The 57,671-nt window shown below is 51.2% G+C and carries 46 protein-coding genes (2 of these 46 running past the window's edge); 26 read left to right on the forward strand and 20 right to left on the reverse strand.

Features of this window, described 5'->3' with window-relative positions; genetic code table 11:
* The 4 genes from QWF21_RS06585 to QWF21_RS06600 all read left to right on the forward strand — a co-directional run.
* Positions 1–546, forward strand: partial view of a cytochrome b gene (locus tag QWF21_RS06585; protein ID WP_330087254.1) — the 3' end only. Its footprint begins 723 nt before the window's first position; 546 of the gene's 1,269 nt are visible here — the last part of the coding sequence; the start codon falls outside the window, past its left edge; the stop codon is at positions 544–546.
* Positions 546–1,283 (forward strand): cytochrome c1, encoded by a 738-nt coding sequence (locus QWF21_RS06590; protein ID WP_330087255.1) that lies wholly within the window; start codon positions 546–548, stop codon positions 1,281–1,283. The genes QWF21_RS06585 and QWF21_RS06590 overlap by 1 nt, the downstream gene beginning before the upstream one ends.
* 76 nt (positions 1,284–1,359) lie before the next feature.
* Positions 1,360–1,998, forward strand: a complete 639-nt coding sequence (sspA, locus tag QWF21_RS06595; protein ID WP_330087256.1) for a stringent starvation protein SspA — start codon at positions 1,360–1,362, stop codon at positions 1,996–1,998.
* A 1-nt stretch (position 1,999) separates the two neighbouring features.
* Positions 2,000–2,419 carry a ClpXP protease specificity-enhancing factor gene (locus QWF21_RS06600; RefSeq protein WP_330087257.1) on the forward strand — a complete coding sequence of 140 codons (420 nt, stop codon included), beginning with the start codon at positions 2,000–2,002 and terminating at the stop codon, positions 2,417–2,419.
* Between the two features lie 42 nt (positions 2,420–2,461).
* Here the strand turns inward: QWF21_RS06600 and ilvY are convergent, their stop codons facing one another.
* Entirely contained in the window at positions 2,462–3,352 is an 891-nt protein-coding gene (gene ilvY / locus QWF21_RS06605; RefSeq protein ID WP_330087258.1) for an HTH-type transcriptional activator IlvY, read from the reverse strand.
* A 145-nt stretch (positions 3,353–3,497) separates the two neighbouring features.
* Here ilvY and ilvC point away from each other — a divergent pair, with 145 nt between their 5' ends.
* The gene (ilvC, locus tag QWF21_RS06610; protein ID WP_330087259.1) at positions 3,498–4,982 is read left to right on the forward strand and encodes a ketol-acid reductoisomerase; all 1,485 of its coding nucleotides are present in this window, start codon (positions 3,498–3,500) and stop codon (positions 4,980–4,982) included.
* A gap of 214 nt (positions 4,983–5,196) precedes the next feature.
* The gene (locus QWF21_RS06615; protein ID WP_330087260.1) at positions 5,197–5,631 is read left to right on the forward strand and encodes a methylglyoxal synthase; all 435 of its coding nucleotides are present in this window, start codon (positions 5,197–5,199) and stop codon (positions 5,629–5,631) included.
* Here QWF21_RS06615 and mnhG read toward each other — a convergent pair.
* The 8 genes from mnhG to QWF21_RS06655 form a co-directional block, all read right to left on the reverse strand.
* Positions 5,628–6,011 carry a monovalent cation/H(+) antiporter subunit G gene (mnhG, locus tag QWF21_RS06620; protein ID WP_407935274.1) on the reverse strand — a complete coding sequence of 128 codons (384 nt, stop codon included), beginning with the start codon at positions 6,009–6,011 and terminating at the stop codon, positions 5,628–5,630. The two genes, QWF21_RS06615 and mnhG, sit on opposite strands and share 4 nt — an antisense overlap.
* Positions 6,004–6,288, reverse strand: coding sequence for a cation:proton antiporter (locus QWF21_RS06625; protein WP_330087262.1), 285 nt, complete (start codon positions 6,286–6,288; stop codon positions 6,004–6,006). Before QWF21_RS06625 ends, mnhG begins: the two co-directional genes overlap by 8 nt.
* Positions 6,285–6,758, reverse strand: coding sequence for a Na+/H+ antiporter subunit E (locus QWF21_RS06630; RefSeq protein ID WP_330087263.1), 474 nt, complete (start codon positions 6,756–6,758; stop codon positions 6,285–6,287). Before QWF21_RS06630 ends, QWF21_RS06625 begins: the two co-directional genes overlap by 4 nt.
* Positions 6,755–8,251, reverse strand: a complete 1,497-nt coding sequence (locus QWF21_RS06635) for a Na+/H+ antiporter subunit D (protein WP_330087560.1) — start codon at positions 8,249–8,251, stop codon at positions 6,755–6,757. Before QWF21_RS06635 ends, QWF21_RS06630 begins: the two co-directional genes overlap by 4 nt.
* Before the next feature lie 5 nt (positions 8,252–8,256).
* The gene (locus tag QWF21_RS06640; protein WP_091339192.1) at positions 8,257–8,601 is read right to left on the reverse strand and encodes a Na+/H+ antiporter subunit C; all 345 of its coding nucleotides are present in this window, start codon (positions 8,599–8,601) and stop codon (positions 8,257–8,259) included.
* Positions 8,598–9,041 carry a Na+/H+ antiporter subunit B gene (locus tag QWF21_RS06645; RefSeq protein WP_330087264.1) on the reverse strand — a complete coding sequence of 148 codons (444 nt, stop codon included), beginning with the start codon at positions 9,039–9,041 and terminating at the stop codon, positions 8,598–8,600. The genes QWF21_RS06640 and QWF21_RS06645 overlap by 4 nt, the downstream gene beginning before the upstream one ends.
* On the reverse strand, positions 9,038–11,452 hold the full coding sequence (locus QWF21_RS06650) for a putative monovalent cation/H+ antiporter subunit A (RefSeq protein ID WP_330087561.1): 2,415 nt from the start codon (positions 11,450–11,452) through the stop codon (positions 9,038–9,040). Before QWF21_RS06650 ends, QWF21_RS06645 begins: the two co-directional genes overlap by 4 nt.
* An 86-nt stretch (positions 11,453–11,538) precedes the next feature.
* Positions 11,539–12,591, reverse strand: coding sequence for a glycosyltransferase (locus tag QWF21_RS06655; protein ID WP_330087265.1), 1,053 nt, complete (start codon positions 12,589–12,591; stop codon positions 11,539–11,541).
* Between the two features lie 196 nt (positions 12,592–12,787).
* Here QWF21_RS06655 and QWF21_RS06660 point away from each other — a divergent pair, with 196 nt between their 5' ends.
* From QWF21_RS06660 to QWF21_RS06670, 3 genes are read left to right on the forward strand one after another with little or no spacing between them, the layout of a single operon-like run.
* Complete coding sequence (locus QWF21_RS06660) at positions 12,788–13,807, forward strand: extracellular solute-binding protein (protein ID WP_330087266.1); 1,020 nt, start codon at positions 12,788–12,790, stop codon at positions 13,805–13,807.
* 34 nt (positions 13,808–13,841) lie between these two features.
* Positions 13,842–15,479: an ABC transporter permease gene (locus tag QWF21_RS06665; protein ID WP_330087267.1), complete on the forward strand. Its 1,638-nt coding sequence runs from the start codon at positions 13,842–13,844 to the stop codon at positions 15,477–15,479.
* Between the two features lie 12 nt (positions 15,480–15,491).
* Positions 15,492–16,553 (forward strand): ABC transporter ATP-binding protein, encoded by a 1,062-nt coding sequence (locus tag QWF21_RS06670; RefSeq protein WP_330087268.1) that lies wholly within the window; start codon positions 15,492–15,494, stop codon positions 16,551–16,553.
* Here the strand turns inward: QWF21_RS06670 and QWF21_RS06675 are convergent.
* From QWF21_RS06675 to QWF21_RS06695, 5 genes are all read right to left on the reverse strand, one after another.
* Positions 16,550–17,161 (reverse strand): DUF2799 domain-containing protein, encoded by a 612-nt coding sequence (locus QWF21_RS06675; protein WP_330087269.1) that lies wholly within the window; start codon positions 17,159–17,161, stop codon positions 16,550–16,552. The genes QWF21_RS06670 and QWF21_RS06675 overlap by 4 nt on opposite strands.
* Before the next feature lie 64 nt (positions 17,162–17,225).
* Positions 17,226–19,058, reverse strand: coding sequence for a putative bifunctional diguanylate cyclase/phosphodiesterase (locus QWF21_RS06680; protein ID WP_330087270.1), 1,833 nt, complete (start codon positions 19,056–19,058; stop codon positions 17,226–17,228).
* Positions 19,059–19,301: 243 nt separating this feature from the next.
* Entirely contained in the window at positions 19,302–21,197 is a 1,896-nt protein-coding gene (locus QWF21_RS06685) for a hypothetical protein (RefSeq protein ID WP_330087271.1), read from the reverse strand.
* A gap of 140 nt (positions 21,198–21,337) precedes the next feature.
* The gene (locus QWF21_RS06690; RefSeq protein ID WP_330087272.1) at positions 21,338–22,498 is read right to left on the reverse strand and encodes an E22 family MetX-like putative esterase; all 1,161 of its coding nucleotides are present in this window, start codon (positions 22,496–22,498) and stop codon (positions 21,338–21,340) included.
* Between the two features lie 11 nt (positions 22,499–22,509).
* On the reverse strand, positions 22,510–23,811 hold the full coding sequence (locus tag QWF21_RS06695) for a GntP family permease (protein ID WP_330087273.1): 1,302 nt from the start codon (positions 23,809–23,811) through the stop codon (positions 22,510–22,512).
* Positions 23,812–23,949: 138 nt separating this feature from the next.
* Between QWF21_RS06695 and QWF21_RS06700 the strand changes: the two genes are divergently transcribed.
* From QWF21_RS06700 to QWF21_RS06725, 6 genes are all read left to right on the forward strand, one after another.
* Positions 23,950–26,190 carry a TonB-dependent receptor gene (locus tag QWF21_RS06700; RefSeq protein ID WP_330087274.1) on the forward strand — a complete coding sequence of 747 codons (2,241 nt, stop codon included), beginning with the start codon at positions 23,950–23,952 and terminating at the stop codon, positions 26,188–26,190.
* 88 nt (positions 26,191–26,278) lie between these two features.
* The gene (locus tag QWF21_RS06705) at positions 26,279–26,929 is read left to right on the forward strand and encodes a response regulator transcription factor (protein WP_330087275.1); all 651 of its coding nucleotides are present in this window, start codon (positions 26,279–26,281) and stop codon (positions 26,927–26,929) included.
* A gap of 332 nt (positions 26,930–27,261) precedes the next feature.
* Entirely contained in the window at positions 27,262–28,854 is a 1,593-nt protein-coding gene (locus tag QWF21_RS06710) for an isocitrate lyase (RefSeq protein ID WP_330087276.1), read from the forward strand.
* 293 nt (positions 28,855–29,147) lie between these two features.
* Positions 29,148–29,336, forward strand: a complete 189-nt coding sequence (locus QWF21_RS06715) for a hypothetical protein (protein WP_330087277.1) — start codon at positions 29,148–29,150, stop codon at positions 29,334–29,336.
* 86 nt (positions 29,337–29,422) lie between these two features.
* Positions 29,423–32,104 carry a class III lanthionine synthetase LanKC gene (lanKC, locus tag QWF21_RS06720; RefSeq protein WP_330087278.1) on the forward strand — a complete coding sequence of 894 codons (2,682 nt, stop codon included), beginning with the start codon at positions 29,423–29,425 and terminating at the stop codon, positions 32,102–32,104.
* A gap of 92 nt (positions 32,105–32,196) precedes the next feature.
* Positions 32,197–32,838 (forward strand): energy-coupling factor ABC transporter permease, encoded by a 642-nt coding sequence (locus QWF21_RS06725; RefSeq protein WP_330087279.1) that lies wholly within the window; start codon positions 32,197–32,199, stop codon positions 32,836–32,838.
* Here the strand turns inward: QWF21_RS06725 and QWF21_RS06730 are convergent.
* Both QWF21_RS06730 and QWF21_RS06735 read right to left on the reverse strand, forming a co-directional pair.
* Positions 32,835–36,317, reverse strand: coding sequence for a PAS domain-containing hybrid sensor histidine kinase/response regulator (locus QWF21_RS06730; RefSeq protein ID WP_330087280.1), 3,483 nt, complete (start codon positions 36,315–36,317; stop codon positions 32,835–32,837). The genes QWF21_RS06725 and QWF21_RS06730 overlap by 4 nt on opposite strands.
* A 51-nt stretch (positions 36,318–36,368) precedes the next feature.
* Positions 36,369–37,118 (reverse strand): 3-hydroxybutyrate dehydrogenase, encoded by a 750-nt coding sequence (locus QWF21_RS06735; protein ID WP_330087281.1) that lies wholly within the window; start codon positions 37,116–37,118, stop codon positions 36,369–36,371.
* A gap of 356 nt (positions 37,119–37,474) precedes the next feature.
* Between QWF21_RS06735 and QWF21_RS06740 the strand changes: the two genes are divergently transcribed.
* Positions 37,475–39,070 carry an AbgT family transporter gene (locus QWF21_RS06740; protein ID WP_330087282.1) on the forward strand — a complete coding sequence of 532 codons (1,596 nt, stop codon included), beginning with the start codon at positions 37,475–37,477 and terminating at the stop codon, positions 39,068–39,070.
* Positions 39,071–39,110: 40 nt separating this feature from the next.
* Here the strand turns inward: QWF21_RS06740 and QWF21_RS06745 are convergent, their stop codons facing one another.
* The gene (locus QWF21_RS06745) at positions 39,111–40,148 is read right to left on the reverse strand and encodes a LacI family DNA-binding transcriptional regulator (RefSeq protein ID WP_330087283.1); all 1,038 of its coding nucleotides are present in this window, start codon (positions 40,146–40,148) and stop codon (positions 39,111–39,113) included.
* Between the two features lie 429 nt (positions 40,149–40,577).
* Between QWF21_RS06745 and QWF21_RS06750 the strand changes: the two genes are divergently transcribed.
* Positions 40,578–43,292, forward strand: coding sequence for a TonB-dependent receptor (locus QWF21_RS06750; RefSeq protein ID WP_330087284.1), 2,715 nt, complete (start codon positions 40,578–40,580; stop codon positions 43,290–43,292).
* A 392-nt stretch (positions 43,293–43,684) separates the two neighbouring features.
* Here the strand turns inward: QWF21_RS06750 and QWF21_RS06755 are convergent, their stop codons facing one another.
* The gene (locus QWF21_RS06755; RefSeq protein ID WP_330087285.1) at positions 43,685–45,274 is read right to left on the reverse strand and encodes a S8 family peptidase; all 1,590 of its coding nucleotides are present in this window, start codon (positions 45,272–45,274) and stop codon (positions 43,685–43,687) included.
* 262 nt (positions 45,275–45,536) lie between these two features.
* Here QWF21_RS06755 and QWF21_RS06760 point away from each other — a divergent pair, with 262 nt between their 5' ends.
* Positions 45,537–46,271, forward strand: a complete 735-nt coding sequence (locus tag QWF21_RS06760; RefSeq protein WP_330087286.1) for a SapC family protein — start codon at positions 45,537–45,539, stop codon at positions 46,269–46,271.
* A gap of 389 nt (positions 46,272–46,660) precedes the next feature.
* On the opposite strand, the gene QWF21_RS06765 is transcribed toward QWF21_RS06760, so the two are convergent.
* Positions 46,661–49,228, reverse strand: coding sequence for a family 20 glycosylhydrolase (locus tag QWF21_RS06765; protein WP_330087287.1), 2,568 nt, complete (start codon positions 49,226–49,228; stop codon positions 46,661–46,663).
* A 188-nt stretch (positions 49,229–49,416) separates the two neighbouring features.
* Between QWF21_RS06765 and nagK the strand changes: the two genes are divergently transcribed.
* From nagK to QWF21_RS06790, 5 genes are all read left to right on the forward strand, one after another.
* A complete protein-coding gene (gene nagK, locus QWF21_RS06770; RefSeq protein WP_330087288.1) occupies positions 49,417–50,334 on the forward strand; it encodes an N-acetylglucosamine kinase in 918 nt (305 codons plus the stop codon).
* Entirely contained in the window at positions 50,321–51,451 is a 1,131-nt protein-coding gene (nagA, locus tag QWF21_RS06775; protein ID WP_330087289.1) for an N-acetylglucosamine-6-phosphate deacetylase, read from the forward strand. The genes nagK and nagA overlap by 14 nt, the downstream gene beginning before the upstream one ends.
* A 78-nt stretch (positions 51,452–51,529) precedes the next feature.
* Positions 51,530–52,837 (forward strand): N-acetylglucosamine MFS transporter NagP, encoded by a 1,308-nt coding sequence (gene nagP, locus QWF21_RS06780; protein WP_330087290.1) that lies wholly within the window; start codon positions 51,530–51,532, stop codon positions 52,835–52,837.
* A gap of 4 nt (positions 52,838–52,841) precedes the next feature.
* The gene (locus QWF21_RS06785; protein ID WP_330087291.1) at positions 52,842–53,951 is read left to right on the forward strand and encodes an acyltransferase family protein; all 1,110 of its coding nucleotides are present in this window, start codon (positions 52,842–52,844) and stop codon (positions 53,949–53,951) included.
* Positions 53,952–54,072: 121 nt separating this feature from the next.
* Positions 54,073–54,555 (forward strand): YehS family protein, encoded by a 483-nt coding sequence (locus tag QWF21_RS06790; protein WP_330087292.1) that lies wholly within the window; start codon positions 54,073–54,075, stop codon positions 54,553–54,555.
* A gap of 27 nt (positions 54,556–54,582) precedes the next feature.
* Here QWF21_RS06790 and coaD read toward each other — a convergent pair whose 3' ends face one another.
* Entirely contained in the window at positions 54,583–55,065 is a 483-nt protein-coding gene (gene coaD, locus QWF21_RS06795) for a pantetheine-phosphate adenylyltransferase (RefSeq protein WP_330087293.1), read from the reverse strand.
* Positions 55,066–55,190: 125 nt separating this feature from the next.
* Here coaD and QWF21_RS06800 point away from each other — a divergent pair, with 125 nt between their 5' ends.
* From QWF21_RS06800 to tdh, 3 genes are all read left to right on the forward strand, one after another.
* Positions 55,191–55,859 carry a TetR/AcrR family transcriptional regulator gene (locus QWF21_RS06800; RefSeq protein ID WP_330087294.1) on the forward strand — a complete coding sequence of 223 codons (669 nt, stop codon included), beginning with the start codon at positions 55,191–55,193 and terminating at the stop codon, positions 55,857–55,859.
* A gap of 123 nt (positions 55,860–55,982) precedes the next feature.
* The gene (locus QWF21_RS06805) at positions 55,983–57,179 is read left to right on the forward strand and encodes a glycine C-acetyltransferase (protein WP_330087295.1); all 1,197 of its coding nucleotides are present in this window, start codon (positions 55,983–55,985) and stop codon (positions 57,177–57,179) included.
* Positions 57,176–57,671 carry the 5' portion of an L-threonine 3-dehydrogenase gene (gene tdh / locus QWF21_RS06810; protein ID WP_330087296.1) on the forward strand. 530 nt of this gene lie beyond the right edge of the window, so only the first 496 of its 1,026 coding nucleotides appear in the window; it begins with the start codon at positions 57,176–57,178; its stop codon lies off the right edge, out of view. Before QWF21_RS06805 ends, tdh begins: the two co-directional genes overlap by 4 nt.

The raw sequence follows: 57,671 nt of genomic DNA on the forward strand, positions 1-57,671 counted from the left end.
TTCACCAAGGGTGGCAAGAAAGTCATTATCGACTCTATCCCATTCCACCCTTACTACACAGTGAAAGATCTGGTTGGTTTGGCTGGTTTCCTGTTCCTGTTTGCCTATGTGATCTTCTTTATGCCGGAAGGGGGGGGTTACTTCCTGGAAGCGCCAAACTTTGAACTGGCGAACCCAATGAAGACCCCGGAGCATATTGCACCGGTCTGGTACTTCACGCCGTTCTACGCCATTTTGCGGGCTGTACCTAACCCGCTATTTGGTGCTATCGCCATGTTTGCTGCCATCCTGGCCCTGGCATTGTTGCCATGGATTGACCGCGGCAAAGTTCGCTCAGTGCGCTACCGTTGTGGCCTGCACAAGCTGAACCTGGTCAACTTCTGCATCAGCTTTGTGGCATTAGGTATCCTGGGTGTGCTGCCTGCGACGCCGTTGTACACTCTTTTGTCGCAGCTGTTCTCGTTTACCTACTTCGGTTTCTTTATTCTGTTGTGGTTCTACAGTAAGAATGAAAACACCAAGCCATTGCCAGAGAGGTTGACCTGATGTTGAAGCATATTATTTCTGCAGCAGCCTTGCTGGTATCGTCCATTGCCTTGGCTGCCGGTCCGAATATTCCACTGCAAAAAGCGCCGGTGGACATCCGTGACACCGAGTCGTTACAGCGTGGTTTTATGCTGTATCAGAACTACTGTCTTGCTTGTCACCAGATGCAGTATCAACGTTATGCACGTAGTTTCCGTGATCTGAATATTCCGGAAGAGCTGGGCATGGAATATCTGATGTTCAGTGGTGAGCGGGTGGGTGACCACATTACCAATACCATGGATCCGGCTGATGCCGCTGAGTGGTTCGGTGATGCGATTCCGGACTTAACCAATGTGGCACGGGTACGGGGTCCGAATTGGATTTATACCTACCTGAAATCGTTCTACAAAGACGAGAGCCGCCCTTTTGGGGTCGATAACGATGTGTTTCCTATGGTTGGTATGCCACATGTACTGCAAGAGTTGCAAGGTGTGCCATACAAAGCGTATGAAACCCGTTTGGTGGATGGGAAGGAAACCCAGGTTTACGTCGGTATTCGTACCGATGGTTCGGGTGAGATGAGCGACGAAGAATACGATCGTGCTGTTGCAGATTTGGTCAACTATCTGGTGTATACTGGAGAACCTTATCGGCTGGAGTCGGAGAGTTTGGGGATCAAAGTGTTGATCTTCCTAGCCATTTTCTTCGTGTTAACTTATCTGCTGAAGAAAGAATACTGGAAAGATGTTAAGTAAGCATCTGATCCAAAAGAGTATTTAATGATAGGGGCCTGCTGGCCCCTTTGCTGTTTATTGTAAACCGGAGGAATGCATGGCGATTTCAGCCAATAAACGCCCTGTGATGACACTGTTTTCTGCTGCCGATGACATGTACAGTCATCAGGTCCGTATTGTACTGGCAGAAAAAGGCGTCAGTGTTGATATTCTCCAGGTCACTCAGGATAACTTGCCTGAGGAGCTGTATGAAGTAAACCCCTATGGCAGTCTGCCCACCTTATTGGATCGTGAGCTGTCGTTGTATCAGGCACAAATCATTATTGAGTACCTGGACGAACGTTTCCCGCACCCACCTTTAATGCCGGTGTACCCGGTTGCCCGTGGACAAGCCAGATTAATGATGTACCGGATTGAAAAAGACTGGTACGCGCTGGCCGAGAAAATTCTTCGTCATGACGACGATGCCGACCAGGCCCGGCAGGATCTGACCGAAGGGTTGCTGGCGGTAGCACCACTGTTTGATGAAGCACCTTTCTTTATGAGTGAAGAGTTCGGCCTGGTGGATTGCTATATGGCGGCATTGCTATGGCGTCTACCAAAGCTGGGTATTGAGCTTGCCGGGCCGGGCAGTAAAACACTGATGAATTATATGGGGCGCTTGTTCGATCGCGACTCATTTTTGGCGTCTCTGACCGATGCTGAGCGTGAATACCGGCACGGCAAAGGAGTCTGAGATGACGCCGAATCGTCCCTACCTGCTGCGCGCATTTTACGAGTGGATTGTGGATAACGACTGTACTCCTTATCTGGTGGTGGATGCGAGCTACCCTCAGACCAAGGTTCCGCAGCAGTTTGTGCAAAACGGCCAGATCGTGCTGAATTTAGCACCATCCGCGGTAGCTCAGATGCAGATGGGAAATGACGTGATCAGTTGCAGTGCCCGGTTTGGTGGTCATCCGTTTGCGCTTTATATCCCGGTAAGAGCTGTGCTGGCGATTTATGCGAAGGAAAATGGTGCTGGTACTGTCTTTACCCTGGATGAGGATGAAGACTTCCCTGATGAGCACGAGATGGAAAGCCCGCCTGAGCCAGTTGCGACAGAGCCTGCGAGTAAGAAGCTGGCTAAGGCCAGTCACCTTAAGGTGATCAAGTAACTGGATTTATCTGGCTTAAGAATGCAGCTCAGGCTGCATTTTTTATAGATTGGAGTGTGGCCTGACCAACTGGCAAAAGGCTTTTAGCAGCGGATCGCTTGACCGTTTTGCTAAATAACAGACCCCCAAATCAAAGGGTTCGAAACGATAGCCGCTATCGAATGGACGTACTCTGTCCATGACCGGGCTATGCTGTACCACCACATCTGCCAAAACGGCAACACCGCTTCCAAGTGCCACCATACTAGCCATGGCTTCGTGGCCATCGACCATCGCAACAATATTAGGCTGAAAACCCTCTGTCTGTAACCATTTGCTAAATCGCTCCGCTGCAGGGCCATGCGCTGGCGCGATTAAAGGGACTTCATGCCATGGGATCGGCGCCTTGCTCAGCAGATCGTTGACTTTACAGGGGATGGTTGGTGCCACAAGGGATACTGGCAGTTTGGCAATGCTGTGAAACACCATACTGGAGGGCAAATAGGCTGGTTTTGCTGCCAGGGCAAGGTCAACTTCATCCTGCTTTAATCGTTCCAGTGCAGAAGCCGCATCCCCAGTGGTTAGTTGAATATCTGCTTTGGGGCAGAGTACACGGAATCTGTCGAGAATAGCTGGTAAATGGCTGTAACTGGCGGTGACGGTACAGAATAAGCGGATGCTACCCTGAAGCCCTGCCTGGTCGCCTGATAAATCGGCCTGCAGTTGGTGCCAGTCATCCAGATACTGGCGAACAAAGCTCAATACAGTCTGACCTTCACGGGTTAGCTGCACTGAGCGGGTATCCCTGACAAAGAGCGACACCCCAAGCTCTTGCTCCAGTCGTTGGATGGCACGGCTTAAGGTGGAAGGGCTGACAAACATTTGCTCACTGGTCCGTGCAAAGTTCAGGCTAGCTGCCAGATGCATAAATAGCTGTGCTTGTTTGATGTCCATTCTATTTCATTTATTGCAATACAGAGTTGTCAATATATCACTTCACGCAATTATATTGCCAGCCTAGAATGAGTTCATTGACGCAGCAGCACTGTCTGCCAGAGCCAGAGTGGCTGGCCAGCGTACCAGAATTTAGAGACATACTATGAGTAATTACTTTAATAGCCTGAACTTGCGGCAACAGCTGCAGCAGCTGAAACAGTGCCGCTTTATGGACCGCAGTGAGTTTGCTGACGGCTGCAGCGCCATCAAAGATTGGAATATTGTCATTGTTGGTTGTGGTGCTCAGGGCCTGAATCAGGGCCTGAATATGCGTGACTCTGGTCTGAATATCAGCTATGCATTGCGTGAAGAAGCGATTCGTGAACAGCGTGCTTCCTTTCAAAAGGCAACCAGCAATGGCTTTAAAGTGGGCACCTATCAGGAGCTGATCCCAACGGCCGATTTGGTGCTAAACCTGACGCCGGATAAACAGCACAGTGCGGTGGTGGATGCAGTGATGCCACTGATGAAAGAGGGCGCTACTTTGGCCTATTCCCATGGCTTTAATATCGTGGAAGAAGGCAAACAAATTCGGCCGGACTTAACCGTTATTATGGTGGCACCCAAATGCCCTGGTACTGAGGTTCGTGAAGAGTATAAGCGTGGCTTTGGTGTACCAACTCTGATTGCAGTGCATCCGGAGAATGATCCTAAAGGGCAGGGCCTGACCATTGCTAAAGCCTATGCAGCCGCGACTGGCGGCGATCGCGCCGGTGTGTTGCACTCGTCCTTTATTGCTGAAGTGAAATCGGACTTGATGGGTGAGCAAACCATCTTGTGCGGCATGCTGCAAACAGGCTCCATCCTTGCCTTTGATCGTATGGTAGCGGATGGCATGGAGCCAGGCTACGCCGGTAAACTGATCCAGCAGGGCTGGGAAGTGATTACCGAAGCACTGAAGCATGGCGGCATCAGTCATATGATGGATCGGTTGTCGAATCCGGCCAAGGTCAAAGCGTATCGCCTGTCCGAGCAGCTGAAGCAACAACTGCGGCCTTTATTTGAACAGCATATGGATGACATCATCAGCGGTGAGTTTTCCAGTACCATGATGGCGGATTGGGCCAATGACGATGCTAACTTACTACGCTGGCGCGAAGAAACCCGCCAGTCTGGTTTTGAGCAGGCACCGGTGTCGGATGAGCACATAGCAGAACAAAGCTACTTTGATCGGGGTCTTCTGCTGGTGGCAATGGTAAAAGCCGGGGTTGAACTGGCGTTTGAGACCATGGTGGATGCCGGTATTATTGCCGAATCGGCTTACTACGAGTCGCTGCATGAAACACCACTGATTGCCAATACCATAGCCCGTAAGCGCTTGTACGAGATGAACGTGGTGATTTCAGATACTGCAGAGTACGGCAACTATTTATTCGCCAATGCAGCTATTCCATTGCTACGTGATACCGTCAACAGCCTGCCGGCAGAGCTGGTAGGTAAGGGGTTGGCTGCACAACAGGCAGGTGTGGATAACCTGGAGCTGATCGCCATCAATGAAGCTATTCGCAATCACCCGGTGGAAGTGGTAGGTAAAACACTACGCGGTTATATGACTGCAATGAAGAAGATTGTCGCGGCTGAGCATTAATTAGTTCGCATCCTGCAGCGGCATCCACGCCGTTTCGAGAAGCCGTCAACGAATGATGTGGTCAACGGTGAGTTGCACAGCGCCAGAAGCGCAGCAACTACCGGACCAATAACGATGTTATACGTGGACCTTGGTTGTTTGCCCTGCTTTGCAGGGCTTTTTTTTATGGCAGATCCGGTTAAGATGGTTGTTAACAACAAAGTGGAGCAATTTGATGAAATCCATAGCCTTGGTAGCACACGATGGTAAGAAACAGGATCTACTTGATTGGGTGAAGGCCCATACTGACTTTTTTGCCGACAAAATGTTGTATGCCACAGGGACCACCGGCTCTTTATTGGCAGATGTTCTTGGCAAGAGTGTGCACTGTTTCGCCAGTGGTCCCCTCGGTGGCGACCAGCAAATTGGAGCTCTTATTGCTGAGCAAAAAGTAGATTGGCTGGTTTTCTTCTGGGACCCGCTGAGTTCACAGCCGCACGATCCGGATGTAAAGGCACTGATCCGGCTGGCGGTGGTGTGGAATATCCCGGTGGCCTGCAACAGAGCCACCGCGGATTTTATTGTACACTCAAGCTTGTTGCAGCAGGATTACCAACGCGAAGTGCCTGATTTCAGGGCGTATCAGAACCGCCTGCAGCCAAAAGCTTAAGGTTTTTCCTGTGTATCTTGCATCTGCTCCGGGCTGCGTAGCACATGGGTTTCTTCGTCGTAGCGGCCATGCAGCTCGTCTTTGACGGTTTTATCCCACAACGGCACACCGATAAAATAACCAGCCCGGCCGATAGCATGTGCTGCAATTGGGGATGTTAGGGTAGTAAAAGCCATCACAGCCAGTGCTTTTAAGGTAACGCCGCTATCGACAAAAAACAGCATCACACCGCACATGATAAGGCCTGCACCCAGTACGCCTGATTTGGTGGTGGCGTGCATACGGGTCAGCAAATCCGGCATGCGAAATACGCCTAGGGAGGCTACCAGCATAAAGAAACTGCCAGCGACGATAAACAGAGCCGCCAGAATATCAATGATCATCGCGATGACTCCCTTTTTCTAAGTAACGGGCAAAACCGATAGCGGCAAGAAATGCGGTCAATGCCAGCACCATGGCGACATCAATAAAGGCGTCACGGCCGGTGCGGATAGCATAGAGTCCAATCAAGCCGACGGTCATCGAGGCTATTAACTCAAGGGCAACCACCCGATCCGGCAGGGTAGGACCTTTAAATAAGCGCCAGAGTGCCAGAAACATGGCCACGCTGAGGACCGCAAAACATAACCAGAGTGTGTAATCGAGTACTGAATTCATCGCATCACCCGCAGAATTTTGGTTTCCATTCGCTTTAGCTCATTCATCACATCTGCTTCGTTATGCAGGTACATAACATGGACATAGAGCACCTTTCGATCTGAAGATACATCCAGGCTTAATGAACCCGGAGTCAGTGAAATCGCATTGGCCAGCATGGTTATTTCCAGATCAGACTCTGCCCGCAGTGGCATCGCAATCACACCTGGTTTCATCAGGTGGATGGGGGTTAACACATCGTAGGCAACCTTGAGGTTCGCCATAATCAGTTCTTTGGTAAAGAACACCACAAAGCTGAACATGCGCGGTACCCGCAAACGATACTGGCGAACATCCGGGTGTTGCCGGAAGACCAGTACCAGCACCAGATAACCGATAATAAAACCAATCAGCAAACCCCCGGCATTCATGGTGTCGGTCAAGGCTGCCCAGATCAGCGCCAATACCAGGTTCGAAAGCAATACATTCATGGTGTGGTGCCTCCCAATACTGCTTCAATATAACCAGCCGGGTTGAGTAGCTGCTCTGCCGCCATCTCAGCCATCAGATAAATGGGTTGGCCAAACAGGCCGATAGCAACCGTCATGGCAGCCAGTAGGCCGATGGTCCAATACAGCAGCGCATTACGGGTCGGTGCCGGTACTGCCGGATTGGGTTCTGGCGAGGCTTTCCAGAAAGCTTCATTCCAAATCTTAATCATGGAAAACAGCGTCAGTAAACCAACCAACAGGGCAATACCCACCGCCCACCAGGCACTGGCCTCGACACCGGCCTTGATTAGAATAAATTTGGCAAAGAAACCTGATAATGGTGGAACACCTGCCAGTGAAAGAGCAGGGATCAGGAATAACACCGCCAAGCCTGGGTGGTTGCGGTACAGACCGCCGAGCTTTTTCAGTTCGAAACTACCGCCTAAGCGGTACATTAAGCCGGCTACCAGGAACAGGTTGGCCTTCACAATGATGTGGTGCATGATGTAGAACACACCGCCAATCAATGCCAGCGGGGTGAACAGTGCCAGGCCTAGAATCATGTAGCCAATCTGACTGATGATGTGAAAGCTTAAAATGCGCCGTACCTCAAACTGGGCCGCAGCACCAAGCACACCGGTTAACATGGTGAAAATGGCAATCCACAGCAAAATTTCGTGGGTAAAGCCAGTATCGGCGGTAAAAATCAGCGTAAATACCCGATACAGCGCATAAACACCCACTTTGGTCAGCAAGCCGGCAAAAATAGCCGATACTGCCACCTGAGGGGTGTGGTAAGACGCAGGTAGCCAGAAAAACAGCGGGAAGGCTGCTGCTTTAATCGCAAAAGCAATCAGGAACAGACTGGCAATCACCGTCACCATCTTCTGGTCTTCCAGGCTGGCCAGCTTCACCGCAATATCGGCCATATTCAAGGTGCCAACCAGGCCATAGGTTAAGCCGATGGCGGTCAGGAATAAAGCCGAAGAAAGCAGGTTCAGTGTGACGTACTTAATGGCCCCTTCCATTTGAGCCCGCTCACCGCCTAAAATCAGTAAGGCAAAAGAAGCAACCAGCAATACTTCGAACCAGACATAGAGGTTAAAAATATCGCCGGTTAAAAAAGCACCGTTTACCCCGGCCAGCAGCAAATGCAGCAGCGGGTAATAACCAAAACGCTCAAAGCGCTTGCGCACAGTCTTTAAACTATACAAAGCAGTTGCGAAGCCGGTAATGGACGCCAGCACCACCATAATGGCACCCAGCATATCGGATACCAATACAATGCCAAAGGGTGCTGGCCAGGACCCAACCTCTAATACCTGGATACCAACCTGGCGGGTATGCAGTAGCAACCAAACCGAGCATATCAACAAAGCGCCGGTGCCTATAGCACCTAACCAACGCTGGGCACTGTGGTTACTGAGCACTGTCAGCGAAAGGGCACCGAGCAGTAGCGGAATTATAATCGGGAGTGCAACCAATACTTCCAGATCCATCAATCGGTTCCTTTCATTTCGTTCATGTCATCGGTCTGCACCACTTCGCACGCCCGGTGGATCAACACCACGGCAAAAGCCAGCACCCCAAAGCCAATCACAATGGAAGTCAGAATGACCGCTTGCGCTAATGGATCGGCGGCAGGGCCTTCAATCAGTAATTCGCCTTTCGGGATCAGTGGCGGTATGCCTCTGTCCATACCGGCAACAGTAAAGATGAGCAGGTTGGCGGCATTGGAAAGTAAGATCAAGCCAATCACCAGTTTAACGACGGAGCGGCGTAGCATCATGTAAATAGCAGCCGCATAAAAAGTGCCAATCAAAATGGCCATTAAAGTAGTCATGAGTGTTCTGCCTCCGCCAGAGTGAAAACAACCGTCAAGACGGTGCCTATCACACCAAGAAAAACACCAATATCGAACAGCAAGGGCGTACTTAGTTTTAACTCACCAAAAATGGGCAAGTCCAGACTCCACCATTGAGCGGTGAAAAAGGACTCCCCAACAAACAATGGGGGTAAGGATGCAACCGCGGCCAGCACCAGACCAATGCCTACCAGCTGCAAAGGGTGAACGCGCAGCATCTCACGCGCCGCTTTGTAATCCTCTGCAAACAACTTCAGTGCGACTGCCGCAGCGGCAACCAGACCGCCGATAAAACCACCACCCGGCTCATCATGGCCTCGCAGCAGTAAGAACAATGAAAATAACACCAGCAAGGGCAGCAGCAGCGAGCTACCTGTATTTAAAATTAAGGAGCGCATGTTAAAGCGGCGTGGTTTCATGAGTCTTCTCCTTTAGCAGCTACGGCGTTTGCTTCGGTTTCCGCTTTTGCTGCGGCTTTCGCTTTGTCCTTTTGCGAGCGACGCAGATTAAAGGCTGCCCGGCGATCCGAGTTGGTGACCGGCAGAGCGCCGGTACGTAAGTGGATCATGGCATACACGCCAATAGCTACCAGAGCCAGTACGAAAATCTCACCCAGAGTATCGAGTGCCCGGAAATCGACCAGAATTACATTGACCACGTTGCGGCCATGACCAAGTGGCCCGCTGTTTTGCAGGAAGTACTCGGAGATGCCTTCCAACTGGCGTGCACCGGTGATCGCCAGGATTAAGATGGTCATCAACAGGCCGGTCATACCGGCGATGATGGCATCACGGATCCGGTTGGCCGTAGATGATAAACTGCGGAACTCTGGCAGCCGGTACAACACCAGCACCAACAACAGTACGGTGATGGTTTCCACCAGCACCTGAGTGATACCGACATCAACGGCACTGAAGAACACATAGAGCAGTGCGACACCAAAGCCCAGAGCCCCCAACATGGCTACTGCTGCCAGGAAAGAGCGCATCAGTACGGCAATCAGCGCGGATAGAATAAGCAGTACTGCCACAGCGACCTCATGCATCCGCATATCCTGGAAGCTGATATTTAGCTCCAGTTGGTTGACCCGCAGTAAGGCCCATCCTACGACAATAATCACCGTACCCAGGGTGGTGATCAGGTAATTACGCAGGTAGCCGTTTTGCAGCGTTTGGGTTTGCCAGGCAGCAAACTGGGTCATGCCAAGCATTAAGCGCTCATACACCACTTCCGGACCAATTTTTTCGGCGCTGTGCATAAAGTTGGTTAGCTGGCGCCAGCCGCCCCAAACTTTAAACAGCAGTAATCCCAGTACCAGGCTGCTCAGACTGAGCATCAGCGGCAGGTTAATGCCATGCCAGAGCGCCAGGTAAAGCTCAATCGGCTGACCATAGACAGCGCCTGCAGCGGCTGCCAGTAAGCCTTTATCGGCGATAAAGGGCATCAGGCCAAACACCAGGCCCAAGGTGGCCAGTATTGCCGGGCCAATCAGTAAGGCAATATCCGGATCATGCGGTTTCTTCGGGGTTTCCACTACGGCGCCAAACCAGGGTTTCAGCGCCACGATGGCCGCTACCAGCACCACCAGGATATTGGCAATCACCGTCGCTATGGTCAGGCCAATATGCCATTTGGACGCTGTAAGCACAGCTTCCAGCAACAGTTCTTTGCCAACAAAACCAAACAGCGGAATAATGCCGGCCAGCGAGAGGGATGCCAGTACCGCCACTACTGTGGTTTTTGGCATGCTGTGGCGTAAACCGCCTGCTTGTTGGAAATCTTTCACACCGGCTGAATGGTCCAAAATACCGGCCACCATAAAGAGGGCACCTTTGTAGAGTGCATGGGCCAGCAAAAAGGTGACCGCGGCCAAAGCGGCCGTTTCGGTACCCAGACCCAGCAGCATGGTCAGAGTTCCCAGCGCCATCACAGTGGAGTAGGCCAGTACCTTTTTGACGCCGGTAGCACGGCTGGCCAGAAAAATACCGGTCAGCATGGTTAAAGCGCCGAATAAGGTGAGTAACAGCAGCCAGGTCTCGGTGCCACCTAGGCCCGGGTTCAGCCGGGCCAGCAGATAAACGCCGGCTTTTACCATGGTGGCTGAGTGCAGGTAAGCCGATACCGGTGTCGGGGCGGCCATTGCATTGGGGAGCCAGAAGTGAAAGGGGGCCTGAGCCGATTTGGTAAAGGCACCCAGCAGGATCAGCAACAACATGGGCAGATACAGGGCATGCTCGGTCAAGCCATTGCTGTTCAAAATGGTGCTGAGCTCATAACTGCCTGCGGCCATGCCCAGCATAATAAAGCCGGTCATCAATGCCAGGCCACCCATTACCGTAATCATCAGCCCCTGATGAGCTTTCTTACGGGCGTCTTCCTGCTCATGGTTAAAACCAATCAGCATAAAAGAGGTCACCGTAGTTAGCTCCCAGAACACAAACAGACTGATCAGGTTATCCGATAGCACCACCCCCAGCATGGAGCCCATAAAACCGAGCAGGAATACGAAAAAGCGCCCCAGATCCTTGTGCTTCTCCAGATAGCGACCACCGTAGGCCAGGATAAAGAAGCCGATGCCGGTGATCAGCAAGGCAAAGAGCAGCGATAAGCCATCGACCAGAAAACTGAGTTGGATCCCCATGCCTGGAAACCAGCTGTAGGCAAATTGCAGGCTGTGTCCCTGACTGACCAGAGGCAACATGCTGGCGAAGTAGGCAAACAGGGAGGCTGGCAAAGTTGCCAGCAACCAGCCGCTATGGCGGCCACCCAGCCGGTGCAGCCAGGGGGCAAAACAGGCTAAAATAAAGCATGACAGCACGGCTATCAGCATCATGTGTCGCTCCTTAAAACACTCACACAGTGTATAACGAATTGTATTATGGCTTAATTTCTATGGGCTTGCTAGCTATCCCGAAATCAGTTCTGCTGTACTCTATTGTCAGGATGGCGACTAAGCCGAGCCAATTGCTGTTGGTAGAATTGTTCAATTTTGCTTACCTGTGCCTGGTAATTGAAAGCCGACAGGTCGTACTGCTGGCGAGGCAAAGGCTGGGCAGTAAAGTGCTGCAAGCGCTCAGCCAGACCACTGGCATCATCCGGAGCAACCAAAGGGTACGGGAAATAGTGTGCCAGATGCATGGCACCTTGTGTCTGGCTGGCGATAATGGGCAGCCCGGCCGTCATGGCTTCCAGAAAAACCAAACCAAAAGGTTCCGTTCGGGCGGCACTGACAAAACAATCAAAACCGGCCAGCCATGCTTGAGGCTGCGCACTGAAACCAACCAGGTGCAGCTGTGGCTGATGACCATACTTGGCTTTCAGAGCAGCCCAATCTTTGCCTTGGCCTACGATCACCAGATGCGCTTTTGCTGGTTTGGCAAGTAAAAAAGCCTGAATCAATGTTTCCGTGCCTTTGCTGGCTTCAACCCGCCCCAGGCTGCCAAACACCATATCATCATCCGGGATTTGTTGTTCTCTGCGCAAGGCGAGCCCAGCTTCGCGACTGGATGCCGTGGCGCAGGTCCAGTTGTCAATGTGGCTGCTGTGTTGTTTGAGAGGCTCAGGTAAGGTAGCCAGTTGAGCTGGGGCAATGGCGACCAGGGCATCCAGTTTAGCATGTTGCTGTGGTTTGTAATGGATGTGCAACGTAGCGGTGCGTAGCATGGTACTGGTGGGCAAGCTGGCCAGAGCCCGGCAGCCACGGCTTAAATGCGCATGGGCGACATCGGGTTGAATACGCTTGAGTACAGATCGGATCTGAAAATGAGAGAACAGTGCAAAGTCATGCACCAGTATGATTTGGACTTTCGGACTGACCCGGTGGGCAATGGCATCCGGACGCTGTTCAGCCGCAGCCTTGCGTAAAACCAGGTAGACCTGGTGCTGTTCGGCTTGAGCATTGGCAAGCTCAACAGCATAGCGTTCGCTGCCGGCAAAGCGTGTCGTCAGGATCAAATGAACTATCTTCATGCAACCTCAGGAGGCTTCTTGTATTACCAAGCAGATTATCACAGCAGGACCGCTGAACGTAAGTCAGCGCGATTAACACAATAAAAGCATCGTTAAGTGACGGAATATATTGCCAGGCATGATTGAGAATAATTCTCATTGGGTTTATACTTGGCGCCAGTTTCTTTGTGCGATTGTACCCTGTCAGGAGTCCGCCATGCGTTTTGCATCCATGTTGTTGTGTTGCAGTGCCTTCATTGCGTTAGGCAGCCAAAGTGCTGCTGTGTTTGGTGCCGAGGTTAATGTGTATTCGGCACGTCAGGAAGAGCTTATTAAACCAGTGCTGGACCAGTTCAGCGCCAGTACCGGTATTCGGGTGAATTTGATTACGGGTAATGCCGATGAGCTTATCACCCGGATTGCCAGCGAAGGGCGCAATAGCCCAGCTGATTTACTGATCACCACCGATGTTGGGCGTTTGTACCGTGCCAAACAACAGCAACTGCTGCAACCGCAGTCATCTGAATTACTGCAACAGGCAATTCCTGCTCATTTGCGTGATGAAGCCGGCTACTGGTTTGGTCTGACTGTGCGGGCCCGTCCTGTGATGTATGCCAAAGATCGGCTGAGTGCTGAGGATAAAGCTGAACTATCAGATCTAACCGCCGAGCGGTGGCGTGGCCGCATCTGTGTGCGCAGTTCCAGCCATATTTACAACCAATCCATGGTAGCGGCTCGGTTAGCCCATGATGGCACTGCCGCTACCGAACAATGGGTTCGTGGGCTGGTACAAAATTTTGCGCGTCCACCGCGTGGTGGTGATCGTGATCAGTTACGGGCTTTGGCGGCCGGTGTATGTGATATTGCCATAGCCAACACCTATTATCTGGCTGGCATGATGAATGACCCGCGTGATCAGCAAGCTGCAGCTGCTATTGCAGTGTTCTGGCCAGAGCAGGATGACAAAGGTGCTCACATCAATATTTCTGGTGCCGGTGTAGCGGTGCATGCGCCGAACCCATCTCAAGCGCTGCAACTGCTGGAGTTTATGTTAAGCGAAAGTTCACAGCAGTGGTACGCCGAGGCTAATCATGAGTACCCGGTTCGTCCGGGGGTAGCCTACAGCGAGACGCTGCAATCCTACGGTGACTTCAAAGCCGATACGCTGCAGCTGGAGCGATTGGGTGAGTTGAATGCAGAAGCCTTACGTTTGATGGATCGGGCTCGCTGGCGTTAATGGTGCCTACTGCTAAGCCTCGAGTAGTCTGGCTGTGTTAGCTAAGGTGTCGTTGCGCTTTGATCCCTGGCGTTGGTTGGTATTACTACCAGCCATTGTGCTGGCGATCCCTGTGCTGGTTATTCTGCTGAGCTTGCTGCAGCCGCAGTGGGATGTCTGGTCGCATCTGCGCCAGACGGTACTGTGGCTTTATATCAGTAACTCGCTGTTGCTGGCTTTTGGCGTTGGTGTTGGCGCTCTGTTTCTGGGGACTGGCAGCGCCTGGCTGGTATCACAGTATGAATTCCCGGGGCGTCGCCTGCTGGAGTGGATGCTGCTGCTACCACTGGCTATTCCTGCATACATCATTGCGTACACCTACACTGGCCTGTTGGATTTTGCTGGCCCGGTGCAAACCCATTTGCGCGATTTATTTGGCTGGCGTTATGGTGATTACTGGTTTCCTGAGATCCGGTCATTAGGTGGCGCCATATTGATGTTGTCACTGGTCCTTTACCCTTATGTTTATATGCTGGCGCGCAACGGTTTTCGTGAACAGGCAGCCTCGTTGCAGGAAGCCAGCCGCACCCTGGGTTTGACCACCCGTCAGCACTTCTGGCAAGTGGCATTGCCATTAGCCCGGCCTGCCATTTTAACCGGTACAGCGCTGGCAATGATGGAAGCCTTTGCTGATTATGGCACGGTGCAATATTTTGGGGTGGATACCTTTACCACCGGGATCTTCCGGACCTGGTTTGGCTTAAATAACAGCCTGGCGGCGGCTCAGTTGGCGGCGATGCTCACCAGCTTTGTGTTGTTTTTACTGGTGCTGGAGCAATGGTCCAGGCGGAAAATTCGTTATTATCATCAGGGGCAAAAGGATAGCCGGACACCTCGCAAGTTATTAACCGGTGGCCGGGGCTGGGTGGTGTTGTTGCTGTGTTTGCTGCCGTTGCTGTTTGGGTTTGTCGTGCCTGCTACCCAATTAACGCTCTGGGCTCTTGCTACCTGGCAACAGACAATGGATGAACGTTTTTTGCAGTTGGTATGGAACAGTTTTTCGCTGGCGGCATTGGCGGCATTGTTGGCAGTACTGCTGGCGGTGATTTTTGCCTATGCCAGGCGGCTTCGTCGCGACTGGCTGGTGCTTGTTCCGGTCCGGTTGGCGGCTTTGGGCTATGCCATCCCCGGCACTGTGATTGCGATTGGCGTGATGTTGCCTCTGGCTTTTCTTGATCGCCACATTGATCTGCTGGCTGAGCAGTGGTTTGGGATCCGGACTGGCTTATTGTTCTCCGGTACTTTGTTTGCACTCTTACTGGCGTACAGTGTACGCTTTTTGGCCGTCTCGTTACATAGCGTGGAAGCTGGTTTGCAGCGGATCCGGCCCAATATGGATCAGGCTGCACGCTCCCTTGGTTGCTCACCACGGCAGGTGTTGTGGCGGGTGCATGTCCCCCTGTTGCGTGGTAGTGTACTGACAGCCTTGCTTCTGGTGTTTGTTGATGTGTTAAAAGAGTTGCCCGCAACTTTGATTCTGCGACCATTTAATTTTAATACCCTGGCAGTACGGACTTTTGAGCTGGCCTCCGATGAACGGCTGGCCGATGCATCTTTATCGGCACTGGCCATTGTGCTGGTGGGGTTATTGCCTGTGATAATTTTGGCCCGTTCGATGGAACGGGTGCAATAAAACGGATCGAACATGCTGGTATTGGAACAACTTGCGGTTGCTTACGGACCCCACACTGTGGTGAAAGACATCAGTTTGTCGCTGTCGAAAGGGCAAATTGGCTGCCTGGTAGGGCCATCTGGGTGTGGTAAAACCACCCTATTACGTGCCATTGCTGGTTTTGAGCCGGTAGCACAGGGGCAAATCAGTTTGTCACAGGGCGTGGTCAGTGCGTCTGGCTTGCTATGCCCGCCAGAGCAGCGCCGGCTGGGGATGGTGTTCCAGGATTTTGCCTTATTTCCACACTTAACGGTGGCACAAAACATTGGTTTTGGTTTAAGGCATTTAAGCCGCAATGCCAGCCAGCAGCGTATTCGCGAATTGTTGCAACTGGTTGGCTTACCCGATTTAGCCAGGCGTTATATTCATCAGCTCTCAGGAGGGCAGCAGCAGCGTATTGCGCTGGCTCGTGCCATTGCTCCTAAACCGGAGGTCTTGTTGCTGGATGAGCCCTTCTCCAGCCTGGATGCCGAGCTACGAGAATCGCTGGCACGGGATATCCGGCAGATTTTAAAGCATGAGCAGATGACCGCCATTATGGTGACTCATGATCAATTCGAAGCCTTTACCATGGCGGATTTGATTGGGGTGATGGAACATGGCCGGATGCAGCAATGGGCCACGCCCTATGAGCTGTACCACAAGCCGGTAAACCGCTTTGTGGCTGACTTTATTGGTCGGGGAGTGCTGCTGGCTGGGCAGATGCTCGATGCGCAGCAGGTGAAAACCTCGTTTGGGGTTTTTCGCCAGAGTTATCAGCCGGGCTTACAGCAGGGCGATCAGGTGGATGTGTTGATTCGGCCTGACGATATCGTGCACGATGATGACAGTGGCGTTACGGCTAAAGTGCTGGAAAAATCCTTTCGTGGTTCGCATATTTTGTATAGTCTGGAATTGAAAAGCGGCGATCAGGTGTACTGCCTGGCTTTGAGTCATCACAATCATGCGGTTGGTGAAATGATTGGGATCCGGCTCGATCTGGATCACATGGTGGTGTACCCAAGGCTGGCAGTTGCCAGCCAAGAGCCGGCTTAATAGAAACTAAACGTCTGTTCCAACTGCTGGATTTGATGCGCCAGTCCGGCCAACTGATACTCCAGTTGGGTACGGGCCCGCAGCAGCTCGGCTTGTTGCTGGCGCTGTTCACTGATTTCCCGGTACAACTGCTGCCGGCCATCCGGGGTTTGCTCATCGCCAAACATTAAGGCTTCTTTGGCCCGAATGCTGTTGCCCAACTGCTGATGGTCACGGTCATTTTGTGCCATAGCGCGTTCGGTTTGCTGCACTTGCTGTTCCAGCAAATAAATCCGGCGGCCGGCATCAAACCCCAGTAAAAAATCGGCTTCGGCATCACCCTGACACACCCCCTGATAGCTTTGGCCTTTACGGCCATATTCATAGCCATTGCTGGTGCGGCAAAACAGTTGCAATCCCTGTCGATGGCCGCGCTGGTACAAGGCCAGATCCGGTGTCACCTGATGTTTGGCACAATCCTGGCGGTAAGTATCTATCCTGGCTGGCGAGCGGCCCTGCACCCCATCGGCGTAACCCAATGTCTGCCAGTCGGCCAGCAGACACTCGTCTTTGCTTAAAGTGGCGCAGCCTGACAGCAACAGGCCGATAGCAACAACAATGAGACGCATAACAAGCCCCTTAATTTTGATTCTGCCCTACCTTAAAAGATCTGCCAGATAGCGACAACTGATTTTAGCGCTTGCATTGCAGGTATTGGATAAATTGCTCTGCTGGTACGGCTGGAGACCATAAATAGCCCTGAGCCGCATCACAACCGAGTTGTTGTAGCATCGTAAAGGTTGCGGTGTCTTCAACGCCTTCGGCCACCGTAGTAAGCTCCAGACTTTTGGCCAGTTGAATAATAGCCCGTACCAATGGCTCATCCCGCAAAGACACTGACAGTGAGCTGATAAAGGACTTATCCACCTTCAGGCTGGAAGCATTGAACTGACGCAGGTAGCTGAGGTTGGAGTAGCCGGTGCCAAAGTCATCGATGGCAAAGGTGATGCCTAAGGCGCCTAGACGGGCGAGCTGTTGCTGCACAAAGTCGCTGTTATCAATTAGTAGGGACTCGGTCAGCTCCAGCTCCAGGGCTTCAGGTGCTAAACCACTGTGGCGCAGTGCAGTCAAAACCGTTTGCTCCAGCCTGCCATCGCGAAACTGAATAGGTGACAGGTTCACAGCAACTTTTACCGCTGGAAACCCTTGCTGCTGCCAATACTGACAGTCGCTGCAGGCTTGCTGCAGCACCCAGCTCCCAAGCTCCAGTATCAGGCCGCTTCGCTCTGCCAACTCGATGACGTCGGCTGGGTTGATAAAGCTGCCATCAGGTTGCGGCCAGCGTAGTAAGGCTTCAGCGCCGAGTACAGCTTCTTGCTTCAGGCAAATTTTAGGCTGGTAATAAAGCTTAAATTCATTGTTTTTCAGGGCATCGCGGATGCGTTGCAGCAAATTGAATTTGTCGGTATTGGCCTGATCCATCGCCTCGTTGTAAAAGCGCCAGGTATTGCGCCCTTCTGCTTTGGCATTGTGCATGGCCAGATCTACTTTGCGGCACAGCACATGAAACTCAATACCGTCCGTAGGGACGATCACAATGCCAATAGAGCCGGATACTTCTACCTTGGTTTGCATCAGGGTAAAGGGTTGGGTGGTTTGCTGCAGCAGTCGTGCGGCCAGATCAGCCAAGGTACTGTCATTGGCGTCCGCCGGACACAGGACCATAAACTCATCACCGCCAAAGCGACACAGCACATCGTGCTTGCTGAGCTCGGACTGCAATCGTTTGGTCAGTTGTTGCAATAGCAAATCACCGGCGGCGTGGCCTAGCGCATCATTGACGGGCTTGAAGTTATCCAGATCCAAAAACAGCATGGCCAGTCGTTGATGCTGTTGCAGACACTGTTGTTGCATGGTGCGAAATAAATCTTCACACAAACTGCGGTTGGGCAAATCGGTTAGTTTATCGTGCATTGCCAGGCGCTGCAGCTGTTGCTGGGTCGCGCGCACCCGTTTGTTTTCTGCCTGCAGCGCGCGCAATGAGCGATGCAGATCCTGCGCCATCAGCAGCACACTAAAGCCGGTAATGCTTAGTATCAGGCTCACATAGAGCACATGGCGCCAGCTGTCATCCGGGATATAGGGGATTAGCCAGCCCTGCATGCTGCCATAGCCCATTGCTGCCGCAGCAAGGATAATAAAGCTCAGTAAAAACAAAAACAGATTACGACTGCCAAGAATTGCAGCAAACACCAGTACACCAGGGTAGCCCACCACGGCCAGATCACGAATACCACCAGAGACCAGCGCCAGGGCTGTCAGCATCAGTGCCATTGGCCAGAGCAACAGGTAAGCCGCCAGCAAAGGTCGCTGCCACCAGGCCGATAAAAAGGATACCCCCAGGCAGGCACTACCAACCAGCAGCACAGCCTGCGTCCAGCCAGTTGAAACAATAGCGGCCAGCAGCAAACCGCATAACGTGATAGCGGATATTTGTAACAGGCGCCGGATCCGCAATGGTTGCATTCCGTGTGCAGCTGGTTTTGGCGCCCTGGCCGGCGATGCCGCTGGTGCTTGGTTCAATGTGGGGCTGGTCCTGTAAAAAAATGCAGAGGCAGAAGTTTAAGATAAGACAACAGCTGTGAAAGCGCAATCAAAGCTCAGTGTTCGGGAGCCGTCATAGTAACTTGGGTGATGTTATGCTGCAGTCTGGCAGAGGCGGCAGCGCTTGCATCAGGTTGCAAAGCGCTGTCGCTGCTTGTGGCATGGTTAACCAGAGTTCTTATTGGTGATTGAGGAGCTTGCGGCAGCATCTTGCTGTGGGCTTGCTAAGCTAGCCTGATCATTTTGCACTGGTATGGCACGGGACTGCTGATTAATTTTGTAAATCTGCTCTGCACTGCTCAGGTCTGTACTGTTTTTTATCCGGGCAATGGTTTCTCTATCCGACAGGAAGCTTTGGATATCATCCAGAATGGCCTGCATTTCAGCTTGATTATCCTCCATCTCCATAATGTGCCTTGGGTGCTCAACATTTTTTGCGCCACTGTCTGCAAAGGTGCTGGTAGTAATACGTGAGCTGATGATCCAGGGTGTGAGTGAAGAGCGCATCACATAATTCTCGGAGGCCGTAGAATCGTAAATTCCTTTTCCTGTGGTCAGCTTGCTTTCGGTATAAGTACCTTCGCATTTGAGGTAAATCAATAAAGATTGGAAGTTAAGCTCTGCCCAGAAAGTATGGGAGTAGTTTTCCAATAAACGACCAAAGCTGGATGCGATTAACCACAAAAAAAGCAAACTAAGCAGGAACTGACTTTCATTAAATAAGGCGATCAATGCCTGCAAATGCTGACTGTCTGTTGCCGAAGTGATGGCCTGATAGTCCTGCCAAAGGTTCAGCACTGTTTTTGCTTCATACAGCATAAAAAACAGAATGATCGGGCCTGCCAGCAGGAGTATCTGACCAAAGAGGGTAGCCATAAGACGAAGTGTTTTGAACAGAGAGGTTTGAGGCAACGGAGCATATTCTGGTTGCGTTTCAATCATTACTTCGCCAGTGAAATCACCTTTACTGGACGATTGCTCATTGAGTTTAGGCTCCAGTTCCCGGTAAATCCTGTTCGGGATCTCTTTGTAGCGCCGGTTAGCCATCACAATACTGTCTATATTGACAAAGAGTTCGCGTGGATGGATGTTTTCCTGCCAGTTATCACGAAACTCCGAAACGCGGGTGATGGCTTTTACTTGCTGCGTGCGCTCTTTTAGCAACAGCATAATCAGCACGCCGCTGATGCTCATCAACGCCAACAGTAAAAGCAGAGGTGGTAATACGGCAAAGGGCTCCAGGCTAGCATGCTGCAACTCGCTGTAAAGTGCTTGTATCTCTGTTTGCTGCAATAACCAGTTCAGGCCAAGGCCAAGTATTACAGGGGCCAGAATAGCGAAGGCGATAATTTTAGCGAGTGCGATATTCCCTTGCGCCTCGATAGTACGCTCGGCCGAGCGATAGACGGTGCTGGCTTTACGCCAGCTGAGGATAAGATACAGCATCAGGAAAAAAGCAAAGAAAGGCAGTAAAATATCACCAATATTGCCGATCAGTCCGGTCACACTGACAAACCAGGTGAGCGCAAAAGCCATTAAAGCTACTGCTGTCGCAATAACTGCACCAGCATAACGTTGAGCAATATTACGCAATGGGTAGGGGAGGAAAATTAACTTTGGCACCAGTGTATGTACCAGTCTGGAAATAAAGCCATCGGGCTCGAGAAACGTCTTGTTTTTGCGGCCCATCAGCATTTCTTCCAAATCAATGCTGCGGTAGGCTGGCTGTTCGAGTTTAGATGTTTCCCGCTCTGACTTGCTGAGGTTTGGGGCTAAAGATGTTGGTACGCTTCGGCCAACAAAAAAGCGCAGCATCTGAAAGCTACCACCACCAAGGGAGCGCAGTCCCCCTGAAAGCAATACAAAGCCAATAATAGCATAAACCCACGCCAGGGCTTTATCTTGTTGAATCACTTCAGCTACTTGCAGTAGTGGGTAGACCCCCATCAGTGTGACAATCAAGCCACGACAAGCACGGATAAACCCTTCCATTTTAAAGGGGTTGCGAATACCAAGTGACTCGCTGCCGTAATCAAAGGCCATAATACTTACTTCCTTCATCGAGTGTTAGCCATCAGCAAAATGTAACGGTTTTTATCGTAATAAGCGACGAAAAATCGATCCGGGTTGCGAGCTTAAGGGTTTGCAGCACAAAAAAGCGCCCATTAGGGCGCCAGTGTCGGAAAAGCAGTCAGCAACTACTAGTTCAACAGGAAGTCGTTAAGCACTTCAGCTACAGCAGCGATACCGACCACACCATCCAGATGGCCCCAGATACCAGGGATCTCATGGTATTCCACTTCTTTGCCTGCTGCCTCAAGAGCTTGCTGTGTGGTGCGGCTCATTTGTGGTAGCAACAGTTGATCGCCGGTAGCCGGCAGTAATAACGTACGAGCCTGTACCTTTTTTAGTGCATTCTGCCAGTTGTCGCCCATACCAGCCCGAAACAGCTGGGAAGCCCGCACCAGATACAAAATATGATTGGCATCCTGATAGGCCGCCCGGACTGCAGCGTGCTCCCGCAGTTGTTGCCAGGCAGAGAAACTGGCACGAATGTCCTGGTGGGGAGCTGCATCGGTGTGCGGTGCCGGATAGCGCAGATTGAAACCGGTTGGATAAACAGCATCCTGAATAATGTAGGAGAGTGCTGTGATCAGCCCCTCGGTTGGTTGGCCTTTGGCATAATAATCGCCGTTGTTCCAGGCCGGATCGGCTTTGATTGGGTAAGCCCAGCGCTCCAGCCTTACCGCTGCCCAGGCATCGATAAAAGCAGTGCCGATGACTGGCACCAGACGCTCCACCCGCTCCGGATAGCGGCTGGCCCACTCAATGGCTTGGAAAGATCCCATCGACGCGCCAATCACCGCATACAGGCGCTCAATCCCCAGGCTGTCGAGCAGGGCTTTTTGCACTTCGACAAAATCACCGATGGTCACCACCGGAAAATCCAGTCCCCAGGGCTTGCCGGTAGCCGGGTTGATGGTAGCGGGACCGGTGGTAATGACATTGGGATCAAATACATTGGCATTGACCAGAGTATCGACACTGATGACATAAAATTGGTCGGTATCAATGGCTTTGCCCGGCCCTATAATGGCATCCCAATAGCCGGGCAGGGCATCATCCGGGCTGTACTTGCCGGCAGCATGCGAACTGCCAGAGAAAAAGTGCGTGATTAAAATCACATTATCTTTGGCTTCATTCAGAGTGCCGTAAGCCTCCCAACCCACCTGTACCGGTGCAATAACCTGACCGTTTTCGGTAGTAAACTTCGCAATTTCAAAGCGCTGCTTTTCCACCAACATGGCCTGCGCCAGGCCACTGAACAACAAAGTACTGAGGAACAGGATCCGTACCAGCATAAGGTTTCTCCTTAAAATAACTGAAACAGGCCAATGGCAATAAAGACACCGACCAAAGGCACTACCACACTGACTACAGCAACCGGCCAGTAGGCATTTTGGTGCGTTTCACCACAAATAGCACGAATGGTGGTCACTACATAGCCATTGTGCGGTAAAGAATCGAGCGCACCGGATGAGATCGCCACTACCCGATGCAGTTGCTCGGGGTCGACGCCGCGATCCAGATAAGTTGGCGCGATTTCCGGCAGCGCTATGGCCTGGCCGCCGGAGGCCGAACCAGTAAGGCCGGCAATAACACTAACCGCTACTGCAGCTCCTAATAACTCGGGGCCGGGTAAATGGGTCATGTAATCCACCACGCCGGCAAAGGCTGGCGTTAGCCGGGCTACACTGCCAAAACCAACCACAGCGGCTGTATTCCCGATAGCCAGTAATGCACCCAGCACCCCCTCATTGGTTGCTGCTGCCGGGTTGCGTAAAAACTTTATATTCAGCAGGTACAAACTACTGACCCCACCGGCTAAAGCGACAATCAGTGCCGCCTGCTGCAGACTTTCGTGCAAAAAGAACGACAACGTCAGCACCACCAGCAGTGGGATAATACCAAACACAGGATTAGGCAGATTGCGATCTTCGAGTACTGGGTCACTGGCGCGCTGCATGAAATGCTCACCTTTGGCTACGGCTTTGCGGATCATCCACATCAGGCTGATGTAGCCGCTGATGGCCATAATGACCGCCACTACCAGGCTGACTTCCCAGCCGGCATAAGGGGTGGTTCCAAGGTAAGGGATTGGGATCCAGTTTTGAATTTCTGGCGAGCCGGCCGAAGTCATGGTAAAGGTGACCGAGCCAAGCGCGAGCGCCGCCGGTATAAAGCGTCGGGGCAAATTAGCGCCTTTAAATAAACTTACCGCCATTGGGTAGGCGGAAAAGGCCACCACAAAGACGCTGACGCCGCCATAGGTCAGTACGGCACAAGCCATCACAACGGCCAGTACAGCCCGGGTATGGCCAATTCGTTTCACAATCGCCAGAGCCACGGCATCGGCGGCTCCGGTGTGTTCCATCAGTTTGCCGAACAAAGAGCCAAGCAAAAACATTAAAAACCAGGCAGCAACAAAGCCGGAAAAACCAGACATGTAACCATGCACAAAATCCACTTTGTCGGCAATATCCCAAAATGGAATACCATTGGTGAAGGCCACCAGCAAGGCGCACAGTGGTGCGGTAATAAAGAGGTTGAAGCCGCGCATGGTCAAAATGATGAGCAGCAACAACCCAAGGATCAAGCCGAATAACCCCAGCATGCAAATTCCCTCGTTGTATTTTGATTCAGTGTGATACAACAACACCAGCCAAGCCATAGTACTAAGGTACAGGTTAAAAATTCTGCATTTGCGCCTACAGTAGAAGCGTATTGTTAACGACTCAGCAGGAGAGACAGGATGGCAACGAACAATAAAACAAAAAAGAACGCCGCTATAGCCCGGGGATTTACATTGAATGCTCTGGCACTGGCTGTGAGCACCGGCCTGATTGCCGCATGCGCCCTTGCCGCGGACGATGAAAACTCGACAGAGTCTGAACTTCGGCTAGAGCGTATTGAAGTAACAGCTCGTCGTACGGTGGAGAATTTGCAAAGGGTACCAGTGGCCGTTACCTCCCTGGGTGAAACAGAGTTACAGCAGCGTGGCGTGGACAATATCACGGCTGTGCAACAATATTCCCCGAATACCACCTTACAAATCTCACGGGGTACCAACAGCACTCTGACCGCTTATATCCGAGGTATCGGGCAGCAGGATCCACTCTGGGGCTTTGAGCCCGGTGTCGGTATTTACATCGATGATGTGTACCTTGCCAGGCCGCAAGGTGCGGCACTGGATGTGTATGATGTCGAGCGGGTCGAGGTATTGCGGGGGCCGCAAGGCACGCTGTATGGCCGTAATACCATAGGTGGTGCGGTTAAGTATGTGACACGCGAGCTGACCGGTGATAACGAATTCAGTATTCGGGGTACTGTTGGTAGCTATAATCAGCGTGATCTGCGGGTGTCGGGACAAACCGCTTTGTCCGATAGCTTTTTTGTCAGCGGTGCCCTCGCTACGTTTAACCGGGATGGCTTTGGTACCTTTATTAATACCGGCGACGACAATTACAACAAGGATGTGCTGTCTGGACGTATCAGCGCATTATGGCATCTTTCCGATACCTTCAGAGTGCATCTGAATGCAGATAAAACTGTGGATGACTCCAATGCCAAAGGCGGTTACCGCTTAACTCAAAGCTTGCTCTCACCGGAGACGCCATTAACAGACAGTGTTTATGACTCCTACACCAGTATGCCGGTGGACAACAAAGTAGAAACCAGCGGTCAGTCCATCACCTTAAGCTGGGATCTGAGTGCTGACTGGACCGTAAAGTCCATTACTGCAAAGCGTAAAGGCAAAACCGATACCAACATCGACTTTGATTCAACGCCACTGCCTTCTTTGGATATTCCCGCTTTTTATGAAGACAAGCAAACATCGCAGGAACTGCAGTTTTTGTTCAGCGGCGACCGGTTGCAATTCACCTCTGGTATTTATTATTACACCGGTGAAGCTTGTGGCGCTTTTGGCACTGTGATTGTCGCTGGTGCGGGAGTGACTATTGAAAACGGTGGTTGTGTGGATACCGACAGCATTGCCGTCTATGCACAAGGCAGCTATCAATTGGATGAACAATGGTCACTGACTTTAGGAGGGCGTTACACCAAGGATGACAAAGAAGCCGATGTCTATCGTTTTATGTATCTTGGCAACAAGTCTCCGCGCGAATCGGGTGGGACTATTTTGCAAGTCCAGTCTGACTTTAGTGACAAAGCCAGTTTTAGTCACTTTTCGCCCCGAGTGGGAGTGGAGTACCAGCATAGCCGCGATTTGATGTATTACGCCAGCTACACCAATGGTTTTAAATCCGGTGGCTTTGATATGCGGGCAGTGCAGAGTGCCAACCCGAATGCAGCAGATCCTTACCAGCCCGAAACGGTGGATACCTTCGAGTTTGGTATAAAAAGTGAGTGGCTCAATCAGCGGCTGCGTTTGAATGCCGCTGCTTTTTATTCCAGCTACGATGACATGCAGGTCACGGTGCAACGTGCCGTGCCGGATAATGTGGTGTCGCAAGTGCTCAATGCAGCCAGTGCCGATATCAAAGGCGGTGAAATTGAAGCTTTATTTGCTGCTAGCCGACAGCTGGACTTGAGCTTTATTCTGGGCTATCTGAATGCGAATTTTAAGCAGGTGGATTTCTTCGATCCGGAAAGTCAGGCGGTGATTGATGTGTCTAACCTTTGGTCCTTCGCCAATACCCCCAAAACCACTGCGACCATTGCCGGGCGTTATACAGTGCCAACTGAGCTTGGTGATTTTGTGTTAACCGCCAGTGCTGCCTATCGCAGTGCAACGCAGATTTTTGAGCTGCCCTCCATGCTGGACTATGGCGGCTACACCTTGTTGAATGCCGGGGTAAACTGGTACTCCAACGATGGTCATTGGGATGTGGCGCTGCAGGGCAAAAACCTTGGCAATAAACAGGCTCGTATTGCCGGTTACAACTTCCCGCTGTTAGCGGGTGAGCAAACCATTACCGGCTATTACATTGACCCCCGCACCATCAGCCTGACGGTAGGCTACCGCTTCTAAGGCGGTTACTGTGGCCGGAACTGTACTGTCAGGTCCAGTTCCGGCTATGATAGCGGTACCTTCTTCTGAGCCTGAGCCAAGAGCTGCCATGATTGCCATCATAGCCGATGACCACCCGTTGTTCCGCGTTGCCTTGTCGCAGGCCGCCCAAACCATTCTGGGCGACCAGGCATTGTTGCTGCAGGCCGATACCATGGAGCGGGTCTGGGCCTTATTGCGGCAGCATCCGGATACCAGCTTGATCTTCCTTGATTTAAAAATGCCCGGTGCCGATGGCTTCGCTGGTTTAACCGCCTTGCGGACCGAGTACCCGGATGTGACGGTGTTAATGGTGTCGGCGGTGGAGGATCCTGCCGTGATTAAGCAAGCACTGCAACTTGGTGCAGCGGCCTATGTGCCGAAGTCAGCTCCGCTTGAGTTGATGTCGGCAGCCATTGACGCCGTGCAACAGGGCGATAGCTGGCTACCGGCCGGGCTTAGTCAGGAGGTTGCTGATGCCAGTAGTTTGATTGACGATGATTTTGCCAGCCGGTTGGAGCAATTAACGCCACAGCAGTTTCGGGTGCTAAAGATGATCGCCGATGGCTTGCTGAACAAGCAAATCGCCTATGAAATGAATGTGCAGGAAACTACCATCAAACAGCATGTGTCGGCTATTTTGCGCAAGCTCAATGTCAACAACCGCACTCAGGCCGGTATTTTATTTGAAAAGCTCAAGCTGCCAGAGAGCTACTCCTGATATTCTTCTAATCAATACCAGTGATGCTATGCATTCATAGTTATTATGGCTATCACTGCATTTCACGGTTAAATCATCGTTTTAACGACTGCTCAGCTTCATCTGATGCGGATGAGCTGAGTAGTCAGACAAGCGATCATGGTGCTTAAGACAGCTATTTATAAATAATATCAATGCTTTAAGTGAATCCTTTGGCCTGGGGTCAAGAGAGCTGGTTAGGATGTTGTGTCATATCTTCAATGAATGTCAGGGATGGTATTTATTGATTTTATTTATGAGAAGAACAGGGCTAGATTTAAATCACAACAGCCAAAAGCCCTGAGGAAGATCCCATGACTTACCAAAGCACCCTGGACCAATTCGCCACCCTGATCGGCAGCAAAGACAGCAGCTGGCAGGAAATCAGCCCTGAATACGCCGCCCGTATGGCGCTGCAAAACCGTTTTCAGACCGGGCTGGATATTGCCCGTTATACCGCCGGCATTATGCGCCGTGATATGGCCGACTACGATGCCGACAGCAGCAAGTACACCCAGTCACTGGGCTGCTGGCATGGTTTTATCGGCCAGCAAAAGCTGATTGCCATTAAAAAACACTTTGGCAGCACCGACAAAAAGTACCTGTATTTATCCGGCTGGATGATTGCAGCACTGCGCTCTGAGTTCGGCCCATTGCCGGATCAGTCGATGCATGAAAAGACCTCGGTACCAGCCTTGATCGCAGAGTTATACACCTTTTTACGCCAGGCCGATGCCCGTGAGCTGGGAGGTTTGTTCCGCCAGCTGGATGCGGCCAAAGATGCGGGTGATGCGGCCAAAGCTGCAGAGCTGCAGCAGCAAATTGACAACCACCAAACCCATATTGTGCCGATTATTGCCGATATCGATGCCGGTTTTGGCAACGAAGAAGCCACTTATTTGCTGGCGAAGAAAATGATTGAAGCCGGTGCCTGCTGCATTCAGATTGAAAACCAGGTGTCGGACGAAAAACAATGCGGTCACCAGGATGGCAAGGTCACGGTTCCGCATGCCGACTTCCTGGCCAAAATCCGCGCCGTGCGCTACGCCTTCTTAGAGCTGGGCGTACCGGATGGCGTTATTGTAGCCCGCACAGATTCGCTGGGTGCTGGCCTGACCAAACAAATTGCTGTGACCAAAGAGCCGGGCGATCTGGGTGACTTGTACAACAGCTTCCTGGATGGCGACTACGTGCAAAGCGCCGACGACATTGCCAATGGCGATGTGGTAGTGAAAGCCAATGGCAAGCTGTTAAAACCAAAACGCCTGGCCAGTGGTTTGTTCCAGTTCCGTCCTGGCAGTGGTGAAGATCGGGTGGTACTGGATTGCATTACCTCCTTGCAGCACGGTGCTGATTTGCTGTGGATTGAAACTGAGAAGCCCCATGTCGGCCAGATTGCAGCCATGGTCAACCGCATCCGTGAAGTGGTGCCTAATGCCAAGCTGGTATACAACAACAGCCCATCCTTTAACTGGACGCTGAATTTCCGTCAGCAGGTGTTCGATGCCTGGCAGCAGGAAGGCAAAGATGTATCGGCCTTTGATCGCGCCAAACTGATGAGCGCCGAGTACGACAGCAGTGAGCTGGCGATTGAGGCAGACCGTCGCATCCAGACCTTCCAGGCCGATGGTGCGCGCGAGGCTGGCATTTTCCACCACCTGATCACCTTGCCAACCTACCACACGGCAGCGCTTTCGACCGACAACCTGGCGAAAGAGTACTTTGGCGAAGCCGGCATGCTGGGTTATGTAGCCGGGGTGCAGCGCAAAGAAATCCGTCAGGGTATCGCCTGCGTCAAGCACCAGAACATGGCCGGCTCGGACATGGGCGACGATCACAAAGAGTACTTCTCCGGTGATGCGGCGTTAAAAGCTTCTGGAAAAGACAACACCATGAACCAGTTCTAGTTTTGGCCTTGGTTGGGGCTTTGATTGGGCAGCTTTCGGGCTGCCCTTTTTTATTGCTGCGATAGTACCCCGTAAAGCAGCGCTATAGACTGCGTTTGCTGCTGATAGAATCGTTATTATTTTATGATTAAATTATGATATCTGTTTTTCCTGGTTGAATTAATCGTTTTTTAAGTGAAACTCTTTGGTGTGGTTGAGCTGAGGCTGGAAACTTCTCAGCTGCATGCGATGTGAGCTCACTCCATATGTTTTCAACGATCTAGTGTATGTCAATTCGACTATAAGGAAGCATCATGAAACAGAACAGCAAAATGAAAGTTCTTGGCCTGCAAGAATTGAAACAAGTTCAAGGTGGTCGCACTGCGGGCGATCTGGCACCTGCAGCCTGGAGCACCTGGAGCAATAATTGTGGTGGTGTCAAATCAAATGAATGGAGCATGGGCAGCAATGGTTGTCGCGATAAGGTGATTGCCCCTAACTAAGCATGATCTGTGCTGGCTGAAGTCTTGCTTTAGCCAGCGTTCTTAGCCTTCGGCTGCTCGCTATCCATTTCTGTTGAGGATACCGCATGCAAGATCTGAATGTTGATCAGGATTTCTACATTCCCTTTGAGTGGCGCAAGCCTGGTAAAATTTATCTGGATGCAGTGAAGCCCCTGTTGCCGCCAACCTGGCGTTTGCAGCAGGATTACTTTTGGATCTATGCCCGTCCCCCTTTCCCATCCGATACAGTGCAAGGTTGGAAAATCCATCTTACGGCGACACTGGACTCTGCAGTACGGATCCTTGGCAAAGTGGTTCCGGTGTTGCTAGCGGCAGAGGTGGAGTTTAAGTTTGCCAGTGACAATGGAATTCTAAAAAAGTTACTGAGCAAAAACTGCAGCCGTGCCTCGTCAGGAAAATTTATCACCGTGTATCCTCGTGATAAGCATCAATTCGAGTATTTGATCCAATCACTGGCTGAGGCTGTAGAGGGTGAGCAAGGTCCCTACATCTTTTCAGACACCCAATTTCAAGATTCATCCATTGTTTTTTACCGGTATGGCGGCTTTCAAAGCTTATCCGAAAGGCGAAGCAGGAAAGGTCGTGTTGCGCAAATACTGGATGATAATTACCACTTTGTTGACGATCAGCGAGTACCGCATTATTGGCGGCCCGACTTTATCACTGAAGTATTCCCAATGCTGCATGAGCCAATGCTGCATGAGGAGGAAGAGCATGCGTTGTTTGGTGGTGATTTTGTGATGGAAGGGGCCATCAAGTTTTCAAATGCAGGTGGCGTGTATCTGGCGGATTATCCTGCAGCGAACTGCAAAGCTTTGATTAAAGAAGCTCGGCCTTATGTTGGTCATGGTCAGCATACCGATTGCATCAGCTTGCTGCAAAAAGAGTACCGGCTACTGCATAAAGTTGCTGCATTTGATATTGCTCCTAAGCCTTTGAAATTGTTTACTGAGTGGCAGCATACCTTTTTAGCTCAGGAGTTCCTGGCCGGAGAGACTTTGCGAGTATATCAAGTTCGTCAGAACAAGTTGATCCATACTGGCAGCAGCCAGCAAGAGATGCAGGCCTGGTTAGATGAACTTATGCTCCTTGCCCAGGCATTACTGAACATGCTGAATACATTGCACCAGTCAGGTATTTTGTTTGGTGATCTATCCCTGAACAACATTATGATTGACCTTGAAACCAAGCAGTTAAAGCTGATTGATTTTGAGGCGGCCTTGGAGCCTGGGGTGGATGCCTCAATCAATATCTGCACACCCGGTTATGCCAGGTGGGAGCGGACCAGTAGCGATGAAGTCACATGGCAAGATGATTATTACGCATTAGGTTGTGTGCTGCTGGCGATGCTGGTACCAAATACTACTTTGATCAACCTGCAGCCAGAGTACCCCAGACTCTTTCTGCAGGAGTTACAGCAAGACATAGGTTTGCCCCAGGCATACATGGACTGCACTTTGCTGCTGCTATCTGGTGAGCTAACATCGTTAAGACCATGTCTGGCGCTGTTGCAGGATAGTGGGAGCTTTCAGGCGAAAACCGTAGCGGCAGTATCAGATGACACCGCTCTACGCCAGTTTGTTACACACAGTCTTGCTGAAATCCTGCGGTATCATCACACCTTATTAGATTGCACGAAAAGCAAAAGGTTATTGCCACTTGGAGCCGGTCTGGATTACCCCTTGGCTCTTGATTATGGCATTGGTGGTGTGGCCTATGGTTGGCAATTAATGCAGGGAAGCATTCCATCAGAACTAAAAAGCTGGCTTGCACAACAGGTTCGTTTTCAAAATGGCCAATCACCGGTTGGTTTGATGGATGGGTTGGCCGGGGCAGTCTGGGCTCTGGCAGAACTGGGTATGCATCAGCAAGCCTTGCAATTGCTACCACTGATTCAACACCATCGTTATTTGTTTCAATCGATGTCGCTGGGTTACGGTGTGGCAGGTGTTGGCCAGACGGCTCTGAAGCTTTGGTTGCAGACTGCCGAGTCCGACTGTCTTGAGCTGGCACAGCAAATGGCCGATGCGCTGTGTTGTACCGCACAGCACAGTGAGCACGGCTGCTACTGGGGGCAACCAGAAGAGCTGGGGCATGATATTGGTTTCCTTGAAGGCTCCAGTGGTGTGGCTTTGTTTTTACTGTGTATGTACTGTGAAACGAATCAGACGAAGTATCTGGCGATAGGAGAGTCGGCTTTACAGTTCGACATTGCGCATGGCAGGCAAACCCAGGGTTCTTATGGTTTTCCCCGGCATAGTGAAGACACGATATTGTATCCTTACTTTGCGTACGGCAGTGCTGGTGTGGCCAGTGTGGCTTTACGCTATTACTTGGTAACCAGTAAGCCATCCTATCTGGAAGTCGTTACTAAAACCAAAGCCTCGGTTGCACAAAAATACGCCATAACTTCAGGGCTGATGATTGGCCTGGCTGGGATTGGCCATTTTTTGTTGGATGCGTACTTGTTGCTAAAAGATGAACAGAGCCGGCAACTGGCCTGGCATGTTGCCGATGGCCTGAAACTCTTTGCGGTACCTAAAAATGAAGGGATGGCCTTTCCGGATGATAACAGAACCAAGATAAGTTGCGACTTCGCTGCTGGCTCAACCGGAGTGGGCTTATTTCTTCATCGCCTTGTGTCTGATGGCATAAACCCGCTTGGAATGCTGGATCAGCTACTCAAAGCTGATAATGCGGTGCGAAAGAATGCCAGCGACAGCGAAAAGCAGCTAAGCACAGCCTGATAAGCGTACTCAGAGCGGTTGACTGGATAGCGGAGTGTCACCCTGAAAAATGGTACCATAGCCTCAGTGTGTGTTGCTCGGGGGCCGTTTCAATGGTACTGAATATGTTAGGTTGGGGCTTGTTGCTGGCGCTACTTTGGCTAAGCTTTCCGCGCGAATTCTGGCCAAAACTCAAAGCAGAGCCAGAGTACCAGCATCTGGTGTTTGGCTCGGCGGCAGTGTTGCTGCTGCTTTGGTTGTTACAGGCCCGCATTTACGATGGGCTGGCGGTGCATTTTCTCGGTATTACCCTGGTCACGCTTTGTCATGGCTGGCGCATTGCGGTTTGGATCTGTTTATTGCCGCTACTGGTGATGCTGGCGCTGGGTCAGGTGCCACCGGCCGATGGTGGCCTCTATGCCCTGTGCACCTTTGTGCTGCCAGCATTGTTTAGTGCTGGCATTTTTTGGTTTAGTTACTATTCTTTACCGCGCCATTTGTTTATTTATATCTTTGTGGCGGCCTTTTTCGCCAGTGCCCTAACCATGTTGCTGCATATGGGTTTAACTTCTGCCTGGTTCTTCCTCGATGGCCGTTACCCCTGGCACATTATTCAGGATAACTACTTAGTGCTGTCGTTGTTGATCAGCTTTCCCGAAGCGTTGCTCAATGGTATGGCGGTGACCTTGATGGCGCTGTACCGGCCACACTGGCTGCGAACTTTTTTCGAGAACGAATATTTAAGAACAGATTAGCGAAGTAAGCGCTGGAATAAGCGTTTTAATGCCATCGGCTTGAGGGGTTTGAGCAGAAAATGAAAGCCGGCATTCAAGGCATGTTCACGGACCTGTTCACTGTGATCGGCCGAGTGAATAATTACCGGCAGTTGCAGCGAAAAATGGTTGCTTAGTTGTTCCGCCACCATCACCCCGGTAGCACCATTATCCAGATGGTAATCAAACAGCAGTATATCTGGTGTGATACCCTGGCGAATGGCTTGCAGCGCCTGCTCCGGCCGGCCAATAGGGTGTACCTGACAATCCCAGCTGCGTAGCAGTTCGGTCACGGCTTGCAGCAGTCGCTCATCGTTATCCAAAAGCAGTACTGACTTGCCAGCAAAGCTGGCTGTAATATCGGGTTTTGTGTTTGGTGCCAGTCGCATCTGTGAGGTGCGGCACAGCGGTAGGCGGATACTAAAGCAACTGCCGCGATCTGGGGCGGAGTGTACCATCAATGGATGCTGTAACATGCCGGTAATGCGGTGAGCAATGGCAAGCCCAAGCCCCAGGCCTTTGTGATGCTGGCTGTCTCCTTGCTGAAACTCCTCAAAGATCCGTTCTTGATCCTCTGGTGCAATGCCAATGCCGGTATCGATCACCCGAATTTCTATGGTTTCGCCGTAGCGCTTGCAGCCGAGCACGATGCGGCCATGATCGGTGTAGCGGATGGCATTGGCCAGCAGATTTTGTATCACTCGCTTAAGCAATTTGCGATCGGTAGTAACCGCCAGCTTGCTTGGTAGGTAGTGGAAGGTCAGGCCCTTTTCAGCTGCCAGCATGGCTGCATCACGGGCGCAATTGTCCAGCAGTTCACGGAGTGCAACGGGCTGATGATGGGCTTTGATCACGCCGGCATCCAGCTTGGTCAGTTCCAGAATAGAGGTGAGGAGTTCTTCGGCAGAATCCAGTGAGCTGATCAAATGCTCACTCAGCTGTTTTTGCTCTACCGAGTCGGCTTTTTCCCGCAGTAAGCCGGCAAAGAGAGCGGCAGCGTTGAAAGGCTGCATCAAATCGTGGCCGGCGGCGGCAAAAAAGCGGGTTTTCGCCTGGGTACTGGCTTCAATTTTTTGCTGCGCCTGTTGCAGTTGCTGGTTCAGGGTTTCCAGTTTGCGGGTACGATCAGCCACCCGCTGCTCCAGTGTCAGATTGCTTTGCTCCAGCGCTTGCTGCACATCAATAAAGGAACTAACATCGGTAAAGGTGGTGACAAAGCCGCCTCCGGGCAACGGGTTGCCCTGCATCTCGAACACCCTGCCATCTTTTTGTGGTCGCTGAAACTTATAACTGCTGCCCTGGCGCAGGTAACTTAGCCGCTTTTCGACCTCGCTATCGACATCGGCACTGTGAATAAGGCCGCGCTCGGCATTAAAGCGAATTAAATCGGCCACCGGCCGGCCGACCTCGACCAGGCCAGGGGGATAGGCAAACATATCCAGATAACGCTGGTTCCAGGCAATCAGCCGTAAATCGGCATCGACCACACTGATGCCCTGACTGATGTTATCAATGGTGGCCTGCAACAAGGCCTGGTTAAACTGAAACACCTGACTGGCTTCATCGACAAAACGAGCCACCGTCTCCAATGGCAACTGGCTGTGCCGGCTGGCGGCATCCATCACCAAGCGCATCGAAGCACCACCAATCACTGCCGATAAAGCCCGCTCGGACGCTTGCAATAAATTGGCTGGTGCTGGCACATACTGCTCCAGCTGAGTGCTGCGCACGGTACGCTGTAGCACCCGGTTGGCTTCGGATTCGCCGGCAAAGCGACGCAGCAGCAGATAGCAATCCTGCATGGATAAACGGGCCTGGCGATGGCTCACAGTGGCTGTTTGTTGTTTTTGCAAGAAGCGGCCGCTTTCCAACCATTCGCCCACCCGGGTTTGGGTGAGCTGGCTAACCAGCAGTACCATCAGCAAATTGCAGCTCAGGCTTAGTAAGACACCCAGGGTAATGGCATCGACCTGCCAGCCAAACAATTGATGTGGTGCCAGCCAGCCAATACCAAAAGGCCCCTGGGTGAGCCATTGGGTACTTAACCAGCCAGCCCGGCTAAGCTCTGGCAGCAACAGAATGTAGGCCCAAACCACAGCTCCGCTCAGTAAGCCTGCCAGAGCACCTTGTTGGTTCACCCGGCGTGATAGCAAACCCAGGATCAGCGCCGGCGCAAGTTGAGCAACCAGGGTAAAGGCCATCAGGCCAAGCTGGGCCAGGCCGGTGTCGGTTCCAATCCAGCGGTAATAAACAAAGCCCAGCATCAGCACCAGCAGCATGGATCCACGACGAAGGTTGGCAATTTTTAATAACCCGGGTGGGCTGTGTTCGGTTTGACGGGCCCGAAACAGCAGCGGAGTCAGTAATTCGTTGGTAATCATAATGCCCAGCACCACAGTGGCCACCACCACCATGCTGGTGGCGGCAGAAAAGCCACCCAAATAAGCCAGCAAGGCAATATCGGTGCGATTTGCGGCCAGCGGCAGTTGCAATACCACCAGATCAATATTGCCCTCATGGCCCAATAACATCACGCCGGCCATCGCCAGTGGCAGGGTAAAGATGCTCATCAGCAGTAAATAGAGCGGGAAAATCCACCGGGCGCTGCGCAAATGCCCCAGCCGCTGATTCTCCACAAAAGATACATGAAACATACGCGGCAAACACAGCGTGGCGGTAAAGCCCAACAGTACATGCACCCAGTAGGTGTGGGTTGGCAGTGCCTGACGCTGCAGCTCGAGCAGGCCAGGGTGCTCCCGGGCGGCAGAAAAAATGGATTGGACACCATCGTAAATACCAAAACAAACAAAGGCACCAATCGCCAGCAGCGCCAGCAATTTAACCAGTGACTCGAAGGCTATGGCAGTCATCAGGCCGGGGTTGGGCTGGTGTGCCTTGGCACTTTTGCTGACAAACAACAGGGCAAAAGCGGCCATCCACAAGCTGACATAAAGGCCGGTATCACGAAACCAGTCGTTGGCTTGCTCTGTGGCAACCAGCACATTAATGCTGGTCGATACCGCATGCAGCTGCAATGCGATGTACGGGATCACTGCCAGAAATAAAATCAGCGTAATGCTAACGGCCAGCAAGCGCGAATGGCCAAAACGGGTAGCGATAAAATCGGCTATGGAGGTGATGCGGTAGCGCCGGCAGGCGATAGCGATGCGTGCCATCAACTGAAAGCCAAACCAGAACAGAATAAAGGAACCGATGTAGGTGGGAGGGATCCACCAGCCATTGACCGCCGCCTGGGCCGTCACCCCATAAAAAGCCCAGGAGGTGCAATAAATGGATAACGCAAAGCTGAATACCCAGGGCGCCAGCGGGTGTTTGCCGTCAATGCGGCGGCCAAAGTAGCCGACACTAAATAACACCACCAGATAGATGACTGAAATTGCGGCTATGGTACCCAGGCCGATGTGGCCTTGCTCCGCAATCAAGTCGACAGCTTCTTTCATGCAGGCTCCGTTGGCAGCACAGTGGTCTACCTGTTTCTGGTGATATTGAGCTTACCGTGCAGTCCAGCCTCCGTCCAGTACCAGAGTCTGGGCTGTGATATGCCGGGCGGCATCCGAGCACAAAAAGGCTGCGCTGGCGGCTATTTCGGCCACATCAATAAAAGCCTTTTGTGGCATTGGTGCCAGCATAATAGTGTCAATGACCTGTTGCTCGCTAATGCCATGTTCTTTGGCCTGAGCAGCAATTTGCTGCTCTACCAAAGGGGTTTTGACATAAGCCGGGCAAATGGTGTTGATGGTGATATTATGGCTGGCGTTTTCCAGTGCCACTACCTTGCTAAAGCCAATCAACCCATGTTTAGCGGCAACATAGGCTGATTTGAATGGTGAAGCAACCAGAGCATGAATGGAACCGATATTGATAATACGGCCGAAATTTCGCTGCTGCATACCAGGTAGCATGGCTTTGCTAAGCATGGCAGGCCCCGTCAGCATTACCTCCAGCAGCAAACGCCATTTCTCGGCCGGGAAATCCTCTAACCGGGCGATATGCTGAATGCCGGCATTGTTCACCAGTACATCGGCTGGAAAATCCTTGGCGCAGCGCGCGATAGCATCAGCGTTGGTAACATCCAGCACCACACCTTCAGCATCCAGTCCTTGTTGGCGCAAGGTTGCGACGCATTGCTCGATGCGCTCTGGCAACAGATCGGCCAGTACCACCTGATGGGACTCTCGGGCAAAATGTTCGGCAACGGCATAACCAATACCACCGGTCGCTCCGGTAATGACGATACGCATAACTGCGGCTCCTTTGATGAATTGCTATGGCCTATGCTAGGCAGACAGCTGGCAAGCAGCAACGGTACTTTAGTGCTATAGCGATGTTTCAGCTTGCCAGATGGTCATAGCCATCCGGGTGGCTATAGGGGGCAAATTCAACTGATCGGCTTTTCTGGTCGGCTTTAATTATGGTACAGTCTGGCGGTTTATTACGATTAAAGTGTCGTTTCTGCTGGGTTCCTGCTTATTTTAATGCTGAATTTGCGCTGTTCTGCCTATTTTTAGCGATAAGGTGTTAAAAGTATTATTCTCACCACTATAGGCTTGATTGCAGCAGCAGTTGAACGACCAATAAATACAATGAAGAGGCTTTTATGGCTGGTTCTCAGCAATCCGATACCCCGACTGAAAAACGTGGTTGGTTTACCCGCTTTTTGGATACGGTTGAGTGGCTTGGTAATCTTTTGCCCCATCCGGTAACTTTATTCGCGCTCTTTGCCCTGGCGGTCATACTGGGGAGTGGTGTGGCTGCTTTTTTTGAGTTAAGTGCTATAGATCCAAGGCCGGAAGGGGCTGCTGGTCGTGCGCCAGATGGCGTCATTACCGTCGTTAGCTTACTTAGTGTTGATGGCCTGCAGCGCATTGTCTCCAACCTGGTGACAAACTTTACCAATTTCCCGCCGCTTGGTGTGGTACTGGTGGCGCTGCTGGGTGTCAGTGTGGCAGAGCACTCCGGTCTGATTTCAGCTGCCATGCGGGGCATGGTGATGAACGCGTCACCGCGTATGGTAACGGTCACTATTGTCTTCGCCGGTATCGTCTCCAATACGGCCTCTGAGCTGGGTTATGTGGTGCTGATCCCCATGGCAGCCGCTATTTTCTATTCGCTTGGGCGCCACCCGCTGGCTGGCCTGGCTGCAGCTTTTGCCGGCGTATCCGGCGGTTACAGTGCTAATTTACTTATCGGTACCATTGATCCCTTGTTGGCTGGTTTTACCGAAGCCGCGGCACATTTGATTGACCCGGACTACACCGTAGGCCCGGAAGCAAATTACTTCTTTATGGTGGTCAGCACCTTTGTGATCGCCATTTTAGGTGCCATTGTCACCGAAAAAATTGTCGAGCCTAAGCTGGGTAAATACGACCGTTCGGAAGCATCCATTGATCTGGAAAGTCAGGGACTGGAGTCACTGCGCCCGGAAGAGAAACGCGGCCTGATCGGTGCCGGCCTTGCATTGGCTGCTTTGCTTGGTTTGCTGGCATTAACGGTTGTACCCGAAAATGGCATACTGCGTAATCCGGATACCGGTGGAGTGCTGGGCTCGCCGTTCTTGCGCGGCATTGTGGTGTATATCTTTATTACCTTTGCTATTCCCGGCTTTATCTACGGCAGAATCGCCGGCACCATGAAAAATGATAAAGATGTGATCAATGCTATGTCGAAAAGTATCGGCTCAATGGGGCTCTATATTGTGCTGGTATTCTTTGCAGCACAGTTTGTTGCTTTCTTTGGCTGGACCAACTTAGGGACTATTTTTGCGGTGAAAGGAGCTACCTTTCTGCAAGAGATGGGGCTAACTGGCCCGCTGTTGTTCATTCTGTTTATTGCCATGTGTGGTTTCGTCAATCTGATGCTGGGCTCGGCTTCAGCACAGTGGGCTATCACGGCTCCTATTTTTGTGCCAATGTTGATGATTATTGGTTATTCGCCAGAGGTAGTGCAGGCAGCCTACCGCATCGGCGACTCGGTCACCAACCTGATCACCCCAATGATGAGCTACTTCGGTTTGATTCTGGCCGTGGCAGCACGCTACAAGAAAGACATGGGTATTGGTACCTTGATTGCTACCATGCTGCCCTACACCATGGTGTTCTTTATCGGCTGGGTCACATTGTTTTGTCTGTGGGTCTTTGTGCTGGGCTTACCGGTCGGTCCAGGCTCGCCAACTTATTACAGCTTCGAAGGTTAACAACATGGGCAGCTTAGGCTGCCCTTGTTATGACGGCTAGTTACCCTTGCTTGCTGTTGGCCGGGCAGGTCGACTCCCGCACCAGCAACTCAGGTATAAACACCGGTTGGGCGATGATTTGCGTTTTATTGGCATTGGGCCGGGTGTGTTTAAACAGCAGCTCGGCTGCTTGCGAAGCAATGGTGCTGTTTGGCTGATGCGCTGTAGTCAGTGGTGGCCAGGTCTGGCGGGAAAAGGGGCTATTTTCAAAACCGGCAATGGATAATTGCTCTGGAATGCTAATATTCATCAGCCGGGCACTGAACAGGGCGCCGGCAGCAATTTCATCGTTACAGGCAAAGATAGCGCTTGGCTTCTTCGGCAATGCCATCAGTTTTTTGGCGCCTTCCACGCCAGATTCAAAAGAGTAATGACCCGGCACAATAAACTTTGGATTCACCTGCAAGCCACGCTTGGTCAGGGCGGCTTTAAAGCCAGCTAAACGTTCGCCACTGGAGCTGTGCTCCTCATCACCGCATAAAAAGGCGATATCGATATGGCCCAGCTCAAGCAAATGATTGGTAATTTTAAAAGCAGCGGTAAAGTCATCAATCAGCACGCAGTTGTGCACGCCTGGTGATGGGGTCGAGCCAGAAACAATTCGCACAAAATCAACCTTCATATCTTCCAGTGCCTCGGCGATATGCGGCATTTCTGAAAAAGGCGGGGTTAAAATTAAACCGGCCAGCCGCGACTTGCTGACCAGCTCTTTGACTTCCTCGACAATGCCGGGGGATTTGGCATTGGTGGGGTGGATCAGCAGCTCGTAGCCATGCTTTTTGCAGCTATCCAGCAAGCCTTTTTGCATATCAATGATGTAATAGGCATTGGGGTTGTCGTAGATGTAGCCAATGCTGTACGACCGGGTGCTGGCCAGGTTACGGGCGGCGGAGTTTGGCTGGTAATGCAGCTCGTTGATGGCCGCCATTACTTTATCGTAGGTGTCTTTGCGCACCGAGGGTTCATTGTTCATCACCCGGGACACGGTTTTTATCGACACTCCGGCCCGTTTGGCCACATCATTGATGGTGACTTTCATCGATTTATCCTGCAAATAAGTACAATTCGTTACACTTAAAATTGGACGAGTAGGCAAGGGGTCATTAAGGTTATGGAACCAAGATGACAGCGCTGGTCAAATTTTTAGCATTTATGTGATAGTGATACGCGTTTTTTGACCAAATCGCAAGTTATCCAATGGTCTGATGCTATCCTTAGCGCTATTATAAAGGATATCAAGCACTGTTCAATTAGCAAGCAGCCCTTTGTTTCAAAGCTTTAGGGCCTTGTGTTGCACAGTTCATTGGCTTGATAGCTGATAAATTGAGCAGAAAATAGTTGAAATTTTCATCGATTTTGGTTTGCATTACGAATTTTTTTTGTGTAAGTTAAATTTCAATGACAGCGTTGTCATTGAGGGATTCGAAAAAAAGACAGCACAAGAGAATAACAGGAACGGGAGAAACTTATGTCCAGCAATAAAATAACTAAATGCGCCCTGGCGGTCAAAATGGGCTTAATGGTGGGAGCCTTTGGCCTCAGCATGCCGGTTATGGCCAATGATGGTGCTACCGATGAAAATGTAGAAGTGATTCAAATTCGTGGTATCCGAGCTTCGCAAGAAGCCAATTTAAATGCCAAGCGGTTTTCTGGCGCCGTCGTTGATGTCGTTACTGCTGAGGATATCGGCAAGTTTCCGGATAAAAACGTAGCAGAATCTCTATCTCGTATTACGGGTGTGTCAGTAACCCGTGGTTTTGGTGAGGGCGAAAAAATAGCTGTGCGTGGTACCGATCCTGCGCAAAACCGTACCTTACTCAATGGTGCCTCAGTAGCATCTGCTGACTGGTTTGTGTTGGATAATCCTTCGCGCGCTTTTAACTTTACTTTACTACCATCAAACGTCGTGTCCGACTTAGAGGTTTATAAAACACCACAAGCGGATATCCAGGAAGGCTCTTTAGGTGGTACGGTTTATTTGAAAACTCGTAAACCATTGGATTTGGATGCCAATACCATATCTTTACAAGTGCAGGGACAGTACAGCGATGTATCTAAAGAGTGGGATCCGCAATTATCCGGGCTATATTCTTGGAAAAATGCTGATGAGACTTTTGGTCTTTTGGTTTCCTTAACGCGTCAGGAGCGCTCTTTAGCACGTAAAGGGAAAGAAGTTCTTGGTTTCGACCGACAAGAAGTAGATGGCGAAGATTACTGGGCTCCCCGTATTATTGGGAATGCTTACTTTCAGCAAGAGCGTAAGCGAACCACTGCCTTGGTAACAGCACAGTGGCGACCAACAGCTCAGACTGATGTGGTATTGAATGTGCTGGACACAAAGTTGGATGCTAACAACATTAATCACAATCTCTATACTTTCTTCAATAGTGGCTTTGTTGAAGACTCTGCTGTTATTTCCGGTAGCGGTATTGTTGCTGGGCAGGTAAATAACGCCTCATCTGAATTCGCTATCATTGACCGTATTTCATACAGCGATGCTAAGTCCTACGATTTAGAGATTAACCATGAGCTGCCAAGTGGTGTGATAATTACTGGTAAACTAGGAACTACCAAAGCCGAAGGTGGTACTTCACGCGACCGTTATCACCAATTCAATGGCAGTTATGTTAGCTCATCTTATGATTCTGGCTTAAATCTTAGCAACTATGTCACAGCCGGTAATTTGGAGACTTTCGCTGATATTGAAAATCGTACTTTAGACTGGATGCAAGAAGGCTCTCGGTTGATGACCGACAAAGAAAATTATGCCGGCCTGGATCTTCAGTTTGACATTGATCATGGTATTTTCCATACATTAAAAGTTGGAACTCTGGTTCAGGACCATGATAAAAGCCAACGTCAGGATGGAACCCGCTTTCATTGGTTAGCAGACTCTCAGCACAATGATCCGATCAATGGTCCCTATGGCGACGTAAGAGCCGGTCAAGGTAGTTGGGGAGCTGCCGCAATGGGATGGACAGGCAACCCTATTCCGTTTTCCTCGTTCGCTAGTGGTGATAGCTATGCGTTTTATCCCTTAATGAGTCGTGCTAAATCTGCAGAGTTAGCCTTCCCTGCACAGGCGTATGATTCACCAACCGCAACCTTCTTATTTTTGCCAAATACCTGGGAAGTTAATGAGAAAATTTGGGCTGGTTATGCAAAGGCTGACTTTTCCAGCGATAGAGTGCGTGGCGATGTTGGGGTGAGGGTGGTGAAAACGGATGTTTCCTCATCAGGTTATAGCTGGAATGGTGATTGGGTTGCAGCGTCAGTTAATATGGTTGGTGGCTACGCTATTTTAGCGAATGAACTGGAGCCGAGTCAGGGTGGTGACTGGGGGGTGGCATACGATACACTGAAACATAGCTATACGGATGTGTTGCCAAATATCAACGTGGTATTTGATTTGTCAGACGATAGCTTGGTTCGCTTCTCTGCTGCGCGCGTTATGTCTAGACCTGATTATGTCAATATTGCTAATCAGCAGTCAGTTAATATCCCAACTCGCAGCGGTAATAGGGGGAACCCATTCTTAGAGCCTGTACGCGCCAATCAATTTGACTTGAGCTATGAGTGGTATTTTAACTCAAGCTCCTTAATTGCCTTTACCTACTTCCACAAGGATATTCAGGGCTCTGTACTTAACTCTGTTACTCGTGAAATGGCGTTTGATGAAGCGAATAATGAGATGGTAGAAGTCACAATTACAGAGCCGAAAAATGGTTTAGGTGGCCGGGTACAAGGACTTGAAGTTTCGTACCAGCAAGCTTTTGGTTATTTTGGGTTTATCACCAACTATACTTATACAGATGCTAAGAGTGACCAGGACCGTGATGCTGTAAATAACCCAGGCTCTGGTTTGATTGCAGGTAACTCCCGGCATATGGCTAACCTGACCGGTTACTTTGAGAATGATATGTTTAGTGCCCGCTTAAGTTACAACTACCGGACCGAGTTTTTCAATGGGGTTGGTGAGTTTGGTAATGAAGTCTATACCGATGCATTCGGTCAGTTGGATGCCAGCCTGACATACAACTTCAATGACAATGTTTCATTTGTGGTAGAGGCTGTGAACTTATTGGATGAGGACTTGTATCAATACCATATTGATAAGACTCGTCCAGCCTCTTTGTACCAGAATGGTCGTCGTTTTACTGCAGGTGTAAACGTCCGTTTTTAAAATGTCACAATAATTGCTTAAGCAGAAAGAAGGGGAAGCCAAAGGCTTCCCCTTCTTTATTTGCCAAGGCAAAAAATTGATTATAAATGTGATTACATCAAAAATTCTGCGAGCCTATTGAGGCAGTAGTCACAACCTTTGGCTGGTTATCTGATCATGAAAATCTGGCTGAGATAGATGGATCAGGCTTTCTTGTTGTTACTAACTTCATTCACTTCATCTGCGCTCACAGCTGAACTGACTACAAACAGCACTGCAGCGGCATAGAGAAACCATTTCATAGGTATTATCCTTTATAAATAAGCAATAGAAGGTTGCGTTAGCATGTATTGATAACGCAGTTATTTCACAAGACCAGGCTGCGTAAGTCAGCCTAGCCTTGAATGTTGCAATTAACGGCATTGCAAAGCTTTGTAGCACCCAGGACCACCCGCCCCTCCTAGACCTGTTACATATTCATTAGTTCTGGCAATCTTGTTATGGTTAGGGCAGGTTGAGCCGAGATTCTGGAGTGTTACAGTTCCCGGAATAGAGCCTATAGGGCAAACACGGCTATTGAAAGTTGGCGCATATTGCCATGTATAATCACTGCTTCCTCCTCCATCACAGCCATTGCTAGTAATCCAATCATGGGCAGCTTTAGCCTGGACAATACCCCAGCCAAAGTTGTTATTGCGACCTGACGTACCCCGATGCTCTGCAGTCTGATTCAGCACATTCCGAATTTGAGCATTGGTACACTGCGGATGATTGCTCCATACCAGTGCGGCAACACCAGTAACGTGTGGTGCTGCCATCGAGGTGCCAGATTTATTGCAATAATTGCTATTGTTGCAAGTGGAAAGCACATTCACTCCGGGACCGGAGAGCTCAACCTGAGAGTTTCTTACAGAGAAACTGGCGTGGTTTTTATTTGCATCCACAGCGGCCACTGAGATCACCGCATCATAGGATGCCGGGTAACGAAAGTTGGTATTACCGAGATTCCCTGAAGTGGCGACTAACAACATGCCGTTGTTGTAGAAGTTACTCATGGCATTGCTTTCAGTGGTATTTGAGCTAGGGCCACTCAGGCTCATATTAACCACGTTGGCTCCGGCGTTTTGACACAACTGAACAGCCTGGATCAGGTTGGATGCATGTGTCCAACTCCCTGAATCATTGAAAATTTTAACAATATGCAAGCCAACCAGGCCTGAAGGCAGTACACCCACTACGCCAATGTTGTTGTTTAAAGCGACTATGGTACCCGCCACATGAGTGCCATGTCCGCTGCCATCTGTTGACCAGGCACCATGCCCGGAGAAGGTGGAACCTGTGACTCCGGCTGTTGGTAAGTCAGGATGACTGAGCTGATAACCGCTATCAATCACGCACACCTTCATAGTGGTGGCATTGGCATCGCTGACCTGATTGGCTTGTACCATGGTAATGCCGTAAGGCGTCGTTTGTGACATTGCAGTGATGGTGTCCAAACTTTTCACATCGTCAATGTAACGTTTATGGTCCTGTTCGATGTACTCTACCGTCGGATGCTTTGCTAACTCCTGTAGCTGGTACTGATTCAGCTTAGCTACACTGGCTTGGGCGAAGTCAAGGTGCATAATGGTCTCTGCCTGATGCTGCGACAGCACAGACTCCGCGGCCTGGGTATAAGATGCTTTCATCTCTGATAATTGCTCGGCACCTGTTGTCACTGGTGTACCGGCATAAGCTAGCAATTCAGTGCTTTTGAACTTGATGATATAACGTTCAGATTTTTCATGATCCGGTCGCAGCTTTGGCAAGCCATGATGGCTTGATACTTCACCGCTGTAATCGGGTAATCCACGCCAACTTTGTAAATCATCAGTGGCGGCAGGAAATGACAAGATTGAGATCGTAAAAGCACAGGAGGCTGTCAGTGCTAACGTAGTTGCTTTCATTTTATAGTCCTTAATTACATGGAAAACATTCAGGTTATTCTCTATGACTGCGCCCATACTCAGATAATGTCAGGTAAAAGAATCCTGATATAAATAGGCCATATGTTTAACGTCTGTTTATCTTTGTGTTGCAATTTAAAGGTAAGGCGATTTGACAGCGCTGTCAATGTTGTTGTGTGATTTTTGTGCACATGTAAGAGCAGGGTTATCGCCGCTTGGTGACTACAAATTTCTTTCGACCAGCTATGGCACCCCGCGGCAAACTGCAGTAAGGTAATCGGGCGATTTTTTTGTACATAACATGACGTATGGATTTACTATGACAGCTAAGATAGTTCCACTTTCCAAAGAGCAGCACCAGGGGCTGCGAGTGCATTTCAAACAACCTTTTGCCCATATCGCCGAGGAGCATTTGCTGCCGGTAGTAGTGCATGAGTTTGGTCCGGCTTCTGCTGCTTACCCAATCGTGTTTGTGAAGAATAATGACTCTGGTAACTTCCAGCCTGTGGTACTGCTTGGCCTGGAGCCGGGTAAAAACCTGTATCTGCGGGATGAGCAAATGCAGGCTTCCTATGTGCCGATGTCTGCCCGTAACTATCCGTTTTTCTTAACTGCAGATCCGGAAAACGACAAACAGCTGACTATTGGTATCGATGAGAACAGCCCGCGTTTCGCAACAGATGAAGGCGAAGCTCTGTTCACCGAGCAGGGTGAAGAGTCCGAGTTGCTGCAACGTGCGAAGCAACAGCTGGCCGACTTCTTTGATACCAGCCGGGTCACACGTACCTTTGTTGAGAAGCTGACAGCCCTGAATCTACTGGAAGCAAAAACGCTGACAGTGCAGATTAATGGCAATAAGCGTGAGATCAATGGGCTGTTTTTAATTGATGAAAAGAAACTCAATGAGCTGAGTGATGAGCAGTTTAACGAGTTGCGCAAGCAAGGCTATCTGGCTCCTATCTACGCTCAGATGTTGTCGGTGCAACAAGTACAGCACCTGACGCGCTGGCAAAGTGAGAAAGAAGCACCGGCGGAAGCAGCGGCTACCGCCTGATAGTTGAGGTACTTTGCTGCATAAAGGGCCATCTGGCCCTTTTTTTCTGCCTTTTGGTTTGAATTAGCACGTCAAATTTTGCTGTAAAGCACTTGCACTGTCGAAAAAAACAGCATATAGTTGCATTTGACAGCGTTGTCATTTCTGTGGGGATTGCACGCTGGGATGTTTTGTCGCATCCACTCCCCGGGAGTTTGATGGTGCCGGATCAAACGGTAATTCCCTGGTGTTTGTTATTGGTAGTTGGTAGCAAACACCGACGGCTAACATGGATGTTGAGTTTATTGCCAATCCTTTATCCAAGGGTCTTTTACCAGCAAAGCGTGCTTTGCTGGTTTTTTTATGGGCCAAAAAAAGCCCCGCTGCAGCGGGGCCTGAAGCTTGGATACTTACAGCCGGATAATGCGGCTGTTTTGCTCTGAAAGGCTTCGGCTTCTTAGCCAAACCTCGGTATTTGCATCCTGCGACAATGGCTCCTGATAGCGTTGCCAGCTTTGCCCCTGATCCAGGCTGTATTCAATGCTGATTGTTGGCCAGGCATGATTGGCCTTGATCTGGCCCTGCTCGCGGATTGCTCCAGGTGGTGGCACATAGTGGCCAACGCCCGCTTGTGCCAGGCGTGGAAACTCTACTGAGGTGAGTCGCTGGATAAACTGTTGCCAGCTCTGACGTGCTGCGGCGCTGTTTTTATTCGGCTCCCAATCAGCTTTGTGCCAGGCTCGTTCGGCCAGCGCAATAATACGTGGATAGATCATTGGCTCTAATTGTTCTGGCAGACGGATACTTTCACTCCACACCTGTCCCTGAATACCCAGCATATTCTCGGGCTTTTCCAGCGCTGGCAGGGCGCGTCCCATCAGTGTTGCCAGATCGGTGATAGGGCTGCCATCCCGGGTGTACTCGGCATTGCTGTAGTAATGATCGGGCCGGTAGAAAAAGGTTTTTTCGGTATCGGTAGAGCGGGCTGCCCAATAGTAGCCACGTTCTTCGGGGTGAACCTCATGGGGGTGATCAAAATACAGATTGGTGGCTGAAGATTGCACTACCTGAAAGCCTTCATTGGCAAAGCGGTAGGCTCTGTCACCATAACCTAGTTCCCAGATATTGTCCCAGGCATTGACAATGACTTCTTTGTTGTCGAATTGCTCGCGGCGAAAAGGACGGACTTTATCTGCCATCAAGCCATCTTCCCAGGCAGCCATAGCCAGGCCGCGCTGGTGACTGAGTTGAGCGACTCTATTGATAAAGTAGGGTTTTAAATCTGCTACACCAGCTACGCCATTCAATGGCTCGGCAAATAACTGCTCACAGGCCGGGGCGGCTTGCCAGGAGCCTGCGCCCACTTCATCACCACCCATATGAAATACCTGCAGGCGTAAATCAGCTGCACGATACATTTGCTGCAGTTCGTACATGACTTTATCGACAAAGGCATAGGTGGAGTCCAGACAGACGTTGATGGAATTGTCGTTGTAATTTTGTACGGTCAGGTATTCAGAGCGATCATCCGCCTCCGAGAGCAGGTAACGACGAGCTTCTTCGGGTTGTCCGGCGGCCAACAAGCGCTGATAGCGTGCATCCATCGCCTTCACAGCCGCCCGGGCATGGCCAGGCATATCAATTTCCGGGATCACTTCGATGTGGTGTTTTTTGGCATGGCGCAGCAACTGAATAAACTCATCCCGACTGTAATAACCGTTGCCAGAGCCTGATGCGTAGGGCCCTGTGCCGAGCTGGGTAAGCAAGCACTGTTGTTCAGATAAATCAAAGCAGCGGTTCGCACCCACCTCGGTTAATTCCGGTAAGCCAGGAATTTCCAGCCGCCAACCCTCATCTTCGGTCAGGTGCAAATGCAGCTTGTTCAGTTTGTAGCGGCCCATCTGCTCAATTAAGCGCAAGGTCACATCCAGGCCATGAAAGTTTCGCGCCATATCGTAATGCATGCCGCGCCAGCGATAACGCGGGTAATCCAGTATGCTGAGCTGAGGCAGTTGTACCTCTCCACCGCCCTGGGCTGGTAACAGGGCCAGTAAGCTTTGAATACCATAAAATACCCCTGCCTCGTCATAGCCGGTGATCTGAATGCGTTGCCGTTCAATTGACAGCTGATAGCCTTCAGGCTTTAGTCCTGGCAAGCTATTATCCAGACGCAATTTGATTACCGGGCTGTTCTGTTGGCTGCTAAGTGGTTGGCCAAAGTAGCTGCTCAGTTGCGCCGAAAGATAGCTTTCCTCTGAGATCAGGCCGCCTTGCGCCTGCAACTGCCAAGCTGCGCTGAAAGGGGTAAAGCCTCTGCGGTGTTGCATTTGAACCGGCTGCGGGATAATACGCCGTTGCAAAGCTTCGGTAGATAAAGCTGAGCCGCTAGTTATCCTGGAGTTTTGTTGATAGCGCCTGGCATTGGTCATAGTGGCGGCCGGATGATCCGCCTGCTCGGCCAGTGGAATATGCTCTGGCGTAGCAATCGGGCGGACAAACTGACGGTAGTCTTCGGTATCGGTATTTTTAAAGATGGCCGGAGGCATGTCTGCAACCACCATGAAGGCTCGGGGCATCCAATCGGAATAACTCAATTTTGGGGCGCTGGGGTAATAAGGCAAAGTCACAGACTCACCTTGTGCCAGGCCTGCAAAGCTGGCTGTAGGACGGATACTGTGCAAATCGCCCTGAATATGCTGGATCAGCAAACCATGAGACTCGGTATCGTTAATTTTGCGAATGGAATGAAAGTACCAGGCCCAGTCCTGTTCGCCGCCGGGTAAGTCAAGGCCTGATTGATTGTGCAGCTCTATTCTGGCTCGAAAGCGGCTGTCTGAAGCCAGCACATCGGAGTCAATGGCAAAAAACCATTGGGTGCCGGCGGTAAAGTCAGTCAGTTGCTGTTGGCTCTGAAATGGTCCGGCCAGTGCCAGCCAGCTCAGGCCGCTCAGACTGAGCGCGAGTAGGTTTTTTATCATCAGGTAATCTCCGTTTTTTCATAAGCTTAAACCATACTGCATAAAAAAATAAGCTCAAATAATCATCATAGGTCTTGTCATTTTGCAGATTTATTATATGCTGTTTGGTAAAAATGACAACGCTGTCAATCGGCTTTTTTGCACAATTAATCGACAGCACTTAGCAGCAGGTTGCATTGGGGAACTGAATGAAAACAGCAACAGAGCCGCAGCATCTGTATCTGGGCATTGATGGTGGTGGTAGTAAATGCCGCGCTATTCTGGTATCCGAGGATTCAAAGGTGCTGGGTGAAGGCATTGCCGGGCCAGGGAATCCACTACGGGGTATGGAGATAGCAACGGCGTCCATTATGGATGCCACGCGTCAGGCGTTACTTTGTGCCGGCCTGCCTGAGCGCAGTATGGCTGAAATCACGGTAGGTGCGGGGTTGGCCGGGGTCAATGTACCCCAGTATTACGCTTTATTCCGGGAATGGCAGCATCCTTTTGCTGCCTTTCATCTCACCAGTGATTTGCATATTGCCTGCATGGGCGCCCATCAGGGCAAAGACGGTGCTGTGATTATTATTGGCACCGGGTCTTGTGGTCTGGCCCAGGTTGGGGAACAGATCATCGAAGTGGGTGGTCATGGCTTTCCTTATGGCGACAATGGCAGCGGTGCCTGGTTTGGGTTGCAAATGGTGCATCATGTGTTGTTAAGCCTGGATGGTTTAGCTGCCCCAACAGCGATGACGTCGGCTTTACTGCAAGCCAGCCATTGCCATGACCAATTGGCGCTGGTGCAGCATTTTATGCATGCCACCCCTACCAGTTATGCCCGCTATGCTCCTTTGGTGTTTGCCTGCGCTGAGCAAGGGGATCTGTGCGCCAATGTTATTGTGCAACAAGGGGCTTCGCATATAAATGCCATTGCACATCGTTTATTGGCCATTGAGCCACCGCAGCTGGCATTGATTGGCGGGCTGGCATATAAGTTAGAGCCTTACCTGGATCCGGCGGTACGCTGCCATATAACCAATGCAAAAGCTGCGCCGGAGTGGGGGGCTGTATGGTATGCTCAGCAATTAACACAGCAGCAAGGATCCCCGCGTTATGAACAGTTTTGAGCTGAACGTTGCCCGTCTGTTTGATGGTGAGCACTGGCATTCCAACAGCACAGTGTCGATTGAACAAGGCCGTATTTCCGCTATTGCACCTTGCGATGCCAGCGCTGTCACTGACGGTATGCTGGTGCCGGGGTTTATTGATATTCAGGTCAATGGCGGCGGCGGCGTTTTATTGAATACTGCGCCAACTAAGGAGACACTGGCTTGCATGATGCAGGCTCACGCTCGTTTTGGCACCAGCGCCATGTTGCCAACCGTTATTACCGATAGCCTGGTTACCATGCAGCAAGCGGCAGATGCAGTGGCTGAGGCCATCGCTGCCGGCGAGCCAGGTATTCTGGGAATTCACTTTGAGGGGCCGCACTTGTCGGTACCCAAAAAAGGCGTGCACCCGGCAAGTCAGATCCGGCCATTATCGGCGGAAGAATTGGCGTTGTACCAGCGCACCGATCTTGGCATTCGCATGGTAACGGTAGCACCGGAAACCATACCGCCACAGCAAATACGTCAACTGGTTGCTGCCGGTGTCATTGTATTCTTAGGCCACTCCAATGCCGATGCAGCTACGGTACAGGCTGCACTGCAGGCCGGCGCTACCGGCTTTACCCATTTATACAATGCCATGTCACCATTGACGTCGCGTGAGCCCGGCATGGTTGGGGTAGCGCTGGCCGACCCTGCTAGCTGGTGCGGTATTATTTTGGATGGTTACCATATGGACCCTATTGCGGCGAAAGTCGCATTAGCAGCCAAACCGCCAGGAAAGCTGCTACTGGTGACCGATGCGATGTCACCGGTTGGTACCAGTGATACCGAGTTTGCTTTTTTTGATGGCAAGGTAACCCGGCAAGGCAATAAGTTGACCAATGAGGCCGGTTCGCTGGCTGGCTCGGTGCTGGATATGGCCGCGGCAGTACAGTATGCCGTACAGGTGCTGGGGTTGGAGCTTGCTGAAGCCCTGCGAATGGCGGCACTCTATCCGGCCGAAGCCATTGGTTGTGCGGATGTGCGCGGTAAATTGCAGCCGGGTTATCTGGCCGATATGGTGCTGCTGACGGATGATTTACAGTGCCAGCGAAGCTGGTGGCAAGGCCAACCGCTTTGGCTTGGTAATTAAAGGTACTAATTCAGGCTGCTACCGGCAGCTATAGCCAGATCCGGTTGTAACCGGACATTTTATCAACAAGGGGTATTTATGGAAGCTGCAGCAACACAAAGCGTCAGGCGTACACAACTGATGCCGATGGTGATAGTTGCCATCTTATTTTTTGTGCTGGGTTTTGCCACCTGGTTAAATGGTTCTTTAATGCCGTATCTGACCCAGATGCTGCAACTGAATACCACGCAGGCCGCGCTCATTCTGTTTTCTTTCTACATCGCGGTGACCTTCACCGCGCTGCCATCGGCCTGGCTGATCCGTAAAGTCGGTTATAAAAATGGCATGGCGCTGGGTATTGGTGTGATGATGCTGGCGGGGTTGCTGTATATACCAGCGGCGAAAACGCAGATATTTGCAGTGTTCTTATTTGCTCAGCTGGTGATTGGTGCCGGTCAAACCTTGTTGCAAACCGCAGTCAACCCTTATGTAGTGCGGCTTGGGCCGGAAGAAACGGCGGCAGTGCGGGTCAGCATTATGGGTATTTTAAACAAAGGCGCCGGTGTGGTCGCTCCTCTGGTGTTTACTGCCCTGGTGATTGGCAGCCTGAGCGCACCGGCTGGTGCTGAGTTAACACAGGGCCAAATCGATACCATGGCCGATCGCATGGTATTGCCTTATCTTGGCTTAGCCATTTTTCTTGGCTTATTGGCACTGGCGGTTCGTTTTTCGCCTTTGCCGGAACTGGTAGAAGAGGCACAGCCTGATGCAGCCAGTGCCAGCCAAAGCCAGCTAAAAGCGGTGTTGGCTAAGCCTGCCTTGGTGTTGGGGGTGGTCGCACTCTTTGTCTATGTGGCGGTGGAAGTGATTGCCGGCGATACCATCGGCATGTATGCCTTGTCGCTTGGTGTCGAGCGCTACAGTGTGATGACCTCCTACACCATGGTGTGTATGGTGGTCGGTTATTGTTTGGGCATCGCATTGATCCCACGGGTACTGTCACAGCAAACCGCGCTGGCAATTTCAGCCGTGCTTGGGGTGATACTGACTTTGGCGGTGGTTTTTGGCAATAACGAGTCGTACGCTATCGCCAATACGGTGCTGGTGCCCTTTGGTGGGGTGGCCTTGCCTGATACACTGATGTTTATTGCACTGCTGGGTCTGGCGAATGCTATTGTCTGGCCGGCGGTCTGGCCGCTGGCTTTATCCGGCCTTGGCCATCTGACCAGCATTGGTTCGGCATTATTGATTATGGGCATCGCCGGTGGTGCTTTTGGTCCGCTGCTGTGGGGCTTGTTCAGTGACACCGGTTTAGGCCAGCAGGGCGCTTATTTTGTCATGCTGCCATGCTATGCCTTTATCTTGTTCTATGCCGTCAAAGGCCATAAGCTGAAAAGCTGGAAATAACCATATGACGGTTGCAACTGCCCAGCGCCAGCCTGAACGTTTTGTGGCGCTGGATGCACTAAGAGGCCTGGCCATTGCGCTGATGATCCTGGTCAATACACCTGGCTCCTGGAGCCAGGTGTATGCTCCCTTACTGCATGCAGAGTGGCATGGTTTTACTTTTGCCGATATTGTCTTTCCGATGTTCTTATTTGCGGTAGGGGCCGCGATGGCCTTTTCCATGGCCAAAGCCACACCAACCGCGGCAGTCTTTGGCAAAATAGCCAAACGCACCTTATTGCTGTTTGGCTGCGGCTTATTTCTGCACTGGTTTCCTTTTTCCCAAAGCCTGACGGAGCTGCGTATCCCCGGTGTGCTGCAACGCATCGCGCTTTGTTATGGCCTGGCCGCTTTATTGCTGCTTTATCTGAAACCCCGGTCTCTGTTGCTGGTGACGGTTATGCTGCCACTGTTGTATTGGGGGCTGCTGTGGCAGTTCTCACTCCAGCACCCCTATGAGCTTGCCGGCAATGCGGTGCAGCGTTTCGACCTCTGGTTGCTGGGCAGCGCTCATCTGTATCAAGGCTTTGGCGCTGCTTTTGACCCGGAAGGGCTGCTCAGTACCTTGCCAGCCGTGAGCTCGGTCTTGGTAGGGTATCTGGTGGCAACGGCACTGCGGCAAATGGACAAAGCCAGCAGTGTGCTCTGGTTGCTGCAGTGGGGGGGGGCACTAAGTCTGCTTGGGCTCTTGTGGCACTTGCTGTGGCCCATCAATAAGCCGCTCTGGTCGGGCAGTTACGTCGCATTTTCCAGCGGCTTAATTTTGTTGTTGCTGGCCGCCATGGTCTGGTGGATGGATGTCCGGCAGCGGCAAACGCTGCAGCCGCTGGTGATCTATGGCAGCAATCCGCTGTTTATTTACATGCTGTCCTGGCTTTGGGCCAGCGCTGCCACCCAGTTGATTCGCTTTAGCTACGGCGGCCAGAGCATCAGCCTCTATCAGTTTGGTTTTGATAGTTTAAATGTGCTGCTACCAGCCAAACTGGCATCGCTGCTGTTCGCCCTGCTGCATGTGCTGCTGTTCTGGGGGCTGTCCTATTGGCTGTATCAGCGACGGATTTTTATCAAGCTTTAAGCGGCCGAAATCCGGCATGAACAGCCAGCCAACGATAGGGCTTCGGCACTATGTCTGCTAAAATCCCAGTTTGCCAGCCATCGTGGTGATGCTGCTGGCCCACCTAAGACTAGGATCTATTTTGACCAACAACGATATTTTACGCCGTATCCGCTATGTATTTGATTTAAAAAATAGCGCTTTGATTGAGGTTTTCGCCTTAGCTGAAGTCAATGTAAGTCAGCAGCAGGTCACCACCTGGCTGAAAAAAGAAGACGAGCCAGGCTTTGTAGCGCTGGCAGATAACGAGCTGGCGGCCTTTTTAAATGGCTTTATTGCGTTAAAGCGCGGCAAGCGCGAGGGTGAACAGCCGAAAGCGGAAAGCAAACTCACCAACAACATGGTGTTTCAAAAGCTGCGCATTGCGTTAAACCTGCAGGCGGAAGAGATTCTGGCGATTATGCAGCTGGTTGATTTTAGGCTTAGCAAGCATGAGCTCAGCGCTTTTTTCCGCAAGCCTGAGCATAAAAATTACCGTGAGTGCCAAAATCAGATTTTGCGCAACTTTCTGATGGGCCTGCAGCGGCAATTGCGGCCCAACGATGATATTGAAGCAGCAGAATAGCTGCTTTCTCTTCAGGCGTTTGCCTGACTACCGCCCAAACTTTGTCTTTAAGGCTTTTTCCACCTCAGGTGAGACAAAGCCACTAACGTCACCGCCATGGCGGCAGACTTCTTTCACCAGAGTAGAGGAGATAAAGGTATTTTTCTCCGAAGGGGTCATAAAAATACTGTCGAGTTTTGGATTTAACGTGCGGTTCATGCTGGCCAGCTGAAACTCGTACTCAAAGTCGGCCACGGCCCGAACACCCCGGATCAGCACCTGAGCGTCCTGCTCGCGGGCTAAATCGGCCAGCAAGCCGGAAAAGCCGATTACCTTGACATTGCTGTGGCCGGCGAACAGCTCACGGGCCAGCTCGACCCGCTCACCCAGGGTAAACAACGGCTTCTTACTGGGGTTGGCGGCGACTGCGACCAGTACAGTGCTAAACAGCCGGGCAGCGCGCAGCACCAGATCGGCATGGCCATTGGTCAGCGGGTCAAAGGTTCCGGGATAAATGGCGGTAATATTCATTAGTGAATGGGTATCCTGAAGTGGAAAAATAGCGACTAGAGTTTTTAGTCAGTTTAGCGTTACTATAGCTGGAAAAGAAGTACCTAAAAAAACAGTCCAAACAAAAACAACAAAGACAGGCCGGGATGGAAAAGAAACTTCGTACCAAAGACAAAATCGTGCAGGCCAGCATCGAGCTGTTTAATGCTCAGGGTGAGCGTCAGGTCACCACCAATCACATTGCTGCCCACCTCGGCATTAGCCCGGGGAATCTGTATTACCATTTTCGCAATAAAGAAGACATTCTGCGGCATATCTTTAAAGAGTATACCCGCTTGCTGGAAAGTCGTATTCAGCCGCCGGGTGACAGCACCGAAGCACTGGATGCGCTGGCCAATTATCTGGATGTGGTGTTTGAGTTGATGTGGCGCTTTCATTTCTTTTACGCCAACCTGCCGGATATTCTGGCGCGTGATCCGGCACTGCATAAAGAGTATCAGGCGGTACAGGAGCAAGTGCTGGCCAGGGTCGTACGGGTGCTGAATGCCTTGCGCCAGGCTGGTGTGGTCGAGATGCCAGAGCAGGAAATCAGTGAGTTCGCCCATACCATCAAGCTAGTGGTGACCTTTTGGATCAGTTATCTGAAGACTCAGGCACCGGAACAGACCATTGATCAGGCCAGCGTCTATCAGGGGGTTTTGAAGGTGTTGTTATTGTTTAAACCTTATGCCAGCCCGGCAGCTATGCCGCGTATTCTGCAACTACAGCAGCATTATCAACGCTTGGCCGGCTTACCAACAAGCATGAGCGTATAGCGAACTTTACATCCTCCCGCTTTGCCAACAGGTCCGCTGTGAAAAACACTGCAGAAGTTCGGCCGAGTCAGTACAATATGCGGTACTACTGACTCAGTCATACCGTTTTTCCAGGAGATCTCTATGCCAGCCACTGCGTTTTTGCAGCACTTACAACAGCAAATCGATGACGTTAAAAGCGAAGGCCTGTACAAGGCCGAGCGCCTGATCAGCTCGCAGCAAAGTGCTGCCATTCAGGTGGGTGAGCGCAAGGTGCTGAACTTCTGCGCCAACAATTACCTGGGGTTGGCCAATCACCCGGAATTGATCAAAGCGGCGCAGCAGGGGTTGGATAGCCATGGCTTTGGGGTGGCTTCGGTGCGTTTTATCTGCGGCACCCAGGACATTCATAAGCAACTGGAGCAAAAAATCAGCCACTTCCTTGGTATGGAAGACACCATTCTGTACTCCTCCTGTTTTGATGCCAATGCCGGTTTGTTTGAAACCCTGCTTGGCCCGGAAGATGCGATTATCTCCGATGCACTGAACCATGCGTCCATCATTGATGGCGTGCGGCTGTGCAAAGCCAAGCGTTACCGCTACGCCAACAACAACATGGCTGAACTGGAGCAGCAACTGCAACAGGCAGTGGCCGATGGCGCCCGTTTTAAACTGATCGCCACCGATGGCGTATTCTCGATGGATGGCGTGATTGCTGATCTGAAATCCATCTGCGATCTGGCCGACAAGTACGATGCCATGGTGATGGTCGACGACAGCCATGCCGTTGGCTTTGTTGGTGCTAAGGGGCGCGGCACGCACGAATACTGCGAGGTGATGGACAGAGTCGATATTATTACCGGCACGCTGGGTAAAGCACTAGGCGGCGCATCCGGTGGCTACACCTCGGCCCGCAAGGAAATCGTTGAATGGCTGCGTCAGCGCTCGCGGCCCTATTTGTTCTCCAACTCGGTGGCACCGGCCATTGTGACGGCCTCCATCCGGGTGCTGGATCTGCTGGCCGAGGGCGATGCCCTCCGGGCTAAGCTTTGGCAAAACGCCAGCTATTTCCGCGAGCGGATGCAAGCGGCGGGCTTTACTCTGGCCGGTAAAGATCATGCCATTATCCCGGTGATGCTGGGTGATGCCAAAGTGGCGGCCGAGATGGCGCAGCGCATGCTGGCCGAAGGCATTTATGTGGTGGGTTTTTCTTTCCCGGTGGTGCCGAAGGGTCAGGCCCGTATCCGTACCCAGATCTCGGCAGCACACAGCCGTGAGCAGCTGGATCAGGCCATTGACGCCTTTATCCGCATTGGTAAAGAGATGGGAGTAATTCAATGAAAGCCTTAGCCAAATTAAAAGCCGAACCTGGTATCTGGTTAACCGAAACCGAGAAGCCGGAAGTCGGCCCGAACGATGTGCTTATTCGCATCAAAAAAACCGCCATCTGCGGTACTGATGTGCATATTTACAAATGGGACGAGTGGGCGCAGAACACCATCCCACATGGCATGGTGGTCGGACATGAATACGTCGGTGTGGTTGAAGGCATGGGCTCGGAGGTTCGTGGTTTCCAGGTTGGCGACCGGGTATCCGGCGAGGGTCATATCACCTGTGGTCATTGCCGTAACTGCCGTGCTGGTCGGGTGCATCTGTGCCGTAACACCACCGGGGTAGGGGTGAACCGCCCGGGTGCTTTTGCTGAGTACCTGGTGATCCCGGCCTTTAACGCCTTTAAAATTCCGGATAATATCCCGGACAACATCGCCTCAATTTTTGATCCCTTCGGCAATGCTGTGCATACCGCGCTGTCGTTTGATTTGGTCGGTGAAG

Source organism: Alkalimonas mucilaginosa (assembly GCF_036327005.1).
GTDB classification, from domain to species: Bacteria; Pseudomonadota; Gammaproteobacteria; order Enterobacterales; family Alteromonadaceae; genus Alkalimonas; species Alkalimonas mucilaginosa.

Coding starts and splice junctions, on each gene's coding strand:
- QWF21_RS06640 (WP_091339192.1), bottom strand. CDS start 8,601: ATGACTACTTTAATGGCCATTTTGATTGGCACTTTTTATGCGGCTGCT.
- QWF21_RS06670 (WP_330087268.1), top strand. CDS start 15,492: ATGCTGGTATTGGAACAACTTGCGGTTGCTTACGGACCCCACACTGTG.
- QWF21_RS06800 (WP_330087294.1), top strand. CDS start 55,191: ATGGAAAAGAAACTTCGTACCAAAGACAAAATCGTGCAGGCCAGCATC.
- QWF21_RS06645 (WP_330087264.1), bottom strand. CDS start 9,041: ATGAAACCACGCCGCTTTAACATGCGCTCCTTAATTTTAAATACAGGT.
- QWF21_RS06675 (WP_330087269.1), bottom strand. CDS start 17,161: ATGCGTCTCATTGTTGTTGCTATCGGCCTGTTGCTGTCAGGCTGCGCC.
- lanKC (WP_330087278.1), top strand. CDS start 29,423: ATGCAAGATCTGAATGTTGATCAGGATTTCTACATTCCCTTTGAGTGG.
- sspA (WP_330087256.1), top strand. CDS start 1,360: ATGGCGATTTCAGCCAATAAACGCCCTGTGATGACACTGTTTTCTGCT.
- QWF21_RS06700 (WP_330087274.1), top strand. CDS start 23,950: ATGGCAACGAACAATAAAACAAAAAAGAACGCCGCTATAGCCCGGGGA.
- QWF21_RS06690 (WP_330087272.1), bottom strand. CDS start 22,498: ATGCTGGTACGGATCCTGTTCCTCAGTACTTTGTTGTTCAGTGGCCTG.
- QWF21_RS06715 (WP_330087277.1), top strand. CDS start 29,148: ATGAAACAGAACAGCAAAATGAAAGTTCTTGGCCTGCAAGAATTGAAA.
- coaD (WP_330087293.1), bottom strand. CDS start 55,065: ATGAATATTACCGCCATTTATCCCGGAACCTTTGACCCGCTGACCAAT.
- QWF21_RS06685 (WP_330087271.1), bottom strand. CDS start 21,197: ATGAAGGAAGTAAGTATTATGGCCTTTGATTACGGCAGCGAGTCACTT.
- nagA (WP_330087289.1), top strand. CDS start 50,321: ATGAACAGTTTTGAGCTGAACGTTGCCCGTCTGTTTGATGGTGAGCAC.
- QWF21_RS06680 (WP_330087270.1), bottom strand. CDS start 19,058: ATGCAACCATTGCGGATCCGGCGCCTGTTACAAATATCCGCTATCACG.
- QWF21_RS06785 (WP_330087291.1), top strand. CDS start 52,842: ATGACGGTTGCAACTGCCCAGCGCCAGCCTGAACGTTTTGTGGCGCTG.
- ilvC (WP_330087259.1), top strand. CDS start 3,498: ATGAGTAATTACTTTAATAGCCTGAACTTGCGGCAACAGCTGCAGCAG.
- QWF21_RS06650 (WP_330087561.1), bottom strand. CDS start 11,452: ATGCTGATAGCCGTGCTGTCATGCTTTATTTTAGCCTGTTTTGCCCCC.
- QWF21_RS06730 (WP_330087280.1), bottom strand. CDS start 36,317: ATGAAAGAAGCTGTCGACTTGATTGCGGAGCAAGGCCACATCGGCCTG.
- QWF21_RS06615 (WP_330087260.1), top strand. CDS start 5,197: ATGAAATCCATAGCCTTGGTAGCACACGATGGTAAGAAACAGGATCTA.
- QWF21_RS06740 (WP_330087282.1), top strand. CDS start 37,475: ATGGCTGGTTCTCAGCAATCCGATACCCCGACTGAAAAACGTGGTTGG.
- QWF21_RS06805 (WP_330087295.1), top strand. CDS start 55,983: ATGCCAGCCACTGCGTTTTTGCAGCACTTACAACAGCAAATCGATGAC.
- QWF21_RS06695 (WP_330087273.1), bottom strand. CDS start 23,811: ATGCTGGGGTTATTCGGCTTGATCCTTGGGTTGTTGCTGCTCATCATT.
- QWF21_RS06750 (WP_330087284.1), top strand. CDS start 40,578: ATGTCCAGCAATAAAATAACTAAATGCGCCCTGGCGGTCAAAATGGGC.
- QWF21_RS06600 (WP_330087257.1), top strand. CDS start 2,000: ATGACGCCGAATCGTCCCTACCTGCTGCGCGCATTTTACGAGTGGATT.
- QWF21_RS06735 (WP_330087281.1), bottom strand. CDS start 37,118: ATGCGTATCGTCATTACCGGAGCGACCGGTGGTATTGGTTATGCCGTT.
- nagK (WP_330087288.1), top strand. CDS start 49,417: ATGAAAACAGCAACAGAGCCGCAGCATCTGTATCTGGGCATTGATGGT.
- QWF21_RS06725 (WP_330087279.1), top strand. CDS start 32,197: ATGGTACTGAATATGTTAGGTTGGGGCTTGTTGCTGGCGCTACTTTGG.
- QWF21_RS06755 (WP_330087285.1), bottom strand. CDS start 45,274: ATGGGCGCAGTCATAGAGAATAACCTGAATGTTTTCCATGTAATTAAG.
- QWF21_RS06745 (WP_330087283.1), bottom strand. CDS start 40,148: ATGAAAGTCACCATCAATGATGTGGCCAAACGGGCCGGAGTGTCGATA.
- QWF21_RS06760 (WP_330087286.1), top strand. CDS start 45,537: ATGACAGCTAAGATAGTTCCACTTTCCAAAGAGCAGCACCAGGGGCTG.
- QWF21_RS06655 (WP_330087265.1), bottom strand. CDS start 12,591: ATGAAGATAGTTCATTTGATCCTGACGACACGCTTTGCCGGCAGCGAA.
- QWF21_RS06660 (WP_330087266.1), top strand. CDS start 12,788: ATGCGTTTTGCATCCATGTTGTTGTGTTGCAGTGCCTTCATTGCGTTA.
- ilvY (WP_330087258.1), bottom strand. CDS start 3,352: ATGGACATCAAACAAGCACAGCTATTTATGCATCTGGCAGCTAGCCTG.
- QWF21_RS06625 (WP_330087262.1), bottom strand. CDS start 6,288: ATGAATTCAGTACTCGATTACACACTCTGGTTATGTTTTGCGGTCCTC.
- QWF21_RS06590 (WP_330087255.1), top strand. CDS start 546: ATGTTGAAGCATATTATTTCTGCAGCAGCCTTGCTGGTATCGTCCATT.
- nagP (WP_330087290.1), top strand. CDS start 51,530: ATGGAAGCTGCAGCAACACAAAGCGTCAGGCGTACACAACTGATGCCG.
- QWF21_RS06630 (WP_330087263.1), bottom strand. CDS start 6,758: ATGAATGTATTGCTTTCGAACCTGGTATTGGCGCTGATCTGGGCAGCC.
- QWF21_RS06705 (WP_330087275.1), top strand. CDS start 26,279: ATGATTGCCATCATAGCCGATGACCACCCGTTGTTCCGCGTTGCCTTG.
- QWF21_RS06710 (WP_330087276.1), top strand. CDS start 27,262: ATGACTTACCAAAGCACCCTGGACCAATTCGCCACCCTGATCGGCAGC.
- QWF21_RS06765 (WP_330087287.1), bottom strand. CDS start 49,228: ATGATAAAAAACCTACTCGCGCTCAGTCTGAGCGGCCTGAGCTGGCTG.